The organism is Micromonospora hortensis (genome assembly GCF_022230935.1).
GTDB classification, from domain to species: domain Bacteria; phylum Actinomycetota; class Actinomycetes; order Mycobacteriales; family Micromonosporaceae; genus Micromonospora; species Micromonospora hortensis.
In genome coordinates this window covers 1-55,337 of record NZ_JAKKFE010000003.1, presented here as the reverse complement: position 1 = coordinate 55,337, position 55,337 = coordinate 1, and the positions used below count along the sequence as shown (strand labels likewise).

56 protein-coding genes (1 of these 56 running past the window's edge) are annotated in these 55,337 nt (G+C 71.7%); 33 read left to right on the top strand and 23 right to left on the bottom strand.

The annotated features are described in order from the left end of the window. Positions 1-4, bottom strand: partial view of a lycopene cyclase family protein gene (locus NIE111_RS01875; RefSeq protein ID WP_238682741.1) — the start only. The gene continues 1,277 nt to the left of window position 1, outside the view; 4 of the gene's 1,281 nt are visible here — the first part of the coding sequence; it begins with the start codon at positions 2-4; the stop codon falls past the left edge of the window. 125 nt (positions 5-129) lie between these two features. Here NIE111_RS01875 and NIE111_RS01870 point away from each other — a divergent pair, with 125 nt between their 5' ends. The 4 genes from NIE111_RS01870 (at position 130) to NIE111_RS01855 (ending at position 3,817) form a co-directional block, all read left to right on the top strand. Next, positions 130-957 carry an ArsR/SmtB family transcription factor gene (locus tag NIE111_RS01870; protein WP_238682740.1) on the top strand — a complete coding sequence of 276 codons (828 nt, stop codon included), beginning with the start codon at positions 130-132 and terminating at the stop codon, positions 955-957. Positions 958-1,372: 415 nt separating this feature from the next. Continuing rightward, the gene (locus NIE111_RS01865) at positions 1,373-1,858 is read left to right on the top strand and encodes a hypothetical protein (protein ID WP_091406610.1); all 486 of its coding nucleotides are present in this window, start codon (positions 1,373-1,375) and stop codon (positions 1,856-1,858) included. A gap of 86 nt (positions 1,859-1,944) precedes the next feature. Next, positions 1,945-2,556 (top strand): class F sortase, encoded by a 612-nt coding sequence (locus NIE111_RS01860; RefSeq protein ID WP_238682739.1) that lies wholly within the window; start codon positions 1,945-1,947, stop codon positions 2,554-2,556. Between the two features lie 160 nt (positions 2,557-2,716). Continuing rightward, on the top strand, positions 2,717-3,817 hold the full coding sequence (locus tag NIE111_RS01855; protein ID WP_238682738.1) for a magnesium and cobalt transport protein CorA: 1,101 nt from the start codon (positions 2,717-2,719) through the stop codon (positions 3,815-3,817). 18 nt (positions 3,818-3,835) lie between these two features. Here NIE111_RS01855 and NIE111_RS01850 read toward each other — a convergent pair whose 3' ends face one another. Next, positions 3,836-4,546, bottom strand: a complete 711-nt coding sequence (locus NIE111_RS01850) for an MBL fold metallo-hydrolase (RefSeq protein ID WP_238682737.1) — start codon at positions 4,544-4,546, stop codon at positions 3,836-3,838. An 88-nt stretch (positions 4,547-4,634) separates the two neighbouring features. Between NIE111_RS01850 and NIE111_RS01845 the strand changes: the two genes are divergently transcribed. The 4 genes from NIE111_RS01845 to NIE111_RS01830 all read left to right on the top strand — a co-directional run bounded on the left by NIE111_RS01845 (position 4,635) and on the right by NIE111_RS01830 (position 7,140). Then, positions 4,635-5,402, top strand: a complete 768-nt coding sequence (locus NIE111_RS01845; RefSeq protein WP_238682805.1) for an SGNH/GDSL hydrolase family protein — start codon at positions 4,635-4,637, stop codon at positions 5,400-5,402. A 24-nt stretch (positions 5,403-5,426) separates the two neighbouring features. Next, complete coding sequence (locus NIE111_RS01840; protein ID WP_238682736.1) at positions 5,427-5,843, top strand: YchJ family protein; 417 nt, start codon at positions 5,427-5,429, stop codon at positions 5,841-5,843. Positions 5,844-6,031: 188 nt separating this feature from the next. After that, the gene (locus tag NIE111_RS01835; protein WP_238682735.1) at positions 6,032-6,757 is read left to right on the top strand and encodes a hypothetical protein; all 726 of its coding nucleotides are present in this window, start codon (positions 6,032-6,034) and stop codon (positions 6,755-6,757) included. Further along, positions 6,754-7,140, top strand: a complete 387-nt coding sequence (locus NIE111_RS01830) for a VOC family protein (protein ID WP_238682734.1) — start codon at positions 6,754-6,756, stop codon at positions 7,138-7,140. The genes NIE111_RS01835 and NIE111_RS01830 overlap by 4 nt, the downstream gene beginning before the upstream one ends. Positions 7,141-7,186: 46 nt before the next feature. Here NIE111_RS01830 and NIE111_RS01825 read toward each other — a convergent pair whose 3' ends face one another. The 3 genes from NIE111_RS01825 to NIE111_RS01815 form a co-directional block, all read right to left on the bottom strand. Then, positions 7,187-8,527: an MFS transporter gene (locus NIE111_RS01825; RefSeq protein ID WP_238682733.1), complete on the bottom strand. Its 1,341-nt coding sequence runs from the start codon at positions 8,525-8,527 to the stop codon at positions 7,187-7,189. Between the two features lie 248 nt (positions 8,528-8,775). Then, the gene (locus NIE111_RS01820) at positions 8,776-9,888 is read right to left on the bottom strand and encodes a mechanosensitive ion channel family protein (RefSeq protein ID WP_238682732.1); all 1,113 of its coding nucleotides are present in this window, start codon (positions 9,886-9,888) and stop codon (positions 8,776-8,778) included. Positions 9,889-10,249: 361 nt separating this feature from the next. Next, positions 10,250-10,720, bottom strand: a complete 471-nt coding sequence (locus NIE111_RS01815; RefSeq protein ID WP_238682731.1) for a DIP1984 family protein — start codon at positions 10,718-10,720, stop codon at positions 10,250-10,252. 207 nt (positions 10,721-10,927) lie between these two features. On the opposite strand from NIE111_RS01815, the gene NIE111_RS01810 reads away from it, so the two are divergent. From NIE111_RS01810 to NIE111_RS01795, 4 genes are all read left to right on the top strand, one after another. Then, positions 10,928-12,037 (top strand): peptidoglycan recognition protein family protein, encoded by a 1,110-nt coding sequence (locus NIE111_RS01810; protein ID WP_238682730.1) that lies wholly within the window; start codon positions 10,928-10,930, stop codon positions 12,035-12,037. Positions 12,038-12,125: 88 nt separating this feature from the next. Further along, positions 12,126-13,700, top strand: a complete 1,575-nt coding sequence (locus NIE111_RS01805; RefSeq protein WP_238682729.1) for an FMN-binding glutamate synthase family protein — start codon at positions 12,126-12,128, stop codon at positions 13,698-13,700. A gap of 224 nt (positions 13,701-13,924) precedes the next feature. Next, positions 13,925-14,449 (top strand): GNAT family N-acetyltransferase, encoded by a 525-nt coding sequence (locus tag NIE111_RS01800; RefSeq protein ID WP_238682728.1) that lies wholly within the window; start codon positions 13,925-13,927, stop codon positions 14,447-14,449. After that, positions 14,446-15,042 (top strand): GNAT family N-acetyltransferase, encoded by a 597-nt coding sequence (locus NIE111_RS01795; protein WP_238682727.1) that lies wholly within the window; start codon positions 14,446-14,448, stop codon positions 15,040-15,042. The genes NIE111_RS01800 and NIE111_RS01795 overlap by 4 nt, the downstream gene beginning before the upstream one ends. Here the strand turns inward: NIE111_RS01795 and NIE111_RS01790 are convergent. After that, the gene (locus NIE111_RS01790; protein ID WP_238682726.1) at positions 14,934-15,941 is read right to left on the bottom strand and encodes a helix-turn-helix transcriptional regulator; all 1,008 of its coding nucleotides are present in this window, start codon (positions 15,939-15,941) and stop codon (positions 14,934-14,936) included. The genes NIE111_RS01795 and NIE111_RS01790 overlap by 109 nt on opposite strands. A 31-nt stretch (positions 15,942-15,972) precedes the next feature. Here NIE111_RS01790 and NIE111_RS01785 point away from each other — a divergent pair, with 31 nt between their 5' ends. From NIE111_RS01785 to NIE111_RS01775, 3 genes are all read left to right on the top strand, one after another. Next, positions 15,973-16,443, top strand: a complete 471-nt coding sequence (locus tag NIE111_RS01785) for a VOC family protein (RefSeq protein ID WP_238682725.1) — start codon at positions 15,973-15,975, stop codon at positions 16,441-16,443. A 56-nt stretch (positions 16,444-16,499) separates the two neighbouring features. Further along, complete coding sequence (gene dinB, locus NIE111_RS01780) at positions 16,500-17,687, top strand: DNA polymerase IV (protein ID WP_238682724.1); 1,188 nt, start codon at positions 16,500-16,502, stop codon at positions 17,685-17,687. A 122-nt stretch (positions 17,688-17,809) separates the two neighbouring features. Then, positions 17,810-18,175: a hypothetical protein gene (locus NIE111_RS01775; protein ID WP_238682723.1), complete on the top strand. Its 366-nt coding sequence runs from the start codon at positions 17,810-17,812 to the stop codon at positions 18,173-18,175. 69 nt (positions 18,176-18,244) lie between these two features. Here the strand turns inward: NIE111_RS01775 and NIE111_RS01770 are convergent, their stop codons facing one another. Next, positions 18,245-18,907: a ThuA domain-containing protein gene (locus NIE111_RS01770; RefSeq protein ID WP_238682722.1), complete on the bottom strand. Its 663-nt coding sequence runs from the start codon at positions 18,905-18,907 to the stop codon at positions 18,245-18,247. A 65-nt stretch (positions 18,908-18,972) separates the two neighbouring features. On the opposite strand from NIE111_RS01770, the gene NIE111_RS01765 reads away from it, so the two are divergent. Together NIE111_RS01765 and NIE111_RS01760 are read left to right on the top strand one after the other, a co-directional pair. Next, complete coding sequence (locus NIE111_RS01765) at positions 18,973-19,308, top strand: ArsR/SmtB family transcription factor (protein WP_238682721.1); 336 nt, start codon at positions 18,973-18,975, stop codon at positions 19,306-19,308. Next, a complete protein-coding gene (locus NIE111_RS01760; RefSeq protein WP_238682720.1) occupies positions 19,305-19,997 on the top strand; it encodes a nitroreductase family protein in 693 nt (230 codons plus the stop codon). The genes NIE111_RS01765 and NIE111_RS01760 overlap by 4 nt, the downstream gene beginning before the upstream one ends. Before the next feature lie 59 nt (positions 19,998-20,056). Here NIE111_RS01760 and htpG read toward each other — a convergent pair whose 3' ends face one another. Beyond that, positions 20,057-21,985, bottom strand: a complete 1,929-nt coding sequence (gene htpG, locus NIE111_RS01755; RefSeq protein ID WP_238682719.1) for a molecular chaperone HtpG — start codon at positions 21,983-21,985, stop codon at positions 20,057-20,059. 149 nt (positions 21,986-22,134) lie between these two features. Between htpG and NIE111_RS01750 the strand changes: the two genes are divergently transcribed. Next, a complete protein-coding gene (locus NIE111_RS01750) occupies positions 22,135-22,833 on the top strand; it encodes an SDR family oxidoreductase (RefSeq protein ID WP_238682718.1) in 699 nt (232 codons plus the stop codon). Between the two features lie 78 nt (positions 22,834-22,911). Here NIE111_RS01750 and NIE111_RS01745 read toward each other — a convergent pair whose 3' ends face one another. Then, complete coding sequence (locus NIE111_RS01745; RefSeq protein WP_238682717.1) at positions 22,912-24,363, bottom strand: M28 family peptidase; 1,452 nt, start codon at positions 24,361-24,363, stop codon at positions 22,912-22,914. Between the two features lie 202 nt (positions 24,364-24,565). Here NIE111_RS01745 and NIE111_RS01740 point away from each other — a divergent pair, with 202 nt between their 5' ends. Next, on the top strand, positions 24,566-27,340 hold the full coding sequence (locus NIE111_RS01740) for an ATP-binding protein (protein ID WP_238682716.1): 2,775 nt from the start codon (positions 24,566-24,568) through the stop codon (positions 27,338-27,340). A 14-nt stretch (positions 27,341-27,354) separates the two neighbouring features. Here the strand turns inward: NIE111_RS01740 and NIE111_RS01735 are convergent, their stop codons facing one another. Next, a complete protein-coding gene (locus NIE111_RS01735) occupies positions 27,355-28,113 on the bottom strand; it encodes a hypothetical protein (RefSeq protein WP_238682715.1) in 759 nt (252 codons plus the stop codon). Continuing rightward, positions 28,110-28,610: a SigE family RNA polymerase sigma factor gene (locus tag NIE111_RS01730; protein ID WP_238682714.1), complete on the bottom strand. Its 501-nt coding sequence runs from the start codon at positions 28,608-28,610 to the stop codon at positions 28,110-28,112. The genes NIE111_RS01735 and NIE111_RS01730 overlap by 4 nt, the downstream gene beginning before the upstream one ends. Positions 28,611-28,748: 138 nt before the next feature. Here NIE111_RS01730 and NIE111_RS01725 point away from each other — a divergent pair, with 138 nt between their 5' ends. After that, positions 28,749-29,579, top strand: a complete 831-nt coding sequence (locus NIE111_RS01725; RefSeq protein ID WP_238682713.1) for a DUF3152 domain-containing protein — start codon at positions 28,749-28,751, stop codon at positions 29,577-29,579. 13 nt (positions 29,580-29,592) lie between these two features. Here NIE111_RS01725 and NIE111_RS01720 read toward each other — a convergent pair whose 3' ends face one another. Continuing rightward, complete coding sequence (locus NIE111_RS01720) at positions 29,593-30,240, bottom strand: hypothetical protein (RefSeq protein ID WP_238682712.1); 648 nt, start codon at positions 30,238-30,240, stop codon at positions 29,593-29,595. A gap of 126 nt (positions 30,241-30,366) precedes the next feature. Beyond that, a complete protein-coding gene (locus tag NIE111_RS01715; protein WP_372488268.1) occupies positions 30,367-31,512 on the bottom strand; it encodes a snapalysin family zinc-dependent metalloprotease in 1,146 nt (381 codons plus the stop codon). A gap of 275 nt (positions 31,513-31,787) precedes the next feature. Here NIE111_RS01715 and NIE111_RS01710 point away from each other — a divergent pair, with 275 nt between their 5' ends. Then, positions 31,788-32,351 (top strand): AMIN-like domain-containing (lipo)protein, encoded by a 564-nt coding sequence (locus NIE111_RS01710; RefSeq protein WP_238682710.1) that lies wholly within the window; start codon positions 31,788-31,790, stop codon positions 32,349-32,351. Between the two features lie 183 nt (positions 32,352-32,534). On the opposite strand, the gene NIE111_RS01705 is transcribed toward NIE111_RS01710, so the two are convergent. Beyond that, positions 32,535-32,849, bottom strand: coding sequence for an L-rhamnose mutarotase (locus NIE111_RS01705; RefSeq protein ID WP_238682709.1), 315 nt, complete (start codon positions 32,847-32,849; stop codon positions 32,535-32,537). Between the two features lie 166 nt (positions 32,850-33,015). On the opposite strand from NIE111_RS01705, the gene NIE111_RS01700 reads away from it, so the two are divergent. The 8 genes from NIE111_RS01700 (at position 33,016) to NIE111_RS01665 (ending at position 41,192) form a co-directional block, all read left to right on the top strand. Continuing rightward, positions 33,016-33,696: a response regulator gene (locus tag NIE111_RS01700; protein ID WP_238682708.1), complete on the top strand. Its 681-nt coding sequence runs from the start codon at positions 33,016-33,018 to the stop codon at positions 33,694-33,696. Positions 33,697-33,707: 11 nt separating this feature from the next. Beyond that, on the top strand, positions 33,708-35,180 hold the full coding sequence (locus NIE111_RS01695) for an ATP-binding protein (RefSeq protein WP_238682707.1): 1,473 nt from the start codon (positions 33,708-33,710) through the stop codon (positions 35,178-35,180). Then, positions 35,177-36,076, top strand: coding sequence for a Gmad2 immunoglobulin-like domain-containing protein (locus NIE111_RS01690; protein ID WP_238682706.1), 900 nt, complete (start codon positions 35,177-35,179; stop codon positions 36,074-36,076). Before NIE111_RS01695 ends, NIE111_RS01690 begins: the two co-directional genes overlap by 4 nt. A 380-nt stretch (positions 36,077-36,456) precedes the next feature. Beyond that, the gene (locus NIE111_RS01685; protein ID WP_203117656.1) at positions 36,457-36,639 is read left to right on the top strand and encodes a hypothetical protein; all 183 of its coding nucleotides are present in this window, start codon (positions 36,457-36,459) and stop codon (positions 36,637-36,639) included. Continuing rightward, positions 36,636-37,982 (top strand): glycosyltransferase, encoded by a 1,347-nt coding sequence (locus tag NIE111_RS01680; protein WP_238682705.1) that lies wholly within the window; start codon positions 36,636-36,638, stop codon positions 37,980-37,982. The genes NIE111_RS01685 and NIE111_RS01680 overlap by 4 nt, the downstream gene beginning before the upstream one ends. A gap of 151 nt (positions 37,983-38,133) precedes the next feature. Next, positions 38,134-38,763, top strand: coding sequence for a TetR/AcrR family transcriptional regulator (locus NIE111_RS01675; RefSeq protein WP_238682704.1), 630 nt, complete (start codon positions 38,134-38,136; stop codon positions 38,761-38,763). A gap of 33 nt (positions 38,764-38,796) precedes the next feature. Next, positions 38,797-40,290 (top strand): MFS transporter, encoded by a 1,494-nt coding sequence (locus NIE111_RS01670; protein WP_238682703.1) that lies wholly within the window; start codon positions 38,797-38,799, stop codon positions 40,288-40,290. Between the two features lie 110 nt (positions 40,291-40,400). After that, positions 40,401-41,192, top strand: a complete 792-nt coding sequence (locus NIE111_RS01665; protein WP_238682702.1) for a maleylpyruvate isomerase family mycothiol-dependent enzyme — start codon at positions 40,401-40,403, stop codon at positions 41,190-41,192. 42 nt (positions 41,193-41,234) lie between these two features. Here NIE111_RS01665 and NIE111_RS01660 read toward each other — a convergent pair whose 3' ends face one another. Then, positions 41,235-42,434 carry an RtcB family protein gene (locus NIE111_RS01660; protein ID WP_238682701.1) on the bottom strand — a complete coding sequence of 400 codons (1,200 nt, stop codon included), beginning with the start codon at positions 42,432-42,434 and terminating at the stop codon, positions 41,235-41,237. Between the two features lie 127 nt (positions 42,435-42,561). Next, a complete protein-coding gene (locus NIE111_RS31865) occupies positions 42,562-42,687 on the bottom strand; it encodes a hypothetical protein (RefSeq protein ID WP_266302769.1) in 126 nt (41 codons plus the stop codon). A gap of 109 nt (positions 42,688-42,796) precedes the next feature. Between NIE111_RS31865 and NIE111_RS01655 the strand changes: the two genes are divergently transcribed. Further along, a complete protein-coding gene (locus NIE111_RS01655) occupies positions 42,797-43,756 on the top strand; it encodes a helix-turn-helix transcriptional regulator (RefSeq protein ID WP_238682700.1) in 960 nt (319 codons plus the stop codon). Here the strand turns inward: NIE111_RS01655 and NIE111_RS01650 are convergent. Next, entirely contained in the window at positions 43,744-44,205 is a 462-nt protein-coding gene (locus tag NIE111_RS01650) for a hypothetical protein (RefSeq protein WP_238682699.1), read from the bottom strand. The genes NIE111_RS01655 and NIE111_RS01650 overlap by 13 nt on opposite strands. Before the next feature lie 24 nt (positions 44,206-44,229). Beyond that, on the bottom strand, positions 44,230-45,537 hold the full coding sequence (locus NIE111_RS01645) for an RICIN domain-containing protein (RefSeq protein ID WP_238682698.1): 1,308 nt from the start codon (positions 45,535-45,537) through the stop codon (positions 44,230-44,232). Positions 45,538-45,695: 158 nt separating this feature from the next. Between NIE111_RS01645 and NIE111_RS01640 the strand changes: the two genes are divergently transcribed. Further along, entirely contained in the window at positions 45,696-46,883 is a 1,188-nt protein-coding gene (locus tag NIE111_RS01640) for a spore photoproduct lyase family protein (protein ID WP_238682697.1), read from the top strand. A gap of 18 nt (positions 46,884-46,901) precedes the next feature. Here NIE111_RS01640 and NIE111_RS01635 read toward each other — a convergent pair whose 3' ends face one another. Then, the gene (locus tag NIE111_RS01635; protein ID WP_238682696.1) at positions 46,902-47,750 is read right to left on the bottom strand and encodes a M15 family metallopeptidase; all 849 of its coding nucleotides are present in this window, start codon (positions 47,748-47,750) and stop codon (positions 46,902-46,904) included. 239 nt (positions 47,751-47,989) lie between these two features. Here NIE111_RS01635 and NIE111_RS01630 point away from each other — a divergent pair, with 239 nt between their 5' ends. Further along, a complete protein-coding gene (locus NIE111_RS01630; protein ID WP_238682695.1) occupies positions 47,990-49,027 on the top strand; it encodes a LacI family DNA-binding transcriptional regulator in 1,038 nt (345 codons plus the stop codon). A gap of 135 nt (positions 49,028-49,162) precedes the next feature. Here NIE111_RS01630 and NIE111_RS01625 read toward each other — a convergent pair whose 3' ends face one another. The 3 genes from NIE111_RS01625 to NIE111_RS01615 form a co-directional block, all read right to left on the bottom strand. Next, complete coding sequence (locus NIE111_RS01625; RefSeq protein ID WP_274530528.1) at positions 49,163-49,978, bottom strand: peptidylprolyl isomerase; 816 nt, start codon at positions 49,976-49,978, stop codon at positions 49,163-49,165. 100 nt (positions 49,979-50,078) lie between these two features. Next, positions 50,079-51,287 (bottom strand): D-alanyl-D-alanine carboxypeptidase family protein, encoded by a 1,209-nt coding sequence (locus NIE111_RS01620; protein ID WP_238682693.1) that lies wholly within the window; start codon positions 51,285-51,287, stop codon positions 50,079-50,081. 10 nt (positions 51,288-51,297) lie between these two features. Beyond that, positions 51,298-52,062 (bottom strand): MerR family transcriptional regulator, encoded by a 765-nt coding sequence (locus tag NIE111_RS01615; protein ID WP_238682692.1) that lies wholly within the window; start codon positions 52,060-52,062, stop codon positions 51,298-51,300. Positions 52,063-52,228: 166 nt separating this feature from the next. Here NIE111_RS01615 and NIE111_RS01610 point away from each other — a divergent pair, with 166 nt between their 5' ends. Continuing rightward, on the top strand, positions 52,229-54,508 hold the full coding sequence (locus NIE111_RS01610; RefSeq protein ID WP_238682691.1) for an ATP-binding cassette domain-containing protein: 2,280 nt from the start codon (positions 52,229-52,231) through the stop codon (positions 54,506-54,508). Between the two features lie 45 nt (positions 54,509-54,553). Here the strand turns inward: NIE111_RS01610 and NIE111_RS01605 are convergent, their stop codons facing one another. Further along, positions 54,554-54,973, bottom strand: a complete 420-nt coding sequence (locus tag NIE111_RS01605) for a protein-tyrosine phosphatase family protein (RefSeq protein ID WP_238682690.1) — start codon at positions 54,971-54,973, stop codon at positions 54,554-54,556. Between the last annotated feature and the right edge of the window lie 364 nt (positions 54,974-55,337).

Here is a 55,337-nt window from a genome sequence, read left to right as displayed (position 1 = left end):
TCACCCGCACCACGCTGCCACACGATCGCACCCGGTCACCTGCCGCCACCGACGCCCAGATTGACAGGCAACCCGTTGGTTGCATAACTTGACAGGCAACCGAATGATTGCCTGTTGCGGGGAGGGTCGATGGACGACGCGTTCCGGGCGCTGGCCGACCCCAGCAGGCGTCAACTGCTGGACCGGCTCAACGAGCGCAACGGCCAGACCCTGCGGGAGCTGTGCGACGGGCTGGCCGGCACCCGACAGGCAGTCAGCAAGCACCTCTCGGTGCTGGAGGCGGCCCACCTCGTCACGACCGCGCGGCGCGGCCGAGAGAAGCTGCACTACCTCAACGCCGCCCCGATCAACGCCATCGCCGACCGGTGGCTCAGCCGCTACGACCGCGAGCGCGCCGCCACCCTGGCCGACCTGACCACCGCATTGGAGCGACAACCCATGGAGAGCCCGACCTTCGTCTACACCACCTACGTCACCACCACCGCGCAACGACTGTGGTCCGCGCTCACCGATCCGGCGTTCACCCGTCGCTACTGGGGTGGAGTCGCTCTGGTTTCGGACTGGCAGGTCGGGTCACCAGTGCTGTGGCAGGACGCACCGGACGGCGAGCCGCGCGACCTCGGCCAGCGGGTGCTCGTCGCCGAGCCGTACCGTCGCCTCTCCTACAGCTGGCACGGCTTCCAACCCGAGCACGCCGAGCACTTCGGCTGGACCGCCGAGGAGTTGGCCGCCCGGCTCGGTGAGCGCCGGTCGACGGTGACCTTCGAGATCGAGCCGCACAGCGGGTCGACCGTCCGGCTGACCGTCATCCACGACGACTTCTCCCCCGACAGTGAGATGCACCGGGCGGTCAGCGGCCAGCTCGACGGCAGCGGCGGCTGGCCGGAGCTGATGGCCAGCCTCAAGACCCTGCTGGAGACCGGCGAGCCGATGCCCGACCCGACCGAGACCCGCTGACCCGAGACGCGCCCTGGTCCAAGATCCGAACAACTTCCGGGATGTAGTGGCCTCCGGACCGCGCGAGGCACCTACATCCCTGTTCTTGTGCGGATCTTGGACCGGCCCGGACGGTCGATCGCGGCGGTCAGGCGGTGCATTTCCGCCGTCTGCGGCAATACCTCGCCATCGACACAGCGGCGACAGCCCGACCGGATGGACATCGATCGGAGCACCGGTGCCGGTCGGGCCGTCCGGGCCTTTCCGCAGCTCTCCCCGCCTTCGGGTGGACACGTGACGGCAACGAGGATTTCTCATTTTCACCTGATCGAGGACCCAACCCACCTAGTGTTGGGCACACCGGTGCTAGTCACGGAGTTGGCCACCCGAACGACGTCCCACGCAGTCAGCGGACGAAAAGTGAGGGAAGACGCGTATGAAGGTCTCAACAGCACTCTGCTCGGCGGCGCTCGGCGTGGGCCTCGGCACGCTCCTGCTGCCAGGCGCCGCACTGGCCGACACCACCGTGTCACCGGCCACCACCCCGGTCGGTGGGACCGTCGTGCTCACCGCGACGACCTGCAACCCGAAGTCGGGTGACGCCCTCTTCCGGGTCACCGGCCCCAACCGCGACCAGAACGTCCGATCCACCACGGCCGCCGCCGGCGGCGGGCTGAGCGCCGAGCTCTTCACCGCCGGGTTCACCCTGGGCACGTACACGGTCGCGGCGACCTGCGGCGACGGCAGTTCGGCCGGCACCGCCACCTTCGCCGTCACCCCGATCGGCGGCGCGCCGGCCGGCTCCGGTGGCGACAACCGTGACACCGGCGCTCTCGCCGCCGGCGGCACGCTGCTCGGCACCGCCCTCGCCGGCGCGGTGATCCTGATCCGCCGGCGTCGTCCGGTGTCCACTGTCGCCTGATCGGCGACCGTTCCATCCCTGAGACGGGTGCCCGCGCCGGTGACACCGGTGCGGGCACCCCGACGATCCGGTACGGAGGTGCACACGTGTGGTGGCGGCGGACCCTACCGGCAGTGGTCGCCCTGCTCGGCGTGACCGGGCTCGGGCTGATCACCGTCGGCCTCACCGCCGACCCGGCGCGGCCACCACGACCGTCGGCCGACGCGCCGACCCGCACCCACCCCGCACCGGACCTCGCTCCGCTGCCACCCGCCGCGCCGGTCCGGGTGCAGATCCCCGCCATCGACCTACGAGCCGACATCGTCCCCGTCGGCGCCGACGCCGCCGGGGTGCTGGAGGTGCCGCCACTGGACCGGCCCACCCTCGCCGGCTGGTATCGACACGGGGTCAGCCCCGGTGAGACCGGCAACGCCGTCCTGGTGGGACACGTCGACGCGCCGTCCGGCCCGGCGGTCTTCTTCGACCTCGGTCGGCTCCGCGCCGGGCAGCAGGTGCAGGTCACCCGCGCCGACGCACGGGTCGCCACGTTCACGGTCGACGACGTCCGGGCGTACCCCAAGGAGCACTTCCCCACCACCCTGGTCTACGGCCCGGCGGACGCCGCCGGGCTGCGCCTGATCACCTGTGGCGGCCGGTTCGACGCGACGACCGGCAACTACGTCGACAACGTCGTCGTCTTCGCCACCCGCATCGCCTGAACCGAGCCGCCCGCCCGATCCGGACCACAGGCCCGAACCGAGCCGCTGGCCCGAGCAGCCCGCGCCGCCTCCCCGCTGTCGGGAGCCGGACCCTGGTCGGCAGAATGCGGTGGCACCATCCCCTGATCGGGACGGTGCGCCGGCGACGGGGAGGCACGCGGTGGATCAGCGACCGGTACGGGACCGGACCGGTCGGGGCGTACGCGCCCTGGCCCGTCGACTGCTCGGACGGGTCGAGGGCGACTCCCCCACCCCCCGCCGGTCCAACCCGGACGCCGTGGTCGACTGCGCCGTCTACGTCAACGGCCGCCGGGAGCCCGGTCAACAGCACTACGCCGACGCGTACGCCCGGGCGCGACACGGCCGCGACGCCTTCGTGTGGCTGGGACTGCACGATCCCGGCCCGGCGGTGCTCGCCGCGGTCGGCCAGACCTTCGGCCTCGACGAGCTGACAGTCGAACAGGCGCTCGCCGACGGGCACCGGCCCACAGTGCAGCGCCACGGGCCGGTCACGCTACTGGTCCTGCGCACCGCCGGGTACGTGGAGCACGACGAGCTGACCGACACGTCCGAGGTGATCGACACCGGGGACGTCATGGTGCTGCTCGGTGACCGCTTCGCCATCACCGTGCGGCACGGCGCCGCCGGTGCGCTGCGCAGCGTCCGCGCCGACATCGAGCGCCGCCCCTCGCTGCTGGCCGCCGGCCCGTGGGCGGTGGCGTACGCGGTCTGCGCCCGCATGGTCGACTCCTACCTGGAGGTGGCCGGGCACGTGGAACGGGACCTGGAGCGGGTCGAGGAGGCGGTGTTCGCCCGCGACCGCAGGGCCGACATCCAGCACATCTACCAGCTCAAACGCGAGGTGGTGGAGTTCAAACGGGCGGTCCTGCCGTTGCAGGCGCCGATGCGTACCCTGCTCGAACCCGACGGACCGCCGCGTGCCCTGCACCGCTGGTTCGTCGACGTCGACGGCCGGCTGAGCCGGGCGGTGGATCGGGTGGCCGCGTACGACGACCTGCTCACCTCGATCGTCCAGTCGCGACTGGCGCAGCTCGCCGTCGAGCAGAACAACGACATGCGCAAGATCGCCGCCTGGGCGGCCATCGCGGCCACCCAGACCGGCATCGCCGGCATCTACGGCATGAACTTCAACCACATGCCCGAGCTGGCCTGGCGCTACGGCTACGCCGGGGCCCTCACCCTGATGGCGGCGGCGGCCCTGTTCCTGTACCGGCTGTTCCGGCGCTCCGGCTGGCTGTGAGGCCCGCCGACGGGCTGCTCAACGGTACGCGGAGAGGAAGGCGCGGATGCGGTCGCGGGGTTTGTCGGTCATCTCGGGGCCGTGGGTGAAGGCCGCGAGGTCGTAATCCAACTCGCCGAGGACGTGCGCTGTCTCCCTGGTCATCTGGAAGTCGCTGCACAGCCACTTGATCGGCCACCGGATGCCGACCATGTTGAACAACGCGTCACCGGTGATCAGCAGGCGCGTCGGCTCGTGCAGCAGCGACACGTGCCCGGGCGAGTGCCCGGGGGTGTGCACCACCCGCAGGCCACCACCGACGTCGAGCAGGTCCCCGTCGGCCAGCGGCTGGGCCACCTCGACCGCCGGAAACCGGCCGCTGTTGAGCCGGGCGAACAGCCGGCCGCCGGTCACCGTCGGGTCGCTGACCGGCGCGCGACCCGCCTCCGCGTACGGCACGTCGGCGGCGTGCGCCGCGACCGGGGCCCCGGTGCGGCGGGCCAGTGCCGCAGCGCCGCCAGCGTGATCGGGGTGGGCGTGGGTGAGGACGATACGGACGACGTCCGCCGGCACCTTGCCCATCGCCGCGAGCCCGCGCACGATCCGGGCCGGTGCCTTGGCCAGCCCGCAGTCGACCAACGTGACGCTGCCGTCGTCGTCGACGAAGGCGTACGAGTTGACGGCCGCGCGGCCCACAGTGGGGATACGCCAGACGTTCGGGGCCAGTGGCACCGCAGGGGCTCGCGTCATGTCGCGAGTCTAGGAAGGATCGTCAACTGTCGTTCTCGACCGACCGGCGGTTCCCCTGAGTTGACGGAGGGCTAACCTCGCGCGGGTGATGTGGCAGCGGTACGTGGCGATCGGCGACAGCACCACCGAAGGGCTCGACGACCCGGACGGCGTCGGCGGCTACCGGGGCTGGGCCGACCGGTTCGCCCTGGCGGTGGCCCGCGCCCAGGGCGGTCTGGAATACGCGAACCTGGCCATCCGTGGCCGGACCACCGCGTTGATCCGCGCCGAGCAGCTCCAGCCCGCCCTCGACCTGGCCCCCGACCTGGCCACGGTGGTCGCCGGCATGAACGACGTGCTGCGCCCCTCCTTCGACGCGGACCAGGTCGCTGGGGATGTCGCGGCGATGCAGCAGGCACTGGTCGAGCAGGGGGCCACCGTGCTGACCTTCACGATGCCGGATCCGGCGCCCGTGATGCCGTTGGCCCGGCCGTTGCGGGGTCGCATGCTGGCGCTCAACGAGGCGCTGCGGGCCGCCACCGCGCGGACCGGGGCCACCCTCCTCGACCTGGGCGCTCATCCGGTCTCCTCCGATCCCCGGCTGTGGAGCGACGACCGGCTGCACGCCAACAGCGCCGGGCATGAGCGGATCGCCGCCGCACTGGCGTACACGGCGGGTCTACCCGGGTTCGACGACTCCTGGACGTGCCCGTTGCCGCCGGCACCACGGCGGCGCCGCGGTGAGGTGTTCGGCGCCGAGCTGGCCTGGACCCGCCGACACCTGCTGCCCTGGGTGGTCCGGCACCTGCGCGGCCAGTCGTCGGGCGACGATCGGGTGGCCAAGCGGCCGGTGCCGCTGCCGGTGCCACTGGACTGAAGCAGGTGCGGCAGGATTGGCGACGTGGGTAAGGGTGCGGGACGTCGGCGGGCGAACGCGACGACAGGGCGGGTGTGCCCGTGCGGTTCCGGCCGGGCGTACGCGGACTGCTGTGCGCCGGCGCACGGCGGCGAACCTCCCGCGACGGCCGAGGCGTTGATGCGCTCCCGGTTCAGCGCCTTCGCCCTCGGCGACACCGGTTACCTGCTGCGCAGCTGGCACTCCTCGACCCGACCCGCTTCCCTGGAGCTCGACCCGGGGCAGCGGTGGACCCGACTGGAGATCGTGGAGACCGAGCGGGGCGGCCTGCTCGACGCCGCCGGCACGGTGACCTTCCACGCCCACTACCGGGACGCGGGCCGGCCCGGCACGTTGACCGAACACAGCCGGTTCGTCCGCGAGGACGGCCGGTGGGTCTACCTCGACGGTGACCAACCCTGACGGCCGTTCGGGCGTAGGATGACGTCGGCGTAGTCCTGCGCCGCACCTCCCTCCCGGCGCTCACGCCGTCGGCAACGCGGAGGCAAAGGGGGCCTTGAGCCCTCGGGACGTGGTGCCACATGCCCCACTCCGGCGGGGTCGGCGGGAGCGTGAGTCCCGGTGACCGTGCCGTTGACCGGGAGCATGTGATGACCACCCAGAGATCGTTCAAGGCCCGGGTCCGTGCCCGGATGGAGAAGACCGGCGAGAGTTACACCACCGCCCGCCGGCACCTGATCAGTCGGACCGTCGAGCCGGCGTCCACCGCCGCGTCCCCTCCAGCACCCACCGAACCGACCGCCTCGGCTGCCGCCGCGCAGACCGAGCGGATCGCCGACGACCTGATCCGCGCCCGGACCGGCCGTGGCTGGGACGAGTGGTTCGCAGTGCTCGACGCCGCGTCCGCCACCGAGTGGACGCACACCCGGATCGCCCGTCACCTCGCCACCGAACACGAGGTGCCGGGCTGGTGGGCACAGACCGTCACCGTCGGGTACGAGCAGGCACGCGGCCTGCGCGCGCCGGGTCAACGGCGTGGCGGTGGCTTCGAGGCCAGCGCGAGCCGGACGGTTGCCGTGCCGGCACTGCGACTGTTCGAGGCGTTCGCCGACGACACGGCACGCGCCCGCTGGCTGCCCGACGTCGAGGTGCGTGTCCGCACCGCCACCGCGCCGCGCAGCTTCCGCGCCGACTGGGCCGGGGGCCCCACCAGGATCGTCGTCGGCATCGACGCTGTCGGCGAGTCAAAGGCCCGGGTCAGCGTCCTGCACGAGAAGCTGACCGGAGCCGAGCAGGCCGCGGAGCTGAAGGCGTACTGGAGGGACCGGCTCGCCGTGCTGAAGGTGTTGCTCGAGACGGATGGAGACCACCGATGACCATGACATTCATCAACCTGCCGGTGCGCGACCTCACCACCGCTACCGAGTTCTACCGGGCAATCGGTTTCACCAGCGACCAGGCCGAGCCGGACGGCGACAGCATGGTGCTCACCATCTCCGACACCACCCGGCTGGTGCTGCACCTCCGTTCGGGCTTCGAGGCGTACACCGGGGTCGCCACGCCGGACACGGCGACCAGCCGGGAGGTGATCGTCGGGCTGTCGGCGCCGAGCCGACGGCAGGTCGACGAACTCGTCGACCAGGCGGCGGTCGCCGGCGGGGAGTCGCTCGGGCCGGGGATGGCCAACGGGCCGATGTACATGCGCGGCTTCCGCGACCTCGACGGCCACCAGTGGTCGTTCCTGCACCTGGCCGGCTGACAGTGCGGCCCGGCGGCGGCCTCCTCGGGCCGCCGCCGGGCCGCGGTCAGTCCGCCCCGCCCGGCACGGCCGCGGCCACGCCGGTGGGCACGGCCGTCCGGCGCCGGCGGTGGGTCAGTAGCACCAGCGCCACCACGAGGTACGCCCCGGCGGTCAGCGCGAACGCCACCGCGTTGCCGGCCGTCGTGGCGAGCAGACCGTAGCCGGCGTACGTCACGATGATCAGCACGTCGGTGGCCATCCCGGCCAGGGAGGTGACGGTGGCGCGGCTGGTGCCGGTGATCCGGGCCTGGAGCCGCGCGTCGGCCAGCACGGTGGCCAACTGCGCGGCGCCGAAGGCCACCGCGAGCAGCACGAACCCCGCCGGGTGCCGGAGCAGGGCACCTCCGGCGAGCGCGACGCCGACCAGCCCCAGCAGTGCGGCGTACCCTCGGCTACCCAGCCGCTCCCCCGCCGGGGCGAGCAGCCCGCCGACTGTCACTCCGGCCCAGAGCAGCAGGAGCAGCAGGGGTACGGCCTGCGCCCCGACGCCGGTGTCCAGGGCCAGCAGCGGGGTGTACTCGTCCAGGGCACCCCAGTCGGCGGCGACCACGGCCACCAGCAGCACGGCGGCCCGTACCGGCGGACGGGTGCGGACCTGCGACACCCCGGCCCGCAGCGTGTCCCACCACCCCAGGTCACCGTCGTCGTCCGGGCTCGCGGGCAGGGCGGTGTCCGGCTCGTCCGGCCCCGGTGGTGCGGCGCCCACCGGCCGGGCGGCCATCGCCGGCTCGGCGACCGGGGCGGCTGCGGCGCCCGGCGCGCGGTGTTCCGGGAAGCGGATGGCGACGATCGTGGCGAGCACGCAGGCGAGCACGCTGGCCGCGCCGACCAGCGGGTACCCGCCGACGGCGAGCACCGGGCCGGCGAGCACTCCAGAGACCACCACGCCCAGCACACCCGCCGTCCGCGCCCGCCCGAGCACCCGGGCGTACCGGCCGACCGCGCCGAGCCGGTCCAACTCGGTCCAGACCAACGCCTCCAACGCACCGGAGACCAGTGCGCCACCAGCGCCCCAGAGCAGGAAACCGACAGCGAACGCCGGGTACGACGGCAGCAGCACCCAGAGCGCGAAACCGGCGGCGGCCACCAGCGGGGCGAGGCACAGCAGCAGCCGGCGGGACACCACGTCGGCCCAGGCGCCGGAGGGCACCTCGAACAGGATGCCGGCGGCGGACCAGATGACGAAGAGCGACGCGATCTGCCCCACCGACAGCCCGGTGTCGGCGAAGAACACCACGTACAGCGGGTAGAGCAGGACGAGGTCACTGAGGAACGCGTACCCGTAGAGGGTCGCCGTCAGCCGACGGACCGCCGGCTCGGGCACGCGCGGAGCGATGAGGATCATGGGGCCTTCCCGTGGGAGTGGAGACGGACACCGGACGTGCGGTGCCCGTGGTGGCCCACGGGATCGGCCGACGCTGCTGGATCAATGTCGCCAGGTCATGCCCGCGATGCTAGACAACCCGCGCGGCCCCGGCCAGCGCTTTCGGCGTGCCGAGCAGCGCGAACCGTGCCAGGTGAGCGAGGCGGGGGCGGACAACGAGAGGCGGGGCGGGATCAGATCGATCCCGCCCCGCCGCCGTACCGCTGGTGTCAGCGCCGGTCGACCGGCGGGATGACAGTGGTGGTCTCACTGTCGTCGCTGGTGCGCTGCCCGGGCACCGCGCGGTCGGTGCCGCCCGTGACCACCTGGGTGGCGCCGGGGTCGACGTTGGTGCCCACCACCTGCGTGACGTCCGAGTCGGCCGAGCCGCTGACCACCTGAGTCGTGTCGTCGGTCGCGGACGGTCGGGCCGGCGTCGGCGTCACGTCGTCGAGGGCACCGCGATTGACGGCCTGGGTGGCATCGGAGCTGACCGGGAAGTGGACGACCTGGGTGGCCTCCGGGTCGGTGGGCCGGGTCACCACCTGGGTGGCGTCGGCGTCGGCGGGTCGGGTCACCACCTGGGTGGCCTCCGCGCCGCTGGTGGTGGCCGACCGACGGGCCAACTCGGCCTCGGCGTCGCGGCGACCGGCGCGGTACGCCTGGGCGTGCTCGGCAATCAGCTGCGACTCCTGCTCGGCGCGGGTCAGCCACGACTCCCAGCGGCTCTGCATCGGACGGATCAGACCGCCACCGACACCGACGACGAGGACGCCGCCGATCGTGGCCAGCACGGCGATCAGCACCGGAGTGGTGACCGCGGTGGCCACACCGATCTGGTTCAGTGCCGCGATGACACCGAGACCGAGAATGAACACCGAGGCGATGGTGGCCAGCACCCGGCCGTACGACAGGCCACCGAGCGCGCCGCTGATGATGTCCTTGACCGCGTTGGCGATGGCGGCGGCGACCACGACGATGACGATCGCGACGAAGGCGCGGGGCAGCCACGCGATCACCGCGCCGAGCAGGTCGGAGATCGGGTTCGGCCCCCAGATGCCGAAGGCGAGCTGAAGGGTGAACAGCAGCACCGCGTAGTAGACGAGCTTCGCGACGATGTCACTGGCGTCGTACCGGGAGCGGCTCAACGCGCGGCGGATGCCGCCGCGTTCGACGGCGCGGTCGAAACCCACCCGTTCGAGGACCTTCTCCACGATCTTCAGTACGGCCTTGGCGATCAGCCATCCGGCCACCAGGATCGCCAGGAAGGCGACGGCCTTGGGCAGGAAGAGCATCACCGAGCGGAGAGCGTCGCCCACCGCGTCGCTGACGTTGTCACTCATCTGGTCATTCCTTAAGTGGGGCAGCCGGAACGGTCAGCCCCGGACCTACCCCCGACCCGACGCGCGGAAACGCCGACCAGGCGGGGTCGCCCCTCACGACCGGAGTGCTGGTGAGCGAACAGCACGCGGCCGCGCGGATGTGGAGTGCCCCGAACCCGCCCTCGCCGTCGAGGATCTGTACGTGGTGATGAGGTGTGCGTGTTGCGGTGTTACCTGTCCTCGGTGCTGGGCTGCACTGTGCCTGGGGAGTCGAACCCCGCGCTGCCCACCGCGCGCCAAGAAGGGTGCCGGGGTTACAGCCCGGACCTGTGTGTACACGCCTCCACAACGGCTACCTGCTCCACATCGCTGCTGGAGTCACTCAGTCCAGCAGGTCAGCCTCCCAGTTGGTGCGCTGGATCCGCACCTCGAGCTCGCGGAGCTGCCCGGCGAGCCCGTCGGCGCGTTCCCGAAGCTCGGCGACCGGCAACGCGGCGAGCATCTTCAGCTCGGAGCGGAGCTGCCGGGCCGGGTGACCACGGCCGCTACCGGCGGCGGCGTCGGCGGCCGCCGTGATGGCCGCGTGCCGCAGTCGCAGGACGTCCCGCCGGGCCAACGCGTCGGTGAGCGTTCCGAGGTCGTCGACCGACACCGTGGCGTTGGTCCGGTTGATGCGCCGGATCAGCGTCTCCAGGTTGTCGAGGACCTGGTCCAGCTCGGCCATGAGCACAGTGGCGTCCTCCGGAGGCAGCTCGCCCTCCTGGTACCGGGCGCTGCCGTTGATCCGGGTCCGCAGCTGCTCGACCCGTCGTGCCGCCTCGGCGCGTTCGGTCAGCGCCTCACCAAGTTTCATCTTCCACCCCCGAGTCAGCGGCCAGGTTAGCGGATCGTTGATCTTTTCGCCGGCTGGTTTTCCGGCTGCCCGTTGGGGGTGGGCGCCCTCTAGCGCGCGGGCGAGTCTTGGCAATATTCTCCGGAGTACGTGCGGCCACTGGAGCTACTTTTCATCCCCCCGCCGTCGGCCGCAGGAGGAGATGCAATGCACGTCGACCATTCCGAAGTGGATCGCCGGACGCTGCTGCGGGCCGGTCTCGGCGCCGCCACGGTCGCCGTCGTCGGGAGCGAACTCGCCTTCCCAGGCGCGGCGCAGGCCGCGCCGGGCACCGACCTGGACTGGATCATCAGCTGTGACGAGTGGGCCGCCCGCCCGCCGAAGGACCCGCTGTCGGTGAGCGCCATCGCCACCAACAAGATCATCGTGCACCACATGGCGTTCCCGAACGTCACCGACTACTCCCGCGAGCAGGCGGTCAAGCTGGCCCACGACTGCCAGGACCTGCACATGGACGGCAACGGCTGGTCGGACACCGGCCAGCACTTCACTGTCAGCCGTGGCGGGTACGTGCTGGAGGGTCGCCGGGGCAGCCTGGAGCGCCTCGAAGCCGGCGACCGGCAGATGATCTCGGCGCACTGCCCGGGTGAGAACGGCCGGGCCATCGGCATCGAGAACGAGGGCACCTACGTCACCGAGACGCCACCCGAAGCGTTGACCGACTCGCTGGTCAAGCTCTGCGTCGCGATCTGCCGGCAGTACGGGCTGCACGCGCACGACATCTTCGGCCACTGGGACTTCCGCACCACCGAGTGCCCGGGCGCGGCCTTCTACCGGCAGTTCCCCGAGCTGCGGCGGCGGGTGCACGCCGCCCTGGGCACCAAGCTCGGTGACGTGCCGGCGCGCCGCTGGCCGGACCTGTGGCGTTTCGTCAACTCCCCCTCGGTCCGGGTGGTGCAGCACCTGCTCGCCTACCGGGGCTACCCGGTGACCGTCAGCGGCACGTTCGACGCCGCGACCGTCGCGGCGGTGCAGGACTGGCAGGCCCGCAACGGCATCGCTGTGGACGTGGACGCCACGCTCACCACGCCGACCTGGGAGACCCTCGCTCCGGAGCTGGACCAGCACGCCACCGGAGCGCCGGTCACGGCCGTGCAGGAAATCCTCGCCACCAAGGGGTACGCGGTCACCGTCACCGGGGCGTACGACCACGCCACCCGGAGGGCGGTGCAGGACCTTCAGGCGCTGCACGGTCTGCCCCGCAACGGCAAGCTCAGCACGAGCACGTGGTGCACGATCGTCGGCGGATCGGTCCGCGAGTCGTTCCGGCACCGCTGAGCGCGTGGTGGCGGTGCGGGGCGCACCCGCACCGCCACCAGCCAGCTCACCGGTTTGATCCGCCGCCCGGGCGGAAAGAACCCCGGGCATGACCTGGGCCCGTCGAGCCGTACCCGCTGTCGCCGCCGCCGTCGCGGCCCTCGCCGCGCGGGACCTGATCCAGCGCGACCACGCGCTGCTGCGCAACTTCCCGGTCCTCGGCCGCGCCCGCTACCTGTTGGAGACGATCGGGCCGGAGCTACGGCAGTACATCGTGGCCGGCAACAACGAGGAACGGCCGTTCACCCGCGACCAGCGCCGCTGGGTGTACGCGTCGGCCAAGCAGGAGAACAACTACTTCGGTTTCGGCACTGACAACGACATCGAGTACACCCCCGGGTACCCGATCATCAAGCACCGTACGTTCGGCCGTGCCGTGCCGTCGTCGTCACCGACCGCCGGTCACGACGTGCGGTTGCCCAGCGCGAAGGTGCTCGGCGCCGCACGGGGACGCGCCCGGGCGTTCCGACCGGAGTCAGTCGTCAACATCTCCGGGATGAGCTTCGGCTCGCTCTCCGGCAACGCCATCACCGCGCTCAACAAGGGGGCGGCGCTCGCGGGCTGTCTGCAGAACACCGGCGAGGGTGGCCTGTCGCCGTACCACCGCAACGGCGGTGAGCTGGTCTTCCAACTCGGCACCGCGTACTTCGGCTGCCGCGACGAGCACGGTCGGTTCAGCCTCGACCGGCTGAAGGACCTGGTCGCCGGCGCACCGGTGCGGGCGCTGGAGATCAAGCTGAGCCAGGGCGCCAAGCCGAGCCTCGGTGGGCTGCTGCCCGGGGCGAAGGTGTCCGCCGAGATCGCCGCCACCCGGGGCATCCCGGCCGGTCAGGACTGCGTCAGCCCGTCCCGGCACGCCGAGTTCTCCGACTGCGACAGCCTGCTCGACTGGGTGGAGCTGCTGGCCGCCGAGACAGGACTGCCCGTCGGCATCAAGTCGGCGGTCGGTGACCTGAGCTTCTGGCAGGAGTTGGCCACCCTGATGCGGGACACCGGCCGGGGTGTGGACTTCGTGACGATCGACGGCGGCGAGGGCGGCACCGGCGCCGCACCACTGATCTTCACCGACTCGGTGTCGCTCCCGTTCCAGCAGGGCTTCTCCCGGGTCTACAAGATCTTCGCCGAGCACGGCCTGCACGAACAGGTGGTCTTCGTCGGCGGCGGCAAGCTCGGCCTGCCAGACAACGCCATAGTGGCGTTCGCGCTCGGCTGTGACCTGATCAACGTCGGTCGGGAGGCGATGCTGGCGATCGGCTGCATCCAGGCGCAGAAGTGCCACACCGACACCTGCCCGACCGGCGTCGCCACCCAGAACGCGTGGCTCTCCCGGGGCCTGGACCCGACGTTGAAGTCGGTCCGGGCAGCCAACTACCTGCGGACGCTGCGCCGGGACCTGACCAAGGTCGCCGAGGCCTGCGGCGTCGAACATCCGGGCCTGATCGGCACCGACGCCGTGGAGATCCTGGACGGCCGCACCGGCTCCACCCCACTGCACCAGGTGTACGGCTACCGGCCGGAATGGGGACTGCCCTCACCCGCCGACCAGGCGGAGATCATCCGACTGATGGCCCCGGAGGCACCCCAGGGCGGCAGCGCCCCGCCCTCCGCCACCGCCGTCGGCTGAGATCGCGCCCGCCCAGCCAGCGTGGACAGGGGTCCCAGGCCCGGGGCAGCCTGCATGCCGCGGCCGGGCCACGGTCGCTCGGGTCGCAAGCCCCGATCGCGGATCGGCTTGATGACCGTGCGGCATCGTGATGACTCACAGACATCAAGCGTTTTCCCGCCATGTCCGCGAAGCGCCGCCATAAACGCGTGGAGCTGGCGACACGCCGCGTCTATGGTGGCGCGGTGCTGATCAGACGCGAGACACCCGCCGACGTCGACGCCATTCGGGCGGTGCACTGCGCAGCCTTCGCCAAGGCCGACGGCGGTGACGGCGTGCCGGTCGAGGCGACCCTTGTCGACGCGCTGCGCGCCGACGAGGGCTGGCTGCCCGCGTACTCCCTGGTGGCGACCGATTCGGACGGCCAGGTGGTGGGGCACGTGGTGGCCACCCGCGGCCGGGTGGGCGGTGCGCCGGTGGCGTTGGGCCTGGGGCCGCTGGGTGTGTTGCCCAGCTGGCAGCGACGAGGGGTCGGCAGTGCGTTGATGCACGCGGTGCTCGGCGCTGCCGACGCGCGGGACGAACCCCTGGTGGTCCTGCTCGGGCATCCCGACTACTACCCGCGCTTCGGGTTCCGGCCGGCCGTCGAGCTGGGCGTCACCCCGCCGCAGCCGTGGGGGCCGCAGTACTTCATGGCTCGGCCGTCGCACGCGTGGCGCGAGTCGATCCGGGGCGAGTTCCGCTACGCCGGCCCGTTCGACGACCTGTGAACCGACCCGCTATCCGTCGGCGGCGTGCCACCGACCTGGACGGCTGCGTCGCGGCGCTCGCCGAGGTTCACCGGGTCGACGGGTACCCGCTGAACTGGCCTACCGACCCGCACCGCTGGCTGCGCGAGCCGCACCCGGCGCGAGCCTGGGTCGCCGTCGACGCCGACGCGGCCGTCGTCGGACACGTCGCGGTACACCGGATCCCCGATCAGGTGGACGGGCCGCCCGGCCGACCGACGGCCGAGGTGGCTCGTCTCTTCGTAGCGCCGAGAGCCCGTGGGTCGGCGCTGGGCAGCGCGCTGCTGGACCGGGCCCGCCAGTGGGCGGACAAACGCGCAACGGACCTGGTGCTGGAGTTGGCCGGCGGTGGCACCGCCGCCGCCGCGCTGTACGAGCGCGCAGGATGGCGGTGTGTCGGCACCAGCACGGCACCATGGACCGCTTCCGACGGCAGCCCGGTGTCGCTGCGCCACTACACGCTGCGTCACCGCGCGCCGGGCTCCGACGTCGCACCGGCCAGCGCCGCGAGGCGACGGGCGAGCCGGCCTGCGGCCTCGCGCAGCTCGGGAGGCTCCAGCACCTCCATCTCGTGATCCAGGCGGGCGAGGTGCGCGGCGAGCCAGTCCAGGTCGTCGCCGCCGACGACCAGCACGCACCATCCGTCGCGGTCGTCCTCGACCCGCCCCACCTGTGGTGGGACCACCTCCCGCAACCGCTCCGGTTGGGCGTGCACCCGCACCCGGGCGAGGTAGCGGTACGGCGCACCGGTCACGGCCCGCTGCACGAAGGCGACCGGATCCGGGTGCTCGCGGGCCGCGAAACGCCAGGTCGTCGCCACCGCCGCCCGCATCCGGTCCAGCCGGAACGTCCGCCAGTCGGCGCGGTCGACGTCCCAGGCCATCAGATACCAGCGGCGGCCGGTCGTGACCATCCGGATCGGCTCGACCGTCCGTTCCCGCTCACCAGCGTCCCGGCCGGGATAGTGGAATCGAACGCGTACCCCGTCCCGACAGGCGCGGGCGAGTGTCACCAGCAGCTCCGCGTCGATCTCGGCGACCGGGCCGATGAGGGTGTCGGTGGAGCCGTGCACCGCCCGCACCTCGGCGCGGAGCCGCGACGGCATCACCTGGTCGAGCTTCGCGAGGGCCCGCAGCGCGGCCTCGCTCGCCCCGGCGACAGTGCCCCCGGAGGCGAGCCGCAGAGACACCGCCGTGGCGATCGCCTCCTCGTCGTCGAGGAGCAGCGGCGGCAGCCGGGTGCCGGCACCGAGTTGGTAGCCGCCGCCGATGCCCGACACCGCGTGCACCGGGTAGCCGAGTGTCCGCAGACGCTGCACGTCGCGGCGCACGCAGCGGCCGGTGACCCCCAGCTCGGCGGCGAGTTCGGCGGCTGTCCAGGACAGACGTCGTTGCAGCAGCGCCAGAAGGCGCAGCACCCGCTCGGTCGTCGCCTCGACGGTCACCAGTCGATCGTTGCACTGATAGCGGAACATCCCTGTCCGCTATCAGCGAGAGGCTGGGATCATGACCGACCAGAACAGGAAGCAGGGATCCGCCGTGACCCGCGACGTCCAGATCACGTTCGACTGCGCCGACCCGGCGGGGTTGGCCACGTTCTGGGCCGAGGCGCTCGGCTATCAGGTGCAGGCCCCACCCGGGAACTTCGAGTCCTGGGACCAGGCGTTGGAGGCGATGGGTGTCCCGCCGGAGAACCGCAACGACGCGTCGGCGGTGGTCGACCCCGAGGGCTCGCGACCACGGCTGTTCTTCCAGCGGGTGCCGGAGCACAAGCAGGTGAAGAACCGCGTCCATCTCGACGTACGCGCGGCCCCCGGGCTGGAGGGTGACGAACGGATGGCGGCCCTGGAGGCGGAGGCCGAGCGGCTCGCCTCACATGGCGCCAGGCGGCTCAGTCGGCACGAGCCCACTCCCCCGTTGGGCGCCGGTCATCTCATCATGGCCGACCCCGAGGGCAACGAGTTCTGCCTCGACTGACCGGCGTTCGCGCAGCTCACCGCCGCACTGGCCGGGCGTCATGCGAACATGTGTACGTGTCGTCCGGCGCCAGCATCCTGCACGCCGACCTGGACGCGTTCTACGCGTCGGTCGAGCAGCGCGACGACCCGCGCCTGCGTGGGCGGCCGGTGATCGTCGGTGGCGGCGTGGTGCTGGCGGCCAGCTACGAGGCGAAGGCGCGGGGCGTCCGCAGCGCGATGGGCGGCCAGCAGGCGCGAAGGCTCTGCCCGGACGCGATCGTCGTGCCGCCGCGGATGTCGGCGTACACGGCGGCGAGCCGCGCGGTCTTCGAGATCTTCCGGCAGACCACACCGCTGGTCGAGGGGCTCTCCATCGACGAGGCGTTCCTCGACGTGGGTGGGCTGCGGCGGCTGGTCGGACCACCGGCCGAGATCGCCGAACGACTGCGCCGGGAGGTCCGCGAGCGGGTCCACCTGCCGATCACGGTGGGAGTGGCCCGCACGAAGTTCCTGGCCAAGGTGGCCAGCGGCGTGGCGAAACCGGACGGCCTGCTGGTGGTCGCACCGGACGCCGAGCTGGCGTTCCTGCACCCGCTGCCTGTGGAACGGCTCTGGGGCGTCGGCCCGGTCACGGCCGCCAAGCTGCGCGAACGCCGGATCCGTACCGTCGGGGAGGTGGCCCGCCTCGGTGAGGCGGCGCTGGTGTCGCTGCTCGGGGCGGGTGCCGGCCGGCACCTGCACGGGCTGGCGCACAACCACGACCCCCGGGCGGTGCAGGTGGGGCGGCGGCGCGGTTCGATGGGCGCGCAACACGCGCTGAGTCGCGGCCCGCACGCCTCGACGGAGTTGGACGCCATCCTCGCCGGCCTAGTCGACCGGGTCAGCCGGCGGATGCGGGCGGCCGGGCGGTCCGGCCGCACAGTGGTGTTGCGGCTGCGCTTCGGCGACTACACCCGGGCGACCCGCTCGCACACGGTGGGTAAGGCGACGGCGGACACGACGCCACTGCTCGTCGCCGCGCGTGCGCTCCTACGCGCGGCACTGCCCGAGATCGATCGCCGTGGAGTCACACTGATCGGTGTCTCAGTGGGCAACCTCGACGACAACCCGGTCCAGCCTGAGCTGCCGTTCCAGCCGGACCCTAGGTCCGATCTGGACGCTGCGGTCGACGCGGTCCGCGACCGGTTCGGATCAGCGGCGCTCACTCGGGCGGTATTGCTCGGCCGGGAGCCGAGAGTGGAGATGCCACTTCTGCCGGACTGACCGATAAGCGTGCGCTGTCCACGGCCGAGTTGCGATCAGAGACACATCACAGCAGGTCGGCGGTTTAGCCGGCGGCTGACGGGTGACCCTTGGGGGGTACAGCCTGACGAGGGGGGCCCACCATGTCCGACGACACCAGCAACCGACCGAGTCGCACCGCCGAGCGTCCGCACGACGTGACCGACCCGCTGCTGTGGCAGTTGGCGATCGACGTGCTGAGCGCCCACGAGCCGGACGACGAGGGCCGGTGCCGCAACCTCCAGTGCGCCGGGCAGTCCTGGCCGTGCGCGGCCCGCACCGGCGCCGAGCACTCACTGCGGCTGGCCCGCAGCACCCCCGCCTCGGTCGAGGTGACCATCGACGGGACCGACAGCGACGACGCCGACACGGATGGGCGTCGCGACGCGGCGGTACCGGCTCCCCGCTGGGGCTGGAACGCCGGCCCGGTGGCGTCGCACCGAGGGTCGAAGGCCGCCTCCGCGGCGTGACGGGCCACCAACCCCTGCACTGATCCGCACCACGTAGGCGAGCGCTCGGTCGGTTGTCCGGCCGAGCGTTCAGCTGTCGTGGCGGAGCCAGGTGACGATGCGGCGCAGCAGCTCCTGATGCCCCGGCGACTCGTACGACCGGACGTCGTGGCCGAGTGCGTCGTAGACGATCCGGCTGCTCCCGACGGTGCGCGCCCAGACCAGCGGGTGGGTGTCGCCGCCCTCGTCGTGGACGTAGAGGGGCTCGATGTCCAGGCCGTCGACCAGCTCCAACTCGGTGTAGCGCTCGTCGTGAACCTCGAAGTCCCCGAGCCCGGCGCTGATCGGGTGTTCCACACCGCTGCGCCGGATGAGACTCGGGCCGATCGGCGGGTGGAAGGTCCGGCCGTGGGCCCAGACGGCGCCGACGGTGGAGCGCCAGCTTGCCAGCTGGGGAAACGCGATCGTGGCGCTGTGCACGGCGAGCAGGCTGCCGCCACGGGCCAGGAAGTCGTCGAGGACGCGGGCGAAGTTCTCGTCCTCGGGAATCGGGGTTGTGCGGTCCGCGCTCGCGTTCACCACCAGCAGGCGCGCGCCGGCGAGCGCGACCTCGAGCTGATCGACGGCTGTCACGATCGCTACCGAACCCTCGTCGCCGATCAGCCGGGCCAGCGCGGCGCTGGTTTCGGCCAGCGGGTGCCAGGGGTCGGCGTGCGGGCCCTCCCCGCTGAAGATCACGGTGTCGACAGACATGCCGGTGCTCCGTTCATCATTTGGATTATTTTCGAAATCACGAAATGAAAGCTAGCATGGCGTCCATGAGAGCCCTGCATCATCCCGATCTCACCTCGGTCGACCTGGCCACCCTGCTCGGCGCCCTGGCCGACCCGGTGCGCCTCAGCGTCGTACGGCAGTTGGCACAGGCCGGCGGTGTCGTCTGCGGCCAATTCGACGCGCTGTCCGACGTCAGCATGTCCACGCTCTCGCATCACCTGAAGGTCCTGCGGGCCGCCGGCGTCCTCCGTGTCACACCGAACGGCAGTTTCCGTCGCCACGAATTGCGGGCCGACGAGATCAACGACCGGTTTCCGGGAATCCTTTCCGCGATCCTCGCCAACCTTGACCTGCCGGAGCGAGTGGGAGTGCCCGCATGACCGACGCCGCATCAGCCGGAAAGAAGCCGCCGAGCACGCTGGGCCTGTCCGCCGACGAGGTCCTGAGCACGACCCGCGCCGTCCGCAAACGTCTCGACCTGGGGCGTCCGGTCCCCCGCGACGTGATCGAGGACTGTGTGCGCATCGCGCTCCAGGCACCCAGTGGCCGCAACAGGCAGCGCTGGGACTTCATCTTCGTCGAGGACCGCGAGACCCGGGCGGCCGTCGCCCGACTGTGGCGACGCGGCCTGATGGCGCCGCCACCGGCGTCGGGCGGCACCGGGCCGGCTTTCAGCCGGATGGACTTCGCCTCCGAGCAGTGGGGTCGGATCGCCGGCAGTCTGGCGCACCTGGCGGACCACCTGCACGAGGTTCCGTTGCTGCTCATCCCCTGTCTACGCGTCGAGTCACGCGCCGAACTGGACAGCGTGCGCGGGCAGGCGGGAGCCTGGGGTTCGGTCATCCCGGCGTTCTGGAGCTTCATGCTGGCCGCCCGGGAACGCGGGCTCGGCACCGCCTGGACCACCAGCCATCTCAGCTACGAGCGGGAGATGGCCGAACTGCTCGGCATCCCCTACGACACCGTCGTGCAGGTCGCCCTCACCCCGGTCGCGTACACCCTCGGCACCGACTTCAAGCCCGGTCCGCGGGCCGACGCGGACGCGTTCGCCCACTGGAACCGCTGGTAGCGGCCCGCCGGCTGCGGGCTTCCCGGTGATCCGGGAACCCCGCAGCCGAAGGGGTACGCCTACAGGGTGCGCGCCAGCCGGTCGGCGAGCGTCCGGGTGAAGCGGGCCGGGTCGGGCAGCTCACCGCCCTCGGCGAGCACCGCCAGGCCGTAGAGCAGCTCGGCGGTCTCGGTCAGGGCGACGGTGTCGCTGCCCTGCTCGTGGGCCTTGCGCAGCCCGGACACCAGCGGGTGACCGGGGTTGATCTCCAGGATCCGCTTGGTGGTGGGGATCTCGTGCCCCATCGCCCGGTACATCTTCTCCAGGGTCGGGGTGAGGTCGTGGCCGTCGCCGACGACGCAGGCCGGTGAGGTGGTCAGCCGCGACGACAGGCGGACCTCCCGGACGCTGTCCGTGAGGGTGGTGCCCAGCCAGTCGAGCAGCCCGGCGAACTCCTGTCGCTGCTGCTCGCGCTCGGCCTCGGCCTGCTGCTTCTCCTCGTCGGTGTCCAGGTCGATCTCGCCCTTGGCGATCGAGCGCAGTGGCCGACCGTCGTACGTGCCGACCCGCTCGACCCACACCTCGTCGACCTGGTCGGTGAGCAGCAGCACCTCGTGCCCCTTGGCCCGGAACGCCTCCAGGTGCGGAGAGTTCTCGATCGCGGCCCGGGACTCGCCGGTGGCGTACCAGATGTCGTTCTGGCCGTCCTTCATCCGCGACACGTAGCCGGCCAGGTCGGTGGGCTCGGCCGGGTCGTTGGTCGTGGCCACCGACAGGATGTCCAGCAGGGTGTCGCGGTTGTCGGTGTCGTCGATCAGCCCTTCCTTGACCACGGCGCCGAACTCGGTCCAGAAGGTGCGGTAGCGCTCCGCGTGGTTGGCCTTGAGGTCCTTGACCGTGGCGAGGACCTTCTTGACCAGGCGGCGGCGGACGATCTGGATCTGCCGGTCCTGCTGCAGGATCTCCCGGGAGATGTTCAGCGACAGGTCGTGCGCGTCGACCACGCCCTTGACGAAGCGCAGGTAGGTCGGGACCAGCGCTTCGCAGTCGTCCATGATGAAGACGCGCTTGACGTAGAGCTGGACGCCTCGGCGGCCCTGCGGGGAGAACAGGTCCAGTGGGGCGTGGCTGGGCAGGAAGAGCAGCGCCTCGTACTCGAAGGTGCCCTCGCCCTTCATGTGCACGACCTCGAGCGGGTCGGCCCAGTCGTGGCTGACGTGCTTGTAGAACTCGTTGTACTCGGCGGCGGCGACCTCGTCGCGGGGCCGCGCCCAGAGTGCCTTCATCGAGTTGAGGGTCTGCACCTCGCGGGTGGCGGGCTCACCGTCGGCGCCGGGGCGTTCGACGCTCATCCGGATCGGCCAGGCGATGAAGTCGGAGTAGCGCTTGACGATCTCGCGGACGGTCCACTCGGCGGTGTAGTCGTGCAGGTTGTCCTCGGTGTCGGCCGGCTTGAGGTGCAGCGTCACTGTGGTGCCCTGCGGCGCCTCGTCGACCGCCTCGATCGAGTAGGTGCCCTCGCCGGTGGACTCCCAGCGGGTGCCGCCGGTCTCGCCGGCCTTGCGGGTCAGCAGGGTGACCCGGTCGGCGACCATGAACGCGGCGTAGAAGCCGACGCCGAACTGGCCGATGAGGTCCTGCTTGGCGTGGGCGTCGGCGGACTCGCGCAGTTGGCGCAGCAGCTCGGCGGTGCCCGACTTGGCGATCGTGCCGATCAGCTGGACGACCTCGTCGCGGGTCATCCCGACGCCGTTGTCGCGCACGGTGAGGGTGCGGGCGTCGCTGTCGATCTCCAGGGCGACGTGCAGGTCGTCGGTGTCGGCGACGAGTTCCTTGTCGACGAGGGTGGCCAGCCGGAGCTTGTCCAGTGCGTCGGACGCGTTCGAGATGAGTTCCCGCAGGAAGACGTCCTTGTTCGAATAGATCGAGTGGACCACCAACTGGAGGAGCTGACGCGCCTCGGCCTGGAATTCCAACGTTTCGGCCTGGTTGCTCACACCGTCTCCCATCTCGGCTCGTGCGAAGGTTCGCGGAAAGGATACGAGTCGTCACCGGTCGGGGTGTGGGCGCGTCCGGGTCGTATTCCCGATCCGAGCGGCCGACCCCGTGACATAGCTGACTTTGCTCAACAGAAGTCAGGTCGGATAGCGTGACGGCCATGAAGATCGCTGGAAGCACCGCCCTCGTCACCGGCGCCAACCGTGGCCTCGGCCGGCACCTTGCCGCCGAACTCCTCGCCCGGGGCGCCACCGTCTACGCCGGCGCCCGCAACCCCGACAGCGTCGACCTACCCGGCGTGACGCCGGTCCGCCTCGACATCACCGACCCGGCCTCGGTGGCCGCCGCCGCCGAGCTGGCCGGCGGCGTGAACCTGCTGATCAACAACGCGGGCATCGACACCCGGACCGACCTGCTCGACGGCGACCTGGACCTCGTCCGGCTGGAGTTGGAGACCCACTACATCGGCACCCTGTCGACGATCCGGGCGTTCGCGCCGGTCATCGCCGGCAACGGCGGCGGAACGATCCTCAACGTGCTCTCGGTCCTGTCCTGGTTCGGCTCCCCGACCCACGCGGCCTACAGCGCCGCCAAGTCCGCCGAGTGGGCGATGACCAACGTGCTGCGCGTCCAACTGGCCGACCGGGGCGTCCGGGTCGCCGGCCTGCACGTCGGATACCTGGACACCGACATGGCCGCTGACATCATCGGCCCGAAGTCCGACCCGGCGGCAATCGCCCGCATCGGTGTGGACGGCGTCGAGGCCGACGCGTACGAGATCGTCGCCGACGACCTCAGCCGCCAGGTGCAGGCCGGACTGGCCGGCGGCGTCGCCGCGCTCTACCCGCAGCTCCCCTGACCCACCACGCGACGGGTGACCCACCACGCGACGGGCCGCCACCGGAGAAACCGGTGGCGGCCCTTCTCGGGTACGCGGTCAGCTCGCCTGCAACGTCACGTCATCGATCACGAAGGTGGTCTGCAACGACGAGTCCTCGGTGCCGGTGAACCGCAGCGTCACCGTCTGCCCGGCGAACGCGGCGACGTTGAGGCTGCGCTGCACGTAACCGGTCGCGGCGTTGAGGTTCGAGTACGTCGCCAGGGTGGCCGAACCCGCCTGCACCGTGAGCCGGTCGTACGCCGTGGAGCTGGTGGTCTCGGCGGTGTCGATGTGCAGCCAGAACGACAGCGTGTACGTGGCGCAGCCGGCCGGCAGTGTCACCGACTGCGACAGGCTCTCGGTGCGGGTGCTGCCGAACCCGTTGAGCCACGCCTTGTACGACCCGGTCCGGGCCGGCTGGCCGCTGGCGTTGGTGATCACGCCCGAGGACGCGGTCCACGGCGTGCTGCCGCTCTCGAAGCCACCGTTTCCGACCACCTGACCGCCGGTGCAGGTCGGGGTGCCGCCGCCCACGGCGAGCTGCCACAGCGCGTACGCGACGCCGTCGGCCGCCCGGTTCAGCACAGTGGCGCTGACGTTGGCGGTGGTGTCGCAGGACCGGTGGTAGCACGGGTCGTACGCGGAGTTGGCGGTACCGCCCCACTTGGCGGCCTGGGCGCTGGTCTTGCGGGCGCTGGCGCCGGCGGCGTAGCCCGAGGTGGGGATGCCGGCCTGCTGGAAGTAGTAGTCGTCGGAGCGACCCTGGCCCTCGACGTTCTCCTCCGGCTGCAAGCCCAACGAGTCCCAGTACGCCTTCAGTGGCGCGGCCGTGGTCGAGCTGACCCGGTTGATGAAGTAGCCGCCGTTGGTCGAGCCGACCATGTCGAAGTTGTAGTAACCCTTGATGTAGCCGCGCTGGGTGGCGCTGAGCGAGTTGACGTAGAACCGGGAGCCGTTGAGCCCCTGCTCCTCGTCGGTCCACCAGGCGAACCGCACCCGTTTGGTCACCGTCGGGTTCTGCGCGGCCAGGACCAGCGCGTTCTCCAGCAGGGTCGACGAGCCGGTGGCGTTGTCGTTGATGCCCGGACCGGCCGCGACACCGTCGAGGTGCGCGCCGAACATGACCACCTGGTCGGCCGGGCCGCCGGGCCACTCGGCGATGAGGTTGTTCGAGGGGTACCGGCAGCTGGAGCAGTACTGCTCGCTGACGGTGTAGCCGGCCGACTGGAGCCTGGTCTTGACGTAGTTGAGCGAGGCGGTGTAGCCGGCCGAGCCGGCCCGTCGGTTGCCACCGTTGCTGGTGGCGATGGCGTTGAACTGGGTCAGGTGCGCCTGGACGTTGGTGATGGAGATGTCCGGCGCGGCCAACGCGGCGGCGGACGCGGCGATCGGCCGGGTCACCGTCGTGGCGGTCGGAGGTGACGCGGTCGCCGCTTGGGCGGCCAACGGCACCGTCATCCCGGCGAACACGGCGAGCGCGATTCCCGCGCTCAGCGTTCTGCCTCTCATGGGGGCTCCTCGGGGTTGGAGAGATACCCGAGACACTTACAGATATCTATTTCCTGAGCATCGGTCGTTCGTCCCGAACCGCCGCCGGTTCGACGGTGGGTACCGGCGTCGGCACAGGTGAGTAGAGGTGTCAGGATGGGTAGGTAACGCGGCAGGGGTCGTCGGGCCCGGAACGGGGGCTTGCGATGGGGTCGGATCGAGCGTGACACGACCCAGCACTGACCTGTTCCTCGGCGGCGAGACCGGGCGGTTGATGGCACAGCTGGACTGGGCCGGCACCCCGCTGGGCCCGGTCGACGGTTGGCCGCAGAGTCTGCGCGCCGCCGTCCGGGTGGTGCTCTCCTCCCGCTATCCCATGCTGCTGCTCTGGGGCGAGAGCTACTCGCAGCTCTACAACGACGCGTACTCAGCGCTGATCGGCGACAAGCACCCCGCCGCGCTCGGCGACGACGTACGGGTGACGCTGGCCGAGGGCTGGCACGTCCTCGCCCCGCTGATCGAAAAGGCCATGGCGACCGGGGTGGCCAGCTGGGTCCCCGCCCTGCAACTGCTGCTGGAACGGTCCGGCTATCGCGAGGAGGCGTACTTCAGCGTCTCGCACGCCCCCGCCCGCGACGACGACGGCCGCACCGTCGGCGTACTGACCGTGTGCAGCGAGGTCACCCAGCAGGTGGTCGGTGAACGCCGGCTCCGTCTCCTGCGCGACCTGTCCGTGCTCGGCGACGGGCGCACCGTCGACGTGGACGCCACCGGCGCTCGGCTGATCGACGTGATCGACGGCCACCCCTTGGACGTGCCGTTCGCCGCCATCTACCTGCGCGACGGCACGGCGCTGCGCCGGGTCGCCTGCACCGGCAGCGACCAGGGGCACGCCCAGGCCCTGCCGGACGCCGTCGAGCTGACCGACCCGGGCCCGCCCGCGTACGCCTGGGGGCTGACGGACGCCGCCGAGGGCCGGGCAACCCAGGTGACCGACGTCACCGACCGGCTGCCGCTGCCCGCCGGCCCGTGGAACGACCCGGTCCGCACCGCGCTGGCGCTGCCGCTGCCCTCCGCCGACGAGGACCAGCCGCTCGGCGTCCTGCTCGCCGGGGTCAGCCCCAGCCGAGGGCTCGACGAGGCGTACCGCTCCTTCCACCAGCTGCTCGCCCAGCAGATCTCCGTGGCGGTGCGCAACGCCCAGGAGTACGAGGAGGAGCGGCGCCGGGTCGAGGCGATGGCGGAACTGGACCGGGTCAAGACCGACTTCTTCGCCAACGTCAGCCACGAGTTCCGTACCCCGTTGACCCTCATCCTCGGTCCGCTGACCGACGCCCTCACCGACGCCACCGCGCCGTTGGCGGCGGTGCAGCGGGAGCGGGTGGAGACCGGCTGGCGTAACGCCACCCGACTGTTGACGCTCGTCAACAGCCTGCTCACCTTCTCCAGCCTGGAGGCCGGGCGGGCGCGCAGCGACGCCCGGGTGGTGGACCTGGCCGCGCTGACCGCCGAGCTCGCCGGGGTGTTCCGGGCCGCCGTCGAGCGGGCCGGGCTGACCCTCGAGGTGAGCTGCCCACCGCTGCCCCGGCCGGTCGCTGTCGACCCGGTCAACTGGGAACGCATCGTCACGAACCTGCTCTCCAACGCGCTGAAGTACACGTTCATCGGCCGCATCCGGGTCACCCTCGACGCCGATGACGAGGAGGTGCGCCTCACCGTCGCGGACACCGGCATCGGCATCGCGGAACGGGACCTGCCGAAACTCTTCGAACGCTTCCACCGGGTGCGAGGCGCCCGCTCGCGCAGTCACGAGGGCACTGGCATCGGCCTGGCCCTGGTGCACGAGTTGGCCCGGCTGGAGGGCGGCGACGTGCGGGTGACCAGCCAGGTGGGCGTCGGCAGCAGGTTCACCGTGACGCTGCCCTGGTCGGCGGCGCACCGCACCGCGGTCACCGGGCCGGCGGTGGACGGGCGGGGTGACGCGGCCCGCGCCGCCGTCGAGGAGGCGATGGGCTGGCTCACCGAACCGGACGACGCGCTGACCGAGCCCGATCCCGCGTGCGGGGCGGCCACTGACGAGCTGACCGGCGCCCGGATCCTGCTCGCCGACGACAACGCCGACATGCGGGCGTACCTCACCCGGCTGCTCACCGGTCAGGGCTGGCGGGTGCGGGCCGTCACCGACGGCCGGCAGGCCCTCGACGAGATCCACAGTGATCTGCCCGACCTGGTCCTGACCGACGTGATGATGCCGGTGCTGGACGGCTTCGACCTGGTGCGCCGACTACGCGCCGACCCGACGACCCGGACGCTGCCGGTGCTGGTGCTCTCCGCCCGTGCCGGCGGGGAGGCCAGCGTGGAGGGCCTGAGCCTGGGCGCCGACGACTACCTGGTCAAACCGTTCGCCGCGGCCGAGTTGATCGCCCGGATCCGGGCCAGCATCCGCCGAGCCCGCGACCGCGCCCCTGCCGTTGCCGTCGTCGGCGACCCGGCGACTGTCGCTGCCGCAGCTCCCCCGGCGCGAACCGCCCCGACCGGCCCCGTTGCGCCGACCCCGGCGGTCGAAACCGTCCGCGACGCGTCAGTGGTGGTGGATGCGCCGCCCGAGCCGGACGGGCTGGGCGACCTCCTGGACGTCGAGTGGACGTACCCGTCCGTGCCCACCTCCGCCGCCGCGATGCGTCGCGACGTCCGGGGCGCGTTGGGCGAGCTGGACGTCGACCCGGACGTGCTGGAAGATCTCCTGCTCGCCGCCTCCGAGGCCATCAACAACGCCGTCGAGCACGCGCAGCGACCCAGCCGTCCGGAGGTACGGGTGCGCGTCCAGGTGGGTGGCGGACTGATCCGGATCTCGGTACGGGACTTCGGCACCTGGCGGGACCGCCGGCCGGCGATGGACCGGGGACGCGGAGCGCTGCTGATGAACGCCTACGGTGACGTGCGGCTGGTCTCCACCGCCGAGGGGACGACGGTGACCATCGAGCGTCGACTGGCCTGAGTGTCGGCGGCGCGTCAGAGTCGGCGGCCGCTGGCGTCGCGGGCGATGATGCCGTCCAGCCGCTCGCCCGGAGTGAGCCGCGCCGGGTCGAACCAGAAGATCAGTAACTGCTTGTCGCCACTCCATGGCGCCACTCGGGCGTCGACCTGCCGACCGTCGACGGTGCCGACGATCCGCTTGGCGGGGCCGACGAAGTAGCCGAAGGTGGGCACCGGCGCGGCGAAGCCCTCGTCGTAGCCGATCTGATGGAACCCGGCGCTGCGGTCGCTGCCGTAGACGTCGTTGACCAGGATGTCGGTGCTCAACGAGCCGTCCGGAGCCTGGCGACCGGCGGCCAGTCCGATGGACACCTTGGGCTCACCGGGCACTGACACCGCGACGACGTAATAGACCCGACGCTCGGCGCCGTGCCGCACCCCGCTGTCCACGATCTGGCCCAGGGGCTTCGGTGGCGGCTCGTCGCGGCCCACAGTCGGCGGCGGCGTGGAGCCCAGCGACTTCTCCGCCCACGGCGAGACACCGACCGACGGTGGAGCGACGGCGACCGGCGGCGGGTGCTCGGTCGGCGCCGGATCGCCCGCCCCGGACACGCCGACCGCCACCACGACGACCGCCGCGGCCAGGCCGGTCGCGAGAGTCGCCGCCCCGGCTCCGGCGACGCGTCGACGGGTCCGCAACCGACGTCCCTCGCGCATCACGGAGTCCAGATCGAGCACGGCGTCGGAACGCTCGGTCGCCCGCATCGCGTGGCGGAGCCGATCCAGCTCGCTCATCGGCGCGCCCTCTCGTCGGCCGTGCGGGGCTCGGCGGTGCGCAGCTTCTCCAGAGCTCGTGAGCTGGTGCTCTTGACCGTGCCGACGGATACGGAGAGTTCCCGGGCCACCTGCGCCTCCGGCAGGTCGAAGTAGTAGCGCAGGACGACGATGGCGCGCTCCCGGGGGCTGAGCGCACCGAGGATGCTGATCAACCAGCGCCGGGTGGCCACGTCGTCGGCCACGTCGCCACGCCGCTGCTCCGGCACCTCGTCGGTCGGGTACTCCCGCATCGGCCGTCGCCACCCGTCGACCAGATGGTTGACCAGCGTGCGGCGGGCGTACCCGTAGGCGTCGTCGTCGTGGATCCGCGACCACGACGCGTAGGTGCGCACGAGTGCGGTCTGCGCGGCGTCCTCGGCCTGGTGGTGGTCACCGGTCATCAGGTACGCGGCGTGCACCAGTCGCGCGGACGCTGCCCGCGCGAACTCGACGAAATCGGCGTCACCCCGCGCCACCGCGAACCCTCCCCGTGCCACAGAGCTAGAGACGGGCGAGGCCGGCAAAAGGTTGAGCCCTGGGTCACATCAACTTTTCGGCACTGTCGCCCGTCTTCTCCTCCGCGCCGCCGCCGAGCGACGCGCGAGGGGAGAGACATGTCGACGAAGGTTACCCGCCGCTGGGGTACCGCCTCGATGGCGTCATTCTTGGTGGTGGCGCTGCTCACCGGGTGCGGCCTGCCCGCCGCCGGGCAACCCGCCACCGACCCGGTCGTCGCCGGGCCGCCGCCCAGCGATGCGGCGACACCTACCGGTCGGCCGACCGGAGCCACCGAGGTCCGAACCAGTTCCGCACCGGTCATCGCGGTCAGCTATCCCGCCACCGGTGGTAACCGCTGGTCGGTGGCGCCCGGCGAGACGACCCCCGGGCGCGCGACGGCCGGCCGGTTGCTGCGCTACCGGGTCGCCGTGGAGCGCGACATCCGGGGCCTGCCGGCGACTGACATCGCCACGGCGATCACCGCGACGTTGAACGACCCACGCGGGTGGATGGCGGGTGGAGCGTGGCGGCTGCGCCGGGTCGGTGCCGGCGAACCGACCGACTTCACCATCTACCTGGCGACCCCCGGCACCCGCGACACCCTCTGCCAGGACGTGCCGGACGCCTACACCTCCTGCCGCAACGGTGGCCGGGTGGTGCTCAACGTGGCGCGCTGGGTCAAGGGGGTGCCGGGTTACGGCGCGACAGTGGAGTCCTACCGGCAGTACATGGTCAACCACGAGGTGGGGCACAAACTCGGACACGGCCACGAGCGGTGCCCCGGGCGGGGTCGGCCGGCGCCGGTGATGCAGCAGCAGACGCTGGGCCTGCACGGCTGCACCGCGAACGCCTGGCCGTACCCGAAGGGCAAGGCCCGCTACAGCGGGCCGGTCGGGGCGTACGACGACGCGATCCCCAGGCGTGAGGGCGCCTACTCGGCATCGTGAGGACAGCGTTCCCTCAGGTACGCCGACGGCGCTCCTGGTCGAGTCGCTCATCCTGGCGGCCCATCTCGTAGATGGCGTTGAGGCTGGTCGGCAACCGGCTGACGTTCTCCGGCACCGGGCCGGGATCCGGTGCCGGGCCGGCGCCTGGTGCGGGGTCGAGGTCGGGTGTGGCGGCGGGGACCGCGGCCCGACGGCGCACGAGCAGCAGCGCCAGCACCGCGAGGACGGCCACGACCAGCAGGTACGACGCGGGCGGCCAGGCATTCCGGGTGGGGCTGGCGAGGACCGGCGGTGCGGTCGGTGCGGGGGCGTCGCCGTCGCGCCCGGGCACTGCGGCCTCACGGGTGGCGGTGCCCTCGGCAGTGGTGCGGCGATCGGGGGCGGTGGGTGCGGGGCGGCCCCCGGTCGAGCCGGCGGGCACCGGGATCGCCGTGGCCTCCGCTGGGCTGGGCTGACCGGCGACCGGTGGCCGACTCGGCGTGGCCGCCCCGGTGGGGGTGGCGCTCGGCGGCGGAGCGGTGCTCGGCGTGTCACCGTTGAGCAGGTCGTCGACGATCTGGCCGACGCCGCCGATGATGTCGCCGAGCGGATCCGGGGTGGCCGACGGGGACGGCGCTGGCGCGAGGGCGAGGGTCAGCGCGAGGACGACGACGGTAGGCATGACGCCACCTCCGATGTGCCGGATATGCCACGCACCGTATCGCATCGTGGGATGGCGTGGGTGGCACCGGCACACCGGGGCGGGGGCGCGTGTGGTGCTCGCCCCCGCCCGCGATGTCGCTGATGGTCAGACCGGCAGGCCACCCACCTGAGTGGAGATCCACGATCGGATCGACGGCAGGTCGACGTAGATGGACGGGCCGGTGGCACAGGTGGAGTTGTTGTTGCCGGCCCGACTCGTGGCGCCGATCAGGTTCCACACTCCGTTGACCCGGCGCACCTGCGGACCACCCGAGTCGCCGTAGCAGGCGCCGGAGTTGCCGTTGGTGTTGTTGGTGCAGATCTCGTACGGACCGTTGATGCCGGAGCACCGGCTGTCGGCCACGATGGACGTGTCGAGTTCGTTGGCCACGGCCGGAGCCGAACCGCAGCCCCGCGGGGCGCAGGTCTGACCCCAGCCGATGATCCGGGTGGCGGTGCCGACCGCGCCGGAGGTGCTCGGGATCGGGGCCGGCGCGTACGTGACCGAGCTGGCCAGTTGCAGCAGCTTGACGTCGACGCTCGGGTGGTTGACCGCCCGGGTCACCCGCACCACGGTCCCGCCGCTGGAACGGTTGATGCTGCCCACCCGCACCGAGGACGGCGTCGAGCAGTGCTTGGCGGTGACCGCCCAGTTGCCCTTGATCAGCGTGCCCGTGCAGCCGGAGACGTACACCATGAAGGGGTAGTTCTCCGTGGCCGGCCGGCCGCCGACCACCAGCGGGCTGATGTCGGAGTCGCCGTTCCAGGTGTACGTCGTGCTGGCCGGCGCGGCCAGGGAGCCGGCGAACAGCGAGTTCACCCGGCTCGCTTCGGCGGCGCTGGGGTTCGCGTTGCGGCAGGAGACCGGTGCGCTGCTGCCGGACATCAGATCGGAGCAGAGACCGGTGCGCCGGTCCGGCAGGCCGAGGATGTGGCCGACTTCGTGGGTGGCGATGCGGGTGCGGTCGTAGCCCTGGTTGACGGCCGTGCGGCCCATCCAGATCCGGCCCGAGCCGAGGCCGGTCGGCTGCGCGCGGGGCCAGCCTTCGTCGACGTAGATGGTGATGCTGGCCGGGGTACCGGCCAGGAGTCGGACGTTGCTGACCCGGCTGTTCCAGATCTGCGCCGCCTGGTCGAAGTTGGTGCGGAACTCGCCGGTCCGGCTCGCGTCGTAGTAGACGGTCCGGATGGCGGCGGCCGGCGTACCGGTGGCGAGCTGTATCCCGGCCGCCGCCAGGATCGCCACCAGCATGGCCAGCGCCGCGCGTCTCAGTTGTCCTCGGAACATCGGGTACTCCCTGCGGTCGTCCGGCGACCGTCGCCACCGGTCCATCGATACGCGCCGATATTAATGTGACGGCGGCCGATGTTCGGCATAGCGGAAGCGTCATACCGGCGACGTGCGGGCCGTTACCCAGCGGTTACGTCGCGGCGAAGCTCCCGTGCCGGGGCAGGACGACGGTGGCGGCAGAGGGTCACCGGCAGCGCCGCCGCGACGTGACCCCCATACCGAACGGAGAAACCACAATGAGGATCAGGAGCGCACTGACCGCGTTGGCGGTCGTCCTCGCCGGGCTGGTCGCCAGCGCCGGCAGCAGCACCGCCGCGGGCACCACGACGGGAGCGGCGTACTGCGGGATCACCTGGGGCAGCGCGGAGAAGGCGGCCGGCACCCTGAGCGACGCACCGCTGATGGACGTGCGGACCGGCCGGCACGACTGCTACGACCGGGTCGTGTTCGAGTTCAACGGTCCGGTCGACGGTTACGCGATCGGCTACGGCGAGACGTGGACCGAGGGCGAAGGGCTGGCGCTGTCGCCGTACACCGCCGGCGGGGCGCTGCTGCGGGTCTCCCTGCGGGCCCCGGCGTACGACGACGACCACCTGGGCACCGTGCCCTACGCGGTCGGCGAGCACGTGGCGAACTTGCTGCGCTACCCGACGCTGCGCGACGTGGTGTTCGGCGGCAGCTTCGAGGGCTACAGCACCTTCGCCGTCGGCGTACGGGCGCGCTTGCCGTTCCGGGTGCTCGTGCTCGCCGGTCCGGGCACCCACAGCCGGGTGGTGCTCGACGTCGCCCACCAGTGGTGACCGGGGCGGGAGCTCGACCGTCACCGCTCGCCAGCAGCCGCAGGCGACGCCGGTAGCGTCACGGTCGGCGTGGTGATCAGTGCGGCGGCGAACTCCCGTCCCGCCGATCATGGAGTTGTGGTGGGTGACAAGGCGACCGACAGTCGCCACGACGGGCACCACAACTCCATGATCGACATTGACCTAAGCCTCGTCGGCCAGGTGCCAGACCTCGCGCATCGGGGCCCAGAAGTCCCCCGAGCCGGGCTCGGCGATCGACTCCTGACACGGGTCGGTCAGCTTCCACCACTCCTGCGTCTGCGGGTCCGCCGCGATCAGCCGCAGGTCGGCCTCGTAGTCGTCGCCCACGTACTCGTAGTAGCCGAAGAGCAGATCGTCGTGGAGGAAGATGGTGTAGTTGCGGAAGTTCGCCTCGCGCAGCGTCTTCTCCACGCTCGGCCAGACGGCGGCATGCAACCGCAGGTAGGTCTCCCGCTGCTCGGGGCGGAGTCGGATCACGCAGCCATGACGTTTCACGTCGTGCCCTTTCGTGTGAGCTGTTTCCAGGGGTGCCGAAGGCACCTGAACGTAGCGGTTGGGCAGCGCCCGGAGGGGGCCAGCCGGCCGCCGATGTCGGCCGTTCCGCCAGGACTACGCACTGTGGCGCCGGGTCTACCCTCGGGTGATGGAGGGCCGCGTGCTGGTGGTCGAGGACGATTTCTCGATCCGGGAGGTCACCGCCCTCGGTCTGCGCCGCGCCGGCTTCCGGGTCGACACCGCCGTCGACGGGCGGCAGGCCCTGGCCGCGTTCCGCGCCCACCCCGTCGACCTCATCGTGCTCGACATCATGCTGCCGGGCCTGGACGGTCTGGAGGTCTGCCGGGAGATCCGGCGGACCAGCCAGGTGCCGATCCTGATGCTGACCGCGCGTACCGACACCATCGACGTGGTGGTCGGGCTGGAGTGCGGCGCGGACGACTATCTGCGTAAGCCCTTCGACCTGCCCGAGCTGGTGGCCCGGGTTCGTTCGGTGCTGCGCCGGATGAACGTGTCGGCCCCCTCGTCAGTCATCGAGGTCGGCGGCCTGGAGATCGACCCGGGCGGCTTCGTGGTTCGCCGGCACGGCCAAGAGGTGGCGCTCACCGCCACCGAGTTCCGCCTGTTACTGGAGCTGGCCCGCCGGCCCGGTCAGGTCTTCACCCGGGACCTGCTGCTGGACCTGGTCTGGAACCACGACTTCCTCGGCGACTCCCGACTGGTCGACGTGGCGGTGCAGCGGTTACGGGCCAAGATCGAGGACGACCCGACGCAGCCACTGCTGATCCGGACCGTGCGCGGCGCCGGTTACAAACTGTCGACGGGCTGACGGGGGCGGCGATGGCCGGACGCGGGGTGTTCCCCGGGCGCCTGCGGCGCCGGCTGACGATCGCGTTCGTCCTGGTCGCCGGCGTCTCGGCCGGGCTGCTCGCTGGCGGGACCGGGCTGCTGCTGCGCCAGTCCTGGTTGGACGCGTCGCTGCACGAGGCCGCCGCCGATGCCCGCTACCAACTCGTTCTCGCTGGGCAGTTCCTGCCGCTGACCGAGCAGCGCAGCACCGAACTGCTCACCAGCTTCGAGGCCAGCGGTCGGCACGTGCTGCTCGTCGACGGCCCGACCCGCGCCTCGCACCCCGCGTACGTCCCGGTGCTGGGCACCCGGTTGCGGGCCGTGGTCGCGGACGGGCGGCTCGGTTATCAGCGCTCCGCGCCGGCGGAGCGTCCTCGGCTGCTGGTGATCGGTGGGCGCATCCCCGGCTCGGCCGCCGAGTTGTACGTCCTGACCGTGGAGGACGACGTCGCCACCGACCTGGGTCAACTCCGCACCGCGCTGGTGGCCGGCTGGGTGCTCGTGGTGTTGCTCGCCGCCGCGGTGGGGCACGCGTTGGCCCGTCGCACGTTGGAGCCGGTGGGCCGGGCCAGCCGGGCCGCCCGAGCGCTCACCGAGGGCCTGCTCGCCACTCGCCTGCCGGTACGCGGGCGCGACGAGTTCAGCGTCTGGGCGGCGACGTTCAACGAGATGGCCGAGGCACTGGAGTCGAAGATCGCGGCGCTGTCGGCCGCGCAGGCCCGCGAGCGGCGGTTCACCGCCGACGTCGCGCACGAGCTGCGTACCCCGGTGACCGCGTTGGTGGCCGCGGCGTCGCTGCTGCGCGAGCACCTCGACCAGCTGCCCGACGACGCCCGACCGGCGGCCCGGCTGCTGGTCGGCGACGTGGTCCGGCTGCGCCGGTTGGTGGAGGATCTGATGGAGATCTCCCGGCTGGACGCCGGGCGGGAGCAGTTGGCCGTCGGGCCGGTCGACGCGTTGGCGCTGCTGCACGGCATCGTCGGGGCGCGCGGCTGGTCGCCGCGGGTGCGGGTCGCCGGTGATCCGGTCACGGCGCGCACCGACAGGCGTCGGCTGGAGCGCGTGCTGGCCAACCTGGTCGCCAACGCGGTCGAGCACGGCGGCGGCGAGATCACGGCCAGCGTGGCGGGCGCGGGCACCCTGGTCGCCTTCGAGGTCACCGACGAGGGGCCGGGTATCCCGGCCGAGCACCTGTCCCGCGTGTTCGACCGGTTCCACCAGGTCGATCCGTCCCGCTCCGCGCCGGGCAGCGGGCTCGGGCTGGCCATCGCCCGGGAGCACGCCGAGCTGCTCGGCGGCGCGCTGAGCGTGCGCAGCGAACCGGGCGAGGGCACCCGGTTCCGGCTGGAGTTGCCCATCGCTGGTCCCGCCGGCCCCCACGGTGACGACCTGTCGCCCCCGAACGACAGTGCCCGCCCGGGTCCGGTTGGGCGTACCGCAGGCACGCCGGGCGGTGTGGGGTGACCGGCCGCGGCGCGGTCGGGCTGGGCGCATCGGCGCTGGTCGCGTCGCTCCTGCTCGGCGGCTGCGGCACTCCCCGCTCCGGTGATCTCGGCCCGGCGCCCACCGCGCCGCCGCCGAGCGTCGCACTCACCGACCGCCCGGAACCCACAGCGACCCGGGCCGTGGCACCGACGCCACCGCCCGCGAACCGGCCGCCGGGTCCCTCGACGGCGGCGTCCACCGGCACGCGCCGGCCGGATCCGGTGACCATCGAGCTGTGGTACGTCCGCGCCGGGCTGCTCGTGCCGACCCGGCGCACCCGGCCGGCCACTGTCGCGACGTCCCGGCTGGCGCTGACCGAACTGGCCGCCGGGCCGAGCCCGGCCGAGGCCGCCACCGGGATGATCACCCTGCTTCCGACCGGCGTCGAGGTCACCCGCATCGCCGACGGCGTGGCGACGCTGCGGGTGCCGTCCGTCGGTGACCCGGCCACCCGGCGGCTGCGCGAGGCGCAGGTGGTGTGGACGCTCACCCAGTTTCCCAGCGTGCGTCAGGTCCGCCTCGACGACGCCGCCCCGGTCGACCGGGCGGATTACGCGGACCTGCTGCCACCGATCGTGGTCACCGGCCCGATCCCCGGGGAGCGCGTCTCCGCTCCGCTCGTCGTCACCGGCACCGCCACCGTGTTCGAGGCCACTGTGAGCGTCCGGGTGCTGGACGCCGCCGGCCGGGAGGTGGCCACCGGTTTCGGCACCGCCAGTTGCGGCAGCGGCTGCCGGGGCGGCTACCGCGTGGCGGTCGGCTGGCGCACGGTCCGCGAACAGAAGGGCACTGTCGAGGTGTACGAGGTGTCCGCCGAGAACGGCACGCGGATCAACACGATGGCGGTGCCGGTGGTCCTCGCGGCCCGCGACTGACCACCTCGCCCCAGAGGGTGTTAACCCGATGCGTCATCCATTTGTCGACGGCGACGTGCGGCGCTGACGTCTACCCGACAGCGCAGATCCTCGCCGGCATTTCCCGGGCCGGCGCGGCCACGCGATGAAACCGCAGGCCAGATGCCGTGGAGCCGGTGGGAACGTCTCCGACACGCCGGCAGCGCGAAGGCTCGTCGGGCTTGGCCGGACGGCCGTTCACGTGACCTTCGAGATTGACCTGGGTAGACATGTTTGCCAACGTGAGCGCGTCATTGCACACAGTCATATTCGCTGTTCAGCACCGTGCCGGCCGGGCGACTCAGGAAGTCGTACCGGTCGCCGCGACAGCCTCGCCATCCCTCACAGAGCGGAGATACATCATGTCCGGTGGCAGCCTTCCCCGTACCGGTATGGGCGTCGTCACGATCGGCGGCGCGGCCGGGATCGGCAGCTACGCCCTCCCCCTGCCGCTCACCATCGCCCTCACCGGAGCGACAGCCGTCCTCGTCGGCTTCATCATGATCCGGATGACGTTCCGTCGTAAGCAGTCGGTCGGCCAGTGACCGCGAGTGTCACGAAGGGTCGTGTCCTGTTCGCCGCGGCGGTCGTCCTGGCCGCCGCGGCGGCGTGGACCGCCCATCACGTCCTCGCCGTGATCGGCGCCATCGACGGAGGCGGTCATCGCTTCACCTTCGCGTACGCCGCCATGTTTCTGCTGCTGATCTGGCAGCTCGGCACCTCCTATCTGGAGAAGCCCGCAGTGGTCACCGACCGGATGCAGGGGCACCTCGACGGTCTGCACGTGGTGGGCATCGTGCCGGCGTACAACGAGGATCCGGGCGCGCTGCGGGCCTGCCTCGAATCCATGATCTTCCAAACACGCAGACCAAACACCATCTACGTGGTGGACGACGGTTCGAAGCTGACCGAGGGCTACCAGCCGATCAAGAGGTGGTTTCTCGACGTCGCCCCCGTACACGGGATCATCGCCGCCTGGCACATCCAACCCAACGCCGGGAAACGGCACGCCCAGGCCGCCGCGGTGCGGTCGACACCGGCAGCCGACGTCTACTGGACGGTGGACTCGGACACCATCTCGGATCCGAACGCCCTCGACGAGTTGCTGAAGCCCTTCGCCGACCCGGCGGTGCAGTCCGTCGCGGGGGTGGTGATGGCCGCGAACGTGCGCAGCAGCTTCCTCACCCGGTTCACCGACCTGTGGCTGGTGACCGGGCAGCTCACCGACCGGTCGTCGCTGTCGGTGTTCGGGTGCGTGTGGGTGAACTCGGGCCCGATCGCCGCCTACCGCGCGGAGGTGGTTCGCGACAACCTCGGCGCGTATCTGACGGAGACGTTCTTCGGCCAACGGGTGCCCTTCTCCGACGACTCCCTCCTCACCCTCTTCGCGATGGTCAGGGGACGTACCGTGCAGCAGCCGTCGGCGTTCGCGTTCTCCCTCATGCCGGAGAACGCCGGGCACTTCTGCCGGATGTTCCTGCGGTGGATGCGCGGCAGCTTCATCAGGACCTGGTGGCGGGTCCGGTACCTGTCGTTGCTGTCGATCGCGTGGTGGCTGCATCTGCTGCGCTGGGCGGCGACTGTGGTCGCGACGGTGCTGTTCGTGGCGGTGGCGATCCTGTCGCCGATCATCGACCCCGATCCGAGGGCGATTCCGTGGCTGGTGGCCGTGCCGTTGATCGTCGGGTACGGGCAGGCGCTCCGCTACATGACGGTGCGACGATCGGACCAGTCGACGGCCTACCAGTGGGGCACCTGGCTCCTCACGCCCGTCGCCGTGGTGTTCGCCCTGGTCGTGCTGCGCGCGATCCGCTGGTACGGCGTCGCCACCTGCTGGCGCACCGGCTGGGGAACCCGCAAGAAGGTGGAAGTGGCGCTGGGTTCCTGACCACGCGACCCGTGCCGATCCTGACACCCGGGCCGACTCCCCGTGAAACGTGACCGTTTCGCCGGCTGGATGCGAGGCAACTCACGAAACCCTGCACGATCAGCCAACCGCGAACTAGTGTCAGTACGACATCGTTTCGCGGGGGGTCGGGATGCTGGGTGGTCAGCAGGTGGGCGCGGGTGCCGGGGTGCCGGCAGCCCGGGCCCCGCGCTGCACCGACAGCGACCTGTTCACCGTCGTCATCGACACCCTGCGCGAGGTCGGCTTCGACCGGATGACCATCGACGCCGTGGCCGCCCGCGCCCACGTCAGCAAGGCCACCATCTACCGACGCTGGGACGGCAAGGCCGAGCTGGTCGTCGCCGCCCTGCGCGACCGGCACGTGGGTGTCCACAACCCGCCCGACACCGGCTCCCTCCGCGGGGACCTGATCGAGTTGCTGAAGGCCACGGCCGCGATCTGCACTGCCGACTGCGACCTCATGCAGGCGTTGACCTTCGCCATGCGGACCAACCCCGAGCTGGAACGCCTGGTGCGTCACCAGGTACTGCCGGCCGGGCGGGTGGCAAGCACCGCCATCCTGGTCCGGGCCGCCGCCCGCGGGGAGATCCCGCCGGAGGCCGGCGAGCGGGAGTTGTTCCACGATCTGGCGCCCGCGCTCACCATGTCCCGCATCGTCGCGCACGGCCTACCCGCCGATGACGCGTTCCTCACCCAGGTCGTCGACCAGGTGCTGATCCCGGTACTCCGCTATCAGCACGACCGTCCGTCGCCGGCCTGATTCACCGATATTCGCAACACGGAAGGCTTCACCATGCCCGGAACCACCTCGACCGCGCCCGGCGCGCCCAACGCCGGGGCGTCGACAGGCGCACCGCACCCGCGGCGCTGGATCGCGCTGGCGGTCATCGCGGTCTCACAGCTGATGGTCGTCCTGGACGCCACGATCGTGAACATCGCGCTGCCGCAGGCCCAGGCCGACCTGGGGATCACCGACGCGAACCGGCAGTGGGTGATCACCGCCTACACGCTGGCCTTCGGTGGTCTGCTGCTGCTCGGCGGTCGCATCGCCGACTACTGGGGGCGTAAGCGCACCTTCCTGGTCGGCATGACCGGTTTCGCGCTCGCCTCCGCCCTGGGCGGTCTGGCCACCACCGGTGAGATGCTCTTCGCCGCCCGCGCGTTGCAGGGCGCCTTCGGCGCGCTGCTCGCCCCGGCCGCGCTGGCGCTGCTCACCGTCCTGTTCACCGAGGCCACCGAGCGGGCCAAGGCCTTCGCGGTGTACGGCGCGATCGCCGGCGGTGGGTCGGCGGTCGGCCTGCTGCTCGGCGGGGTGCTCACCGAGTACGCCGACTGGCGCTGGTGCCTGCTGGTCAACATCCCGGTCGCCGCCATCGCCATCGCGTTCGCGCTGCCGCTGGTGCCGGAGAGCCGGGCCCACGGCAACACCCGCTACGACGTGCCCGGTGCGATCGTGGTGACCGCCGGCCTGGTCTCCCTGGTCTACGGCTTCACCAAGGCAGCCGAGGACGGCTGGGACGCCACCGCGACGCTCGGTTTCATCGGCGCGGGCGTGGTGCTGCTCGCCGCCTTCGTGGTGATCGAGCTGCGCTCCAGCCACCCGCTGCTGCCGCTGCGGATCCTGCTGGACCGCAACCGGGGCGGCGCGTTCCTCACCTCGACGCTGATCGGCGCCGGCCTGTTCGGGGCGTTCCTCTTCCTGACCTTCTACTTCCAGGTGGTGCTGGAGTACAAGCCCCTCGAAGCCGGTCTCGCGTCCCTGCCGGTCACCGCCGGCGTGCTGATCGCCGCGGGCGGCGCCAGCCAGCTCATGCCCCGGTTGGGTGCCAAGCCGCTGATGGTCGCCGGTTCGGCGCTCGCCGCCGTGGGCATGCTGGTGCTGACCCAGATCGACGTGGACACCTCGTTCCTCACCCACCTGCTGCCCGCGCAGGTCGTCCTGGGTCTGGGGCTGGGCTTCACCTTCGTCCCGCTGTCCAGCCTCGCCCTGGTCGGGGTGCCGGAGCACGACGCCGGCGCGGCCAGCGCGACGCTCAACGCCACCCAGCAGATTGGTGGCTCGCTCGGCACCGCGCTGCTGAACACCTTCTACACCAGCGCGGTCGCCGCCTACCTGGTCGGACGGGCACCGAACCCGGTCAACCAGGTCGAGGCGCTGGTGCACGGCTACCGGGTGGCCTTCGCCTGGGGCGCTGCGCTGATCGTGCTCGCCGGACTGGCCACCCTGGTCCTGGTGAAGGTCCGCAAGGAGGACATCCCGACCGGCAACACCGTGCACATGGGCTGAGCCTGAGCGACGTGGCCGCCGGCCGGAGCGCCCCGACACCGGGGCGGGCCGGCCGGCGGCCACGTCCGGTAGCGTCCCGACCATCGTCGAAAATCCGTTTGAGGAGATCCATGTCGACCCCTGCTGACCAGATCATCACAGCTCTGCGCGCGGGCCACGAGGAGCTCGCCGCGCTCGTACGGGACCTCAAGGAGGACGACCTGCTCCGGCCGTCGGGGGCCAGCGAGTGGCAGGTCTCCCAGGTGCTGAGCCACCTGGGCAGCGGCGCCGAGATCAACCTGGCGACGCTGGACGCCGCCCGTTCCGGCGCGCCCGGCCCGGACGGGGACTTCAACCGTGGCGTCTGGGCACGCTGGGACGCGATGGCCCCGGCCGAGCACGCCGCCGGGTTCCTCGCCACGAACGAACGGCTGGTCGAGGCGTACGAGGCGCTGGACGCCGAGACCCGGGCCTCGATGCGGATCGACCTCGGCTTCCTGCCGGAGCCGGTCGACGTGGCCACCGCGGCCCGGTTCCGGCTCAGCGAGTTCGCCCTGCACCAGTGGGACGCCGAGGTGGCGTTCAACGGGTTCGCGGCGGTGACGCCGGGAGCGGTGCCGCTGCTGCTCGACCAGATCGGCGGCATGCTGGCCTGGACCAGCCGACCCCGGGAGCTGGCCGGCCGGGAGGCCACGGTGCTGGTCCGGCTGCACGCGCCCGAGCGGACGTTCGGGCTGCGGCTGGGCGAGAAGGTCGAGATCGTCGACGCGCCGGAGCGCCCCGACGGGGAGCTGGTGGCCCCGGCCGAGGCATGGCTGCGGCTGGCCACCGGACGGCTCGGTCCCCAGCACACCCCCGACGGGGTGCAGGTGACCGGCTCGGTGACCCTCGACGACCTGCGCCGGGTCTTCGTCGGCTTCTGACCAGCGGCCGTGCGGGCCGGTTTCCCCGGCCCGCACGGCACGTCAGCCCTTCACGCAGACCACCTGCTTGAGGTGCGCGACCACCTCGACCAGGTCCTCCTGCTGGGCCATCACCTCGGTGATGTCCTTGTACGCGCCGGGGATCTCGTCGACCACCCCGGCGTCCTTGCGGCACTCCACCCCGGCGGTCTGCGCGGCCAGGTCCTCGGTGCTGAAGGTCCGCTTGGCCTGCGCCCGAGACATCCGACGCCCTGCCCCGTGCGACGCCGAGCAGTACGCGTCGGCGTTTCCCCGTCCCCGCACGATGTACGACCCGGTGCCCATCGACCCGGGGATGATGCCCAGGTCACCCCGGCCGGCCCGGATGGCGCCCTTGCGGGTCACCAGCACGTCCACCCCGTCGTAGCTCTCCTCGGACACGTAGTTGTGGTGACACGAGATCGACTCGTCGAAGGACACCTGCGGGAAGTGCTCACGCACCACGCCGCAGAGCAGGGCCAGCATGACCGCCCGGTTGCGCCGCGCGTACTCCTGCGCCCACCAGAGATCCCGCCGGTACGCGTCCATCTCCGGCGTCCCGGCGAGGAACACGGCCAGGTCCCGGTCCGGAAGGTCGGCGTTGTGCGGCAGCCCCCGGGCCACCCCGATGTGCCGCTCGGCCAGTTCCTTGCCGATGTTGCGGGACCCGGAGTGCAGCATCAGCCAGACCCGCCCCTCGTCGGGGCCGCCCTGCTCCAGGCAGACCTCGATGAAGTGGTTGCCCCCGCCGAGGGTGCCGATCTGCCGCTGCGCCCGCGTCTCCAGCTGCGCCACCCGCCGGTCCAGGCCGGCGAACCGGCCCCAGAAGTCGTTCCAGCCGGCCTGCTCCAGGCCCCGGATCCGACGGGTGTCGACCGAGTCCTTGCGCTGGGCGAAGCCGACCGGAATGGTGGCCTCGATCGCGGCGCGCAGCCCGGCCAGGTCGTCCGGCAGGTCGGCAGCGGTCAGCGAGGTACGGACCGCCGACATCCCGCAGCCGATGTCGACGCCGACCGCGGCCGGCGAGACGGCCTGCCGCATCGCGATCACCGAGCCGACCGTGGCGCCCTTGCCGAAGTGCACGTCGGGCATGACGGCGACACCCTGCACCCAGGGCAGCGCGCCGATGTTGCGCAGCTGCTTGGCGGCCTGCGCCTCGATGGCGTACGGGTCGGTCCAGACCCGGACCGGTGCCCGGGTACCGGCGAGGGGGGTGAATCCCATCGTGGTCTCCTTCTGTCGTGCGGTGACCGTTAATGATCATATTTGGCGGCCAGCGGCGGTGCGCGGATACGAAAGGGCCGCCCGATCCCGGTGGGATGGGCGGCCGGCGGACGCGTCAGCGTCGGCGTCAGTCGCGCCACCCCGGCTCGTTGCGCCGCGATGGGCGGTAGGCACGGGTTTTCGCGGTGATCTGCAAAGGGGTGCCGGCGGAGAGCAGGCACCAGCGGGCGTCGGTGCGGACGCGTCGCGACATGGCGTACTCCCCTCGGGTGTCATCGGTTGGCCTTGCACCGACGAGACTAGGAGGGCCACGGCACGTCCGCAATGGATATCCCCGCTAGCCGTAGGGCAGACTCGCGAACATGGTGGAGACCTCCGTGCGCCTGCTGCGGCTGCTGACTCTCCTGCAGGTGCGCCGGGAGTGGTCCGGCGCCGAGCTGGCCGAGCGGCTCGCGGTCACCACCCGCACGGTACGCACGGACGTGGAGCGGCTGCGGGTGCTGGGCTACCAGATCGAGTCACACCCGGGGGTCGCCGGCGGCTACCGGCTCGGTGCCGGGTCGGCGCTGCCACCGCTGCTGCTCGACGACGACGAGGCAGTGGCGGTGGCCGTCGGGCTGCGAGCGGCAGCCGGCGGCTCGGTGACCGGCATCGAGGAGACCTCGCTGCGGGCGTTGGCCAAGCTGGAGCAGTCGTTGCCGTCACGGCTGCGGCACCGAGTGGACGCCCTACGCTCGGCGACGGTCTCCGCCGCGGGCGGTGGCCCGACAGTGGACGCCGACACACTCACCGCCGTCTCCACGGCCGCGCACCGTCGGGAGCGGCTGCGGTTCGACTACGCCGGCCACGACGGCACGGTCAGCGTGCGCGACGTCGAGCCGTACCGTCTGGTCTACACCGGGCGGCGGTGGTACCTGCTGGGGTGGGACACCGACCGGGCCGACTGGCGGACGTTCCGCGCCGACCGGATCCAACCCCGGGTGCCGACCGGCCCACGCTTCGCGCCGCGGGAGCCGCCAGGTGGCGACGCGGTCGCGCACGTGCTGCGCGGCGTCGGCTCCACGGCCTGGCCACACCCCGCCCGGGTACGCCTGCACGCGTCGGCCGAGGCGATGGCGCAACGGATCCCCACCACGGCGGGCCTGCTGGAGGCGATCGACGAACGCGCCTGCCTGCTGCACACCGGCGGCGAGTCGCTGGGCAATCTCGCCGCCTTCCTCAGCACGCTGGCTGTCGACTTCGACGTGCTCGACCCACCGGAGCTGCGCACCGTCGTCCGGGACGTCGCCGCCCGGTTCGCTCGCGCCGCTCAGGTGTCGTAGACCCCGTCCCAGGGCGGATCGAACCCCAGGTCGTCGGGGAGGAACTCGGCGTGGTCCGCGCCGTCGTACTCGTGGGACCAGTCGACCAGCCCGAAGACGTGCCCGTCGACCTCGACCTGGAACAGCCGGATGGCGATGTCAGCGAAGACCCGGCCGGGCAGGGCGTCCAGCCACTCGGCGAGGCGAGCCTCCGCCCGATCAATCGAGGCTTCCTCGTCCTCGCTGGTGCCGGCGAACCAGATGTCGGAGTCGGTGTGCACACCGTCGGCGTCGAACCGGTGCAGCACCGCGTACCAGCGCTTGTGGCGGTACCAGTCGTCTTCGGCTCCGGCACCGTCCTCAAGGGTGGCGGTGACGGAGCCGAAGAACTGACCCTTGTCGTAGTGGCCGATCGTGCTGGTGCGGTAGTCGGGCTCGTGCGCGATCGGCACCAGGTCGGGAATCGCCATGGCCGAGAGGCTACGGCAGTAGATCTATGCCTGCGGCACCAGCCGGAAGGACTGCGCCGCGGTGCCGTTGCAGGTGTATTGGATGAGTTGGACGCTGTCCGCGGTGGACGCACCCGGGACGTCGAGACACTTGCCGCTGGAGCGGTTGACCAGGCGGTAGTAGCCGCCCCCCTCGGGCTCGGCCCGCCACTGCTGGTTGTTGCCGCCGCTGTAGGACCAGAGCTGAATCGGCGCCGAGTCGGCGGTCGACCGGTTCGTCACGTCGAGCACCTGGGCGCTGTTGTTGCGGTTGTTCACCCGCAGGTACCCGCCGCTGGTCGGCACGAACTGGTACTGCTGCGCGGTGCTGCTGTTGCACGCGTACTGCTGGATGGCGGTGCCGTTCGCGCTGGCCGCGGCCCGGGCGTCCACGCACTTGCCGCTGGCCCGGTTGACCGCTGTGTGCCAGGCGGTCGGCGAGATGCCGTCGGACGGCGGGGGCGTGGTCGGCGGGACGGTGCCGACGCCTGCCAACCAGTGCAGCCCGTCGATCAGCAACTGGTTCTGCTGCGCGCTGTCGAACGTCGACGACAGCCCGGTGTTGGTGCTGTAGTTCATCTCGTTGTGGCCGAAGTTGGCGTAGAGCATCTTGTACTGCCGGTTGCTCCAGACGAGCGGGTAGTAACCCCCGTACCAGGACTGGTTGGGGTCCGTGCCGACCGGGAAGCTGGACGGGTCGACCGAGGCGAGGATGTCGATGTTGGGGTTCTGCCGCAGGTCGTTGCTCCAGGAGTACCACTCGCTGATCGACGACGGGAACGTCGCCGGGAGGTTCCGGGTGGCGGCGTGGGTGCGGTTGTCGGCGCGCATCGTGACCCGGGTGGGTCCCCAGGTGTTCGTCTGGAACGAGCCGGTGCCGAGGAAGGTGTTGTAGTACCAGCTCCAGCTCGACGGGTTGGTGGTGAACGCGCTGACGTGGAAGCCGAACCACCCCCCGCCGTTCTGCACGTACTGCTGGAACGCGGCGCGCTGCGCGGCGGGCGGCGCGTCGTCCAGGAACATGACGACCTTGTACTGGGCCAGGTTGGCGGTGTTCAGCAGGCCCCAGTTGTTGGTGGCCTCCCAGGAGAAGCCGTGCTGGGCGGCGGCCTGCGGGAACCAGGCTCGGGCGTCCTTGACGAAGTCGATGTGCGCGGCGTCCCAGGTGCCGTTGTAGAAGGCCAGGACCTTGAACGTCGGGGCGGCCTGGGCGCTGCGTGAGGCGTTGACCGCGAGACCGGCGGTCAACGCGACGACCAGGGCGACGAACAACGACAGGATCCGTCTGGTACGGGTGGAGAGTTCTGCGATCACCTGATCGTCCCTTCGGTCGGGACGCGCGCCGCCGCGTCGATGTGCATCTGTTCACAAGGTTTACAGATAGATGGAAGGTTATGCGCTCCGGTTGGGCGGAGTCAATCGCGGGGCGGCCGATCGGGTGGGATTCCTGCGGCAACGGGTACCCCGGCCGGATGACCAGCCCGGACGCCGTCGACGTCGACCAGCCGCTCGCCGTGGACGTACCCGCCGCGCCGCACGACGCCAGCGGCGAACGTGTGCCGACCCGCGATCTGGCCGGCCTCGCGCCGCCGGCCCGGTCGGCACGCCGCTGGACCCCGAGCCGGGTGGTGGCCACCCCCGCCGCGCTCGACCACCCACACGGCCAACGGATCGTCGAGCGGGTGCGGGCACTCGGCATCGAGGTGGAACACCTGCGCGCCAACCGGCTCACCGGGGTACGCGGGCAGACCGACCGGGAGACCTACGCCCGGGCCAAGTCGACGATGGCGATCGTGGTGAGCCCACCCTCGCGGCGCGTCCTGCAACCCATCGCCCCCAGCGCCGACTGGCGGGTCGACCTGGCCGAGGGCTGCCCCGCGCACTGCCAGTACTGCTACCTCGCCGGATCCCTGTCCGGTCCGCCGGTGACCCGGGTGTACGCGGACCTCGACGACATCCTCACCGGGCTGGCCGCGTACGCCGGACGTGGCACGGTGACCAGCCGCAACGCGCGGCGCGCCGACGAGGGCACCACCTTCGAGGCGTCCTGCTACACCGACCCGCTCGCCCTCGAGCACCTGACCGGCAGTTGGCGGCGCGCGGTGCAGCACTTCGCCGACTGGGACGCCCCCGTACAACTGCGCTGGACCACCAAGTACGCCGACGTGGACACCTTCGTGGGGCTGCCGCACGCCGGCCGGACCCGGGTCCGCTTCAGCGTCAACTGCGCCCCGGTCAGCGAGCGGTTCGAGGGTGGCACCGCCCGGGTGCCGGACCGTCTCGCCGCGCTGCGCCGGCTCGCCCTCGACGGCTACCCGGTCGGGCTGACCATCGCGCCGATCATCGCGCTGCCGGACTGGCCGGAGCACTACGGCGAACTGCTCGATCACGTCCGCGCGGCGGTCGACGGGGTGCCGGACCTGGATCTGACCGCCGAGCTGATCACCCACCGGTTCACGCCGGGCAGCAAGGAGGTGCTGCTCGGCTGGTACCCGCGCACCCGACTGGAGATGGACGAGGAGTCCCGCACCCGTAAGCACGGCAAGTTCGGCGCGGTGAAGTACGTCTACCCGCGTGAGCAGATGACCGAGCTGCGCGACTGGTTCACCGCCGAACTGACAGCCCGCGTGCCCGCCTGCCGAATCCTCTACTGGACCTGACCTCGGGCCCAGGGCGGGTCAGCCGACCGAGGAGCGGGCGACCGGGGCGGCGAAGAACGTGTCCGGGTACGGCTCGTCGCGCAGGCTGTAGTGCCACCACTCGCGGTCGTAGTTGACGAACCCGGCGTCGGTCATCAGCCGCTGCAACAACCGGCGGTTGTCCCGCGCCGTCCCGGTGACGCGGGGGTCGGCGGTGTGCGCCCGCGAGTCGAAGCAGTCGAAGCCCGTACCCATGTCGATGCTGTTGTCAGCGAAGCGCTGCCCGCGCGGGGCGGTGCAGGCGACCAGCGGTTGCCCGACCCGGTACGGAGGTTGGCTGGCGGCGGGCTCGTCGACCAGTGTCAGGTCCAGGGTGCTGCCGCGGCTGTGCGCGGTGGGCGCGCCGATGTAACCGTCGGCGAAGAGCCGGTTCTTGGCCAGGTCCGGGTAGAACTCGGCCTTGGTCTGCTGCTCGTCGGGGCGCTTCGACCAGGCGACGAAGTCGTCCACCGCCGGTTGCGGGCGGTAGCAGTCGTACACCTTGAGGCTGTGCCCACCGGTCAGCGCGGCGTCCTGTACGCGGCGCAACGCCTCGGCCGCCTGCCGGGTGAGCAGGCACAGCGGCTCGCGGTAGCCGGTGATCGGTCGGCCGACGAAGTTGTGCGGTGTGGCGTACCGGATGTCGGCGTGAATGCGCGGGTCGAGGTCGGTCAGCACCACGAACCCCGGCAGCGCGGCCGCCACGGAGGTGGACGGGGTCGGCGCGGGAGTGGGTGTGGGGCTCGCCGACGTCGGCTGCGGCGCGGCCGGCGCGGGGCGGGGCTCCGGCCGCGAGCAGCCGCCGAGCAGCGCGGCGAGCGCGAACACGACGGCCAGGCGGTAGCGCACGAGTCCTGTCTATCAGCCCGGCCAGGGTCACCATCCCAGGATCCCTGTGGTCCGTCGAGCGAAAGTGACCGGAAAAAGTCCGGAACTTTTCCGCAACTCAAGCGAAGCTTCGATCGACCTGGCATGTCGTCAACCCCCGTCGGTGAGGCAAGATGACGCGTGGAACGGGCACGCCGTTTCGGGACACACGGTGGGCGACGCCTGGTGGTCGTTCCTCCGGCTCGGTGAAGGAGACGCGGGTGGGCGCGGACGACGGACGCAGGGTGACCATCACCGCGATCGCACGGGAGGCCGGGGTGTCGGTGCCGACCGTGTCACGGGTGCTCAACGGGCGCTCCGATGTGGCCCCGGACACCCGGGAGCGGGTCGAGGAGTTGTTGCGCCACCACGGCTACCGGCGTCGCACCAGTCGCAGCGTTCGCCGTGCCGGTCTCGTCGACCTGGTCTTCAACGACCTGGACAGCCCCTGGGCCGTGGAGATCATCCGGGGGGTGGAGGATGTCGGGCACGGTGCGGGCGTCGGCACCGTGGTCTCCGCGATCCACCGGCAGCCCACAGCGGCTCGGCAGTGGTTGCAGAACCTGCGCACCCGGGCCACCGACGGCGTCATCTTCGTGACCTCGCATCTGAGCCCGCCGCTGCACGCGCAGCTGCGTCGCCTCAACGTGCCAGTGGTGGTCGTGGACCCGGCCGGGGTGCCGGCCATGGACGTGCCGACGATTGGCGCCACCAACTGGGCCGGCGGGCTCGCCGCGACCGAACATCTGCTCGCGATCGGGCACCGGCGCATCGGTTTCGTGGCCGGGCCGACGCACCTGCTGTGCAGCCGGGCCCGGCTCGACGGTTACCGGGCCGGGCTGGAGGCCGCCGGGGTGCCGGTGGACGACGCGCTGATCTACCCGGGCGACTTCTACCACGCCTCCGGTTTTGCCGGCGGGACCGCGCTGCTCAACCTCGCCGACCCGCCGACCGGCATCTTCGCCTCCAGCGACCAGATGGCCTTCGGCGTCTACGAGGCCATCCGGCGCCGCGGGCTGCGCGTGCCGGACGACGTGAGCGTGGTGGGGTTCGACGACCTGCCGGAAGCCCGCTGGGCCTCACCGCCACTGACCACAGTGCGCCAACCGTTGGTCGAGATGGGACGGTTGGCGGCCCGGACCGTTCTGCGCCTGGCCCAGGGCGAGGGCATTGACTCGCCCCGGGTGGAACTCGCCACCGAGTTGGTCGTCCGGGACAGCACCGCCGCCCCGCTGACCGGGTCGCCCGCCTCGACGTGACGGCCGGAACTGCGTCGGAAACCGGTTGGACCGGTTCCGGTCCGTTCCCGAAAATTCCGGCGAGGTCCTGCCCGACCGAGCGCCACCCACGGCGGGCGCGGTGAGCAACCGACGGTCACCCACCGCGCCGCGCTGTCAGTGGTGGTGCCAGCGGACGGCCTTGCGGATGGTCACCGGCAGTGCGGGCGCGCCGTCGACCGGCGCCGGGTCTTCGGCGGTCGGCGCCACTCCCCCGGCGGCGATCCGGTCCAACGCGGCCAGGCCGGCACCATCGACCTCGCCGAAGATCGTGTAGTGGGGACGCAGCGCGGAGTTGGCGTAGACCAGGAAGAACTGGCTGCCGTTGGTGTCCGGCCCGGCGTTGGCCATGGCCAGCAACCCCCGGGCGTACACCCGGCGCTCCCCGGTCGGGTCGGTGGGCGCGGGCGGCAGGTCGGTCGGCAACTCGTCGCGATAGCGGTAGCCCGGGCCGCCCTCGCCGGTGCCGGACGGGTCACCGCACTGCAGCACGCTCAGCGTCGGGTAGGCGGTGAGCCGGTGGCACGGGGTGCGGTCGTAGAACCGCTTGCTCACCAGGTGCAGGAAGCTCTGCACCGTGCACGGCGCGGCGGCCCGGTCCAGTGTCAACCCGATCGGCCCGTGATTGGTCGCCAGTGTCACCCGGACACTGCCCCGAGACGGGGTGCGTCGCGGGTCGGGCGGCAGCGGCACCGGCCGGGCGGCGGGTTCGTCCGGGGTCTCGGTGTACGCGCACGGGCCGTGGGTGGTGCGCGGCGGTCGGGTGGCGGCGTCGACAGTCACGAGCGGCGCGGCGGAGATGCCCGCCGAGTCGGCCGACGGGCCCGGGGCGGCGAGCGCGGTGGCGGACGAGCCGACGACCAGCGCCCCGGCGAGCGCTGTCACCCCCGCGAGGCGGGTCAGGGCGCGCACCGGCCGGCGGGGTGCCGCCATTGCGGGGCGCGGTTCGAGTTCACTCGACACAGGGATCCTCCTGGACTGGTGGTGCCAGAAAGACCGGAGTCTATGGACGGCAGCGCCCGATGTCGATCCGTCAGAGCATCCGGCGGCGACGCCGCCACAGCAGGCCGCCCAACAACGCCACCACCGTCGCGCCGCTCACCGCGGTCACCGACCAGAGCCACTCCGAGCCGGTACGCGCGGGCCCACTGGCCGCCGCCGGCCGGGGCGCGCCGGGTGCCGCCAGCGCGGACGGCGCCGCCGAGGGGGTGGCGGTCAGCTCGCCGGGCTCGACCAGCCGACCCACGGCGGCGTCCCGGGGCACTGTGAAACCCCAGTCCAGCAGGGCCGCACCCTGCTCCCAGCCGCGTACCGGTGCCGATTCGGCGCCCAGCAGTGTCACCACCAGCCGCCGCCCGCCGCGTTCCGCCGCCCCCACGTAGGTGTGCCGGGCCAGATCGGTGAAGCCGGTCTTGCCGCCGAGCGCCCCCGGGTACCGGTAGATGAGCTGGTTCTCGTTCTGGATCTCGAAGCCCTTGGTGCGTTGCGCCGGCTGGGGCGGAATCGACGTCTGCTCGGTCAGCGCGTACCGACGGAAGTTCGGCTCGGCGAAGCAGGATCGGGCGATCAGCGCCAGGTCGTACGCGCTGGTGAACTGCCCCTCGCCGTCCAGCCCGGACGGGGTGACCGCGTGCGTCTGGAGCGCGCCGAGGTGGTGCGCCTGCTCGTTCATGGCGCGCACGCCGGCGGCGCTGTCCGTCCCGCTGCCGAGTCGGGCCAGCGCGTTGGCGGCCTCGTTGCCGGAGTTGAGCAGCAACCCGAGCCAGATGGTCTCGATGGTGTACCGGCCGCCCGCGACCAGGCCCACGGCCGAGGAGCCGGGTTCGATGTTCATGTCCGCGTCGGTGACGGTGACCGTCTGCCTCGGGTCGAGCTTGGGCATCATCGTGGCCGCCAGCAGGAGCTTCTGCACGCTCGCCGGTGTGCCGTACTCGTGGGGGCCGCAGCCGCCGAGCACCTGGCCGCTGTCCAGGTCGGCGACCAGCCACGACGTGGCGGTGACCCTGGGCGGCGCGACGACGCCGGCCGGCGCGACCAGGCCGGCCGTGTCCAGCGCCGCGCCGCCGATCGTCCGTTGCTCGGGAACGGCGGGTGGAGGCGACGGCCGGGGTGGGCGGGACGCCGCTGGCGCCGGGACCCGGGGGCAGCGCACCGTCGGCGCGGCGGACGCTCCCGTCGCACCGACCGGCACGGGAGCGAGCAGGACGGCGGACGTCGTGGCCGCCAGCAGCGCAGCTCTCATGTGCCCGACCCTAGTCAGGAAGATCGCCCGGCGGGACGGGATGCCGGTCACTCGCGTCGCCGCGACCGCGCAGGTAGTCGTGCAGCGCGGCGCTACCCCGCAGCCGGCGCAGGCTGCGGGTGTGCAGCTCCTGCTCGCGGCGGCCCAACTCGGCGCGGACCCGCTGGGCGCTCCCGGTGGTCCGCAGCTCGCCCAGCACCGCGGCGATGATCTCGAACGGGTACGCGCCCCGGCGCAGCAACGCGATGACCTGCGCCGCGCGAAGCTCCGCCTCGTCGTACACCCGGTAGTTGGTGCCCGGGGTGCGGCCCGGCCGCAGCAGCTCGCGCTCCTCCCACAGCCGCAGCTGTGAGGTCCGGACCCCGACCAGGGCGGCGACCTCGCCGATGCGGACGCCGTGGCGTGGCGCGGGCCGGGCCGCGGGTGGGCTGGCCAGCACGGTCTCGAAGGCGCCGAGCACCCGTCGGATCTCGGCGCGTTCCCGGTCCAGCTCGGCATGGCCGCCGTCGAGCGCCGCCAGGGCCGCCGGCAGGTCACCCGTGTGCACCGCCGCCATGATCTCCCGGGTACGGCTCCAGCCGTGCCCCTCGGCCAACCGCCGCGCCACTGTCAGCGCTCGGGCGTGCTCGGTGGTGAAGATCCGGTAGCCGCTGGCGGTGCGGCGCACCGGAGGCAGGACCCCCAACTCGACGTAGTTGCGCACCTGCTGCACCGAGATCCCGACGGTGGCCGCCAGGTCCACGGCGCGCAGCCGATCCTTCGAGGCGACGTCCACGCGAGCCACCGTACCGCTTACGACGTGATTTGAGACTTTACGGGGCGTAGTGCTTCGGTGCGCGCTCGGAGTTCACCAGAACTGTCTACATGGGGATGAATGAGACAATGGAACCCGCCAGTGCCCGGCGGGGCAAAGTCCCGCCACGATTCCGTGAAGGGTTCGTATGTCGCAGCCAGCATGGTCCGCCGCCGACAGCCACGACATGATCGAGGTACGCGGGGCGCGGGAGAACAATCTCGCCGACGTCTCGGTCGACATCCCCAAACGCCGGCTGACCGTCTTCACCGGCGTCTCCGGGTCGGGCAAGTCGTCGCTGGTCTTCGGCACCATCGCCGCCGAGTCCCAGCGCATGATCAACGAGACCTACAGCGCGTTCCTCCAGTCGTTCATGCCGAACCTCAACCGGCCGGACGTCGACTCGCTGCGCAACCTCAGCGCGGCCATCGTCGTCGACCAGGAACGGATGGGCGTCAACTCCCGCTCCACCGTCGGCACCGCCACCGACGCGTACGCCATGCTGCGGATCCTCTTCAGCCGCCTCGGCCAGCCGTCCATCGGCGGCGCCGGTGCGTTCAGCTTCAACCTGCCCGAGGGCATGTGCCCCACCTGCGAGGGGCTGGGCCGGGTCTCCGACCTCGACGTCAACGAGCTGGTCGACGTCGAGCGCTCCCTCAACGACGGCGCGATCACCGTGCCCAACTTCGCTGTCGACTCCTGGTACTGGCAGACCATCGTCGGCTCCGGCCTGTTCGACCCGGACGTCAAACTCCAGGACTTCACCCCGCAACAGTGGGAGGACTTCCTGCACAAGCCGGCCACCAAGATCAAGGTGGGTAGCAACAACTGGACGTACGAGGGGCTGGCGGTCAAGGTCAAGCGGCTCCTTCTGAGCAAGGACCGCGAGTCGATGCAACCCCACATCCGCGCCTTCGTCGACCGGGCGGTCACCTTCACCAGCTGCGGCGACTGCGGCGGCACCCGACTCAACGCGGCGGCCCTGTCATCACGGATCGCCGGGCTCACCATCGCCGACTGCTCGGCCATGCAGATCAGCGACCTGGCCGCGTTCGTCCGCACCGTCGACGACCCCGGGGCCGCGCCACTGGTCGCCAACCTCCGCGACCTGCTGGACTCCCTGGTCGAGATCGGTCTGGGCTACCTCAGCCTGGACCGCGAGTCGGCAACCCTCTCCGGCGGCGAGGCGCAACGGGTGAAGATGGTCCGGCACCTCGGCTCCAGCCTCTCCGACGTCACGTACGTCTTCGACGAACCCACCGTCGGCCTGCACCCGCACGACATCGCCCGGATGAACGACCTGCTGCTGCGGCTGCGCGACAAGGGCAACACCGTGCTGGTGGTGGAACACAAACCGGAGACCATCGCCATCGCCGACCACGTGGTCGACCTCGGACCGGGCGCCGGCACCGACGGCGGTCGGATCTGCTTCACCGGCGACATCCCCGGCCTGCGCCGCTCCGACACGCTCACCGGGCGGCACCTGGACCACCGGGTGACACTGCGCTCCGACGTGCGCCGGCCGACCGGGCAGCTCGCCATCCGCCAGGCCGACCTGCACAACCTGCACGACGTGGACGTGGACATCCCGCTCGGGGTCCTCACAGTGGTCACCGGCGTGGCCGGCTCCGGCAAGAGCTCACTGATCCACGGGTCGCTGCGCGGCCGGTCCGGGGTCGTCATCGTCGACCAGTCCCCGATCCGCGGCTCGCGACGCAGCAACCCGGCCACCTACAGCGGCCTGCTCGACCCGATCCGCACCGCCTTCGCCAAGGCCAACGGGGTCAAGGCCGCGCTGTTCAGCGCCAACTCCGAGGGCGCCTGCCCGACCTGCAAGGGAATCGGGCTCATCTACACCGACCTGGCGATGATGGCCGGCGTCGCGAGCGTCTGCGAACGGTGCGAGGGGCGACGCTTCACCGACGAGGTGCTCACGTACACGCTGCGCGGCAAGAACATTCACGAGGTGCTGACCATGTCGGTCACCGAGGCGTACGCGTACTTCCCGCACGTCATCCTCGGTCGGCTGGTCGACGTCGGGCTGGGCTACCTCAGCCTCGGCCAGCCGCTGACCACCCTGTCCGGCGGGGAGCGGCAACGACTCAAGCTCGCCATCCACCTGGCCGAGAAAACCACCACGTACGTCCTGGACGAGCCGACCACCGGCCTGCACCTGGCCGACGTGGACCAACTGTTGGCCCTGCTCGACCGGATGGTCGACGCCGGAAACACGGTGATCGTCATCGAGCACCACCAGGCGGTCATGGCACACGCCGACTGGCTCATCGACCTCGGCCCCGGCGCCGGTCACGACGGTGGCCGCATCGTCTTCACCGGCACACCGGCCGAACTGGTCGCCACCGGCGACACCCTCACCGCCAAGCACCTCCGCGAGTACGTCAACCCGGCGGTGGTCGGCCAGGGCTGACACCGCTGGCGGCGCACCGGCGGCGGCGCACCGGCGGCGGCGGTGTCAGGTGACGTGGCGCAGCCAGCGCCGCTGCCAGGGGGTCTCCACCGCCTTCGGGTGGTAGCCGGCCCGCACCCACGGCACCGCCCGCTCGACCGGCAGACCGTCGAGGATCGCCAGTGCGGCCAGGGCCGTTCCGGTACGACCCACCCCACCCCGACAGGCCACCTCGACACGTTCACCGTCGTGGGCCCGTCGCAGCGCCTCCCGCAGGACGTCGAGGGCTTCGGCACGGTCGAGCGGCACCCAGAAATCGGGCCACCGGATCCGTCGGTGCGGCCAGGCCGGCTCCGGACCAGGTGCCAGCAGCACGGCGAAGTCGGCGGGCGGGGCCGCGTCAGCGACGCGGCGTCCGCGCACCGTCGCCCCACTGGGGAGCACGAGTACGCCCGACTGCTCGGACCACGGCTGGGCGTCAGTCATCCGGACATTGTGCCGCGACGCTCTGACGGATGAGCACAGACAGCGCCGCCCCCAGCCGGTGGGCCGGGGGCGGCGCTGGTGTCGGTGTGCAGGTCGCCTCTCGGCGAGTGGCACGACGCGGCTCCAGCCGAACGGTATTCCGCGAAGGCGATATTAGGTGAGGCCCGGGGACACTGAGTCACACCGACACCCTCCACAACCAGCCCGCACCCCGCGTTGTTCCCCGGCTCCACCCAGCCCACCCATCCGATCGCACCGCCCGGCCGTCCCGCCGCGTGGCGGTAACACTGCCCCGCCGGGTCGCTCCGCCGCCGGGTCCCATCGCCGCCGGGCCGCTCCGCCGCCGGGCCGCTCCGCCGCCGGG

Excerpts from the sequence above, each read along its gene's own strand:
- NIE111_RS01765 (WP_238682721.1), top strand. The coding sequence starts at position 18,973 with ATGAGAGCCCTGCATCATCCCGATCTCACCTCGGTCGACCTGGCCACC.
- NIE111_RS01760 (WP_238682720.1), top strand. The coding sequence starts at position 19,305 with ATGACCGACGCCGCATCAGCCGGAAAGAAGCCGCCGAGCACGCTGGGC.
- NIE111_RS01735 (WP_238682715.1), bottom strand. The coding sequence starts at position 28,113 with ATGAGCGAGCTGGATCGGCTCCGCCACGCGATGCGGGCGACCGAGCGT.
- NIE111_RS01650 (WP_238682699.1), bottom strand. The coding sequence starts at position 44,205 with ATGGCGATTCCCGACCTGGTGCCGATCGCGCACGAGCCCGACTACCGC.
- NIE111_RS31865 (WP_266302769.1), bottom strand. The coding sequence starts at position 42,687 with ATGTCGCGACGCGTCCGCACCGACGCCCGCTGGTGCCTGCTCTCCGCC.
- NIE111_RS01785 (WP_238682725.1), top strand. The coding sequence starts at position 15,973 with ATGACCGACCAGAACAGGAAGCAGGGATCCGCCGTGACCCGCGACGTC.
- NIE111_RS01715 (WP_372488268.1), bottom strand. The coding sequence starts at position 31,512 with ATGCTGGTGGCGATCCTGGCGGCGGCCGGGATACAGCTCGCCACCGGT.
- NIE111_RS01835 (WP_238682735.1), top strand. The coding sequence starts at position 6,032 with ATGACCACCCAGAGATCGTTCAAGGCCCGGGTCCGTGCCCGGATGGAG.
- NIE111_RS01670 (WP_238682703.1), top strand. The coding sequence starts at position 38,797 with ATGCCCGGAACCACCTCGACCGCGCCCGGCGCGCCCAACGCCGGGGCG.
- NIE111_RS01725 (WP_238682713.1), top strand. The coding sequence starts at position 28,749 with ATGTCGACGAAGGTTACCCGCCGCTGGGGTACCGCCTCGATGGCGTCA.
- NIE111_RS01710 (WP_238682710.1), top strand. The coding sequence starts at position 31,788 with ATGAGGATCAGGAGCGCACTGACCGCGTTGGCGGTCGTCCTCGCCGGG.
- NIE111_RS01790 (WP_238682726.1), bottom strand. The coding sequence starts at position 15,941 with ATGTTCCGCTATCAGTGCAACGATCGACTGGTGACCGTCGAGGCGACG.
- NIE111_RS01605 (WP_238682690.1), bottom strand. The coding sequence starts at position 54,973 with ATGACTGACGCCCAGCCGTGGTCCGAGCAGTCGGGCGTACTCGTGCTC.
- NIE111_RS01845 (WP_238682805.1), top strand. The coding sequence starts at position 4,635 with ATGTGGCAGCGGTACGTGGCGATCGGCGACAGCACCACCGAAGGGCTC.
- NIE111_RS01660 (WP_238682701.1), bottom strand. The coding sequence starts at position 42,434 with ATGGGATTCACCCCCCTCGCCGGTACCCGGGCACCGGTCCGGGTCTGG.
- NIE111_RS01720 (WP_238682712.1), bottom strand. The coding sequence starts at position 30,240 with ATGCCTACCGTCGTCGTCCTCGCGCTGACCCTCGCCCTCGCGCCAGCG.
- NIE111_RS01850 (WP_238682737.1), bottom strand. The coding sequence starts at position 4,546 with ATGACGCGAGCCCCTGCGGTGCCACTGGCCCCGAACGTCTGGCGTATC.
- NIE111_RS01805 (WP_238682729.1), top strand. The coding sequence starts at position 12,126 with ATGACCTGGGCCCGTCGAGCCGTACCCGCTGTCGCCGCCGCCGTCGCG.
- NIE111_RS01655 (WP_238682700.1), top strand. The coding sequence starts at position 42,797 with ATGGTGGAGACCTCCGTGCGCCTGCTGCGGCTGCTGACTCTCCTGCAG.
- NIE111_RS01695 (WP_238682707.1), top strand. The coding sequence starts at position 33,708 with ATGGCCGGACGCGGGGTGTTCCCCGGGCGCCTGCGGCGCCGGCTGACG.
- NIE111_RS01685 (WP_203117656.1), top strand. The coding sequence starts at position 36,457 with ATGTCCGGTGGCAGCCTTCCCCGTACCGGTATGGGCGTCGTCACGATC.
- NIE111_RS01865 (WP_091406610.1), top strand. The coding sequence starts at position 1,373 with ATGAAGGTCTCAACAGCACTCTGCTCGGCGGCGCTCGGCGTGGGCCTC.
- NIE111_RS01625 (WP_274530528.1), bottom strand. The coding sequence starts at position 49,978 with ATGGCGGCACCCCGCCGGCCGGTGCGCGCCCTGACCCGCCTCGCGGGG.
- NIE111_RS01770 (WP_238682722.1), bottom strand. The coding sequence starts at position 18,907 with ATGTCTGTCGACACCGTGATCTTCAGCGGGGAGGGCCCGCACGCCGAC.
- NIE111_RS01775 (WP_238682723.1), top strand. The coding sequence starts at position 17,810 with ATGTCCGACGACACCAGCAACCGACCGAGTCGCACCGCCGAGCGTCCG.
- NIE111_RS01750 (WP_238682718.1), top strand. The coding sequence starts at position 22,135 with ATGAAGATCGCTGGAAGCACCGCCCTCGTCACCGGCGCCAACCGTGGC.
- NIE111_RS01640 (WP_238682697.1), top strand. The coding sequence starts at position 45,696 with ATGACCAGCCCGGACGCCGTCGACGTCGACCAGCCGCTCGCCGTGGAC.
- NIE111_RS01675 (WP_238682704.1), top strand. The coding sequence starts at position 38,134 with ATGCTGGGTGGTCAGCAGGTGGGCGCGGGTGCCGGGGTGCCGGCAGCC.
- NIE111_RS01745 (WP_238682717.1), bottom strand. The coding sequence starts at position 24,363 with ATGAGAGGCAGAACGCTGAGCGCGGGAATCGCGCTCGCCGTGTTCGCC.
- NIE111_RS01665 (WP_238682702.1), top strand. The coding sequence starts at position 40,401 with ATGTCGACCCCTGCTGACCAGATCATCACAGCTCTGCGCGCGGGCCAC.
- NIE111_RS01870 (WP_238682740.1), top strand. The coding sequence starts at position 130 with ATGGACGACGCGTTCCGGGCGCTGGCCGACCCCAGCAGGCGTCAACTG.
- NIE111_RS01815 (WP_238682731.1), bottom strand. The coding sequence starts at position 10,720 with ATGAAACTTGGTGAGGCGCTGACCGAACGCGCCGAGGCGGCACGACGG.
- NIE111_RS01830 (WP_238682734.1), top strand. The coding sequence starts at position 6,754 with ATGACCATGACATTCATCAACCTGCCGGTGCGCGACCTCACCACCGCT.
- NIE111_RS01820 (WP_238682732.1), bottom strand. The coding sequence starts at position 9,888 with ATGAGTGACAACGTCAGCGACGCGGTGGGCGACGCTCTCCGCTCGGTG.
- NIE111_RS01700 (WP_238682708.1), top strand. The coding sequence starts at position 33,016 with ATGGAGGGCCGCGTGCTGGTGGTCGAGGACGATTTCTCGATCCGGGAG.
- htpG (WP_238682719.1), bottom strand. The coding sequence starts at position 21,985 with ATGGGAGACGGTGTGAGCAACCAGGCCGAAACGTTGGAATTCCAGGCC.
- NIE111_RS01825 (WP_238682733.1), bottom strand. The coding sequence starts at position 8,527 with ATGATCCTCATCGCTCCGCGCGTGCCCGAGCCGGCGGTCCGTCGGCTG.
- NIE111_RS01610 (WP_238682691.1), top strand. The coding sequence starts at position 52,229 with ATGTCGCAGCCAGCATGGTCCGCCGCCGACAGCCACGACATGATCGAG.
- NIE111_RS01620 (WP_238682693.1), bottom strand. The coding sequence starts at position 51,287 with ATGAGAGCTGCGCTGCTGGCGGCCACGACGTCCGCCGTCCTGCTCGCT.